Genomic DNA, 46,077 nt, shown 5'->3' with positions numbered 1-46,077 from the left:
GTTTATGCAGGTTCATCCGGGGCTCCTGGTGTGCTGGTTGGGTCGCACCTCCAGAATCTCCGGGATCGCCCCGGGTGAACAACCTACTGAGAGATCACACCTAGTCGCCCATCGCCGGGTGACAGGCACTGCGACCCGTTGGCATGATCCGGCCTTCGCGGGCTTGAAGAGGCGCCGGCATGCGGGCTGCGAACGGCGCGAGGTGGCGAACCGGTGTGTGGTCGCTGGCAGGCGCGACGGGGTGCCTGCTGGTCTTGTCCGCGCGGGCGGATGCGGTGCAGCGGCACGACTTCCGCGTGGTGACTGCGGACGGCGTCGGCATCCACGTGCGCGAGGTGCGTACGCCACAGGCGAAGGGCGAGCCGCTGATCCTGATCCACGGCGCGCGGGTGCCCGGGGTGGCTTCGTTCGATCTGGCGGTGCCCGGCGGTTCGCTCGCGCAGGACCTGGCATTGCGGACCGGGCGGCCGGTCTACGTGATGGATGCGCGCGGCTACGGCGGCTCGGACCGCCCACCGGCGATGGCCCGCCCCGGAGCAGAGTGCGCCGCTTTCGCGCGCCTGCGAGTTGGTGCGCGACGTCGATGCGGTCGCGCGCGCGGCGATGCGACGGACGCATCACGCGCACGTCGCCCTGTTCGGCTGGGCGACGGGGCACCTGGGCGGGCTATTACGCGTCCCTGCACCCGGAACGGGTGGCCCATCTGGTCATGCTGAACGCGCTCTACGGAGGCGCGTCCGCGCACGCCATGATCGGCCCGGGCAGTTCGCTGGCCAATCCGTACGACCCCGCCCGCCTCGCGCCGGACCTGAGCGGTTGCGCGCGCCACCGCCAGGACCAGCTCTACCCGGCCTGGGAGCGCTCCATCCCGGTCGCCGACAAGGATGCATGGCGCGACCCGGCAGTTGCGGCGGCCTACGGCCGCGCGGCGCTGGCCAGCGATCCGCAGGCGGGCGCCACCTCTCCGGCGAGCTTCCGTGCGCCATGGACGCGCTCGAGGACAGTTTCTACCTGGCCAGCGGGCGGCGCCTGTACGACGCCTCGTCGATCACCGGGCGCGTGCTGGTGGTGCGCTCGCAACTGGACTTCTGGAGCCGCCCGCAGGACGTGGCCGCCGTCCACGCGCGCAGCGTGCAGCGACTGGATCTGGCCGGCGCGACGCACATGGTGCATCTGGACCGGCACGGGCGCGAGCGGATGCTGCAGGCGGTGGTGGCGTTCCTCGGCCAGCCGTGGGAACGTGGCACGGCCGGTCCGCGCTCAGTCCTCCTCCACGTGCGGCTTCCATGCCTCCGCCAGCTGCTTCTGCACCGGCGGCGGGACCGGTTCGTAGTGGCTGAGGTCGAGGCTGTAGCGGCCCTGGCCGCCGGTCATGGATTTCAGTTCGGTGGGATAGTCGGTGAGCTCGGCCAGCGGCGCCTGGGCGCGGATCAGGATCTCGCCGCCGCGCTGGGTGTCGGTGCCCATGATGCGCGCGCGCTTGCCGGCCAGGCTGCCGGTGACGTCGCCCACGCTGCTCTCCGGGATGGCCACCTCCACGTCCACGATCGGCTCCAGCACGATCGGGCGGGCCTTGCCGACCGCGTCCATGAAGGCCTTCTTGCCGGCGCTGATGAAGGCCACCTCCTTGGAGTCGACCGGGTGGTACTTGCCGTCGTAGACGGTCACGCGCACGTCCTGCATCGGGTAGCCGGCCACCGCGCCGGTCTCCATCGCCTGGCGCACGCCCTTCTCGATCGCCGGGAGGAACTGGTTGGGAATCACGCCGCCCTTGACCTCGTCGACGAACTCGAAACCGCCGCCGCGTTCCAGAGGCTCGACGCGCAGGAAGACCTCGCCGAACTGCCCGGCGCCGCCGGTCTGTTTCTTGTGGCGGTGGTGGCCGTCGGCCCGGCCGGCGATGGTCTCGCGGTAGGCGATGCGCGGCGGGTGGGTGTCCACCTCCACGCCGTAGCGTTCGCGCATGCGCTCGACCATCACCTTCAGGTGCAGCTCGGACAGGCCGCGCACGACCGTCTCGTTGAGTTCCTTGTGGTGCTCCGTGCGCAGGCAGGGGTCCTCCTCGGCCAGCCGCGCCAGTGCCTGCGAGAGCTTCTGCTCCTGGCCCTTGTGCCGCGGCGTGAGGGCGAGGCCGAACATCGGCTGCGGGAACGCCATCGGGGCCAGGTGGATGCGGTCCTCCTCGTGCGAGTCGTGCAGCACGGCGTCGAAATGGATCTCCTCCACCTTCGCCACCGCGGCGATGTCGCCGGGGATCGCCTGCTCGATCTCCTCGTGCGCCTTGCCGTTCAGGCGGAACAGGTGGCCGACCTTGAACGGCTTGCGCGAGTCGTCGACGAACAGCTGGGTGTCGCGCCGGATCGTGCCCTGCCACACGCGGAACACCCCGAGCTTGCCGACGAAGGGGTCGTTGACGATCTTGAACACGTCCGCGATCACGTGCTGGCGCGGGTCGGGGTTGACCGTCACCGGCTCGCCCTCGCCGTTGAGGAACGGCGGCGGGTTGCCTTCGGCGGGGTTGGGCAGCAGCCGCCCGGCGAGGTCCAGCAGTTCCGGCACGCCTGCGCCGCTGCGCGCGCTGACAAAGCAGATCGGCACCAGGTGGCCCTCGCGCAGGCACTGCTCGAAGGCGTCGTGCAGCTGCTCGCGGCTGAGCGAGGCCTCGCCCCGGTCGAGGTACGCCCCCATGGTCGCCTCGTTGATCTCCACCACCTGGTCGATGATCTGCTGGTGTGCCGCGGCCAGCGACGAAAAATCGGTCTCGCCGTCGGCCTGGAAGAAGCAATCGAGCACCGCCTTGCCGCCCTGCGCCGGCAGGTTCACCGGCAGGCATTCGGGGCCGAATTCCTCGCGCAGGGCATCGACCAGCGCGGGCAGGCGCGTACCTTCGGTATCGATGCGGTTGATCACCAGCACCCGCGCCAGGCCGCGCTGGCGGGCGTGTTCCATCATGCGGCGGGTGCCGTGCTCGATGCCGATCGCCGCGTTGACCACCACCGCGACCGTCTCCACGGCGGCGAAGGCCGCCAGCGAGCCGCCGCGGAAGTCCGCGTAGCCGGCGGTGTCGATCAGATTGATATGGCAGCCGTCGCGATCGATGCTCGCGATGGCGCTGTCGATGGAATGGCCGCGCGCCTTTTCCTGCGCGTCGGTGTCCGACTGGGTGGTGCCGCGCTCCACCGACCCGGGCGTCTGGATGACGCCGCCGGCGTGCAGCAAGGCCTCGAACAGCGTGGTCTTGCCGGCGCCGGCATGGCCGGCGAGCGCGATGTTGCGGATGTTTTCCGTGTTGTACGACACGAGACGTCCCTCCTCTGGCAAGGCGCGGGTCTCGCATCGGCATGAGCGGCGCCGCACGAGGCCGCGCGTGGCGGCTGACGATGGCGGGCCGTCATGGTCGTCCTCGGCGCCGCCGCGGCGGCGCGGGCGGGGCGGTCATGGCGGGGTGCGGCGGGTGCCGCCTGTGTAGCCTTGTGCGGGAACGCCCCGCGGTCAAGCTGCAGCGAAGCACCTCACGCGCTCGTCACGCCGGCGCCACACCTCCTCCCGGGCACGAGCGCGCTCGCTCGCGATGCCCTTTTCCCGCCACCGGCATGACGCACTGCGAGCAAGGGCGTTCCTACCGGAGGCCGCCGCCCGGGGAACCTCTCGGTTGCATGAAGGTCTTGCGGAGACCGGTGTCGCCCCCGTTTCTCCACGGAGCCCCTTATCGTTTCCCCGCCGCAGGTCGAGCACCATCGTTGGCAGTCCCCGCGGCCCCGCGACCGCGGCCTGGTGCCGCTGGACGAGGAAACCCGCACATTGCTGCGCGCATGGCGCGCACGCCCGACGCCGCGCGAGCCGTGGCGCTTCCGCCTCGCGCTCGGCGTGGTGCTGGCGCTGCACGTGCTGTTCGCCGCCATCGTGTGGTGGGAGATGCGGCCCCGTGCCGTCCGGGAGGTGGTCCACGCGCAATTGGACGGAGCGCTGCAGGTGCGCTTCATCGCGCGGCCGCGGGCGTCGCCGCTCCCGCAGCCGCCGCCTGCGCCGGCACCGCCGGCGCACCCCGCGCAGGTACGCGAGCGGCCGGCGCCGAATGCGATGACCGTCCGCCTGCCGGAGCCGGCCGCGGCCGCCTCCGCGCCACGCATGCCTGCGCAGCTGTACGACCGCACCGGTCAGGTGCGGTTGCCGGCGCCGGCCGCAAGCAGCGCCTCCGCGCCCGGTTACGTGCAGCGCCTGCCGCAGGGCGATACGCAGGTGATGCGCCACGACAGCCCGGTGAAGTATCGGGCCACGCGCTTCGAGCAGTACTTCCCGCCGCCGGACGAGACCATCGTGGGGCAGGGCGTGCGCGGCGTGCTGCGCACGCTCCATACCGGCCAGCACGAGGAGGTCAACCTCGGCCACGGCGTGCACCTGAAGTGCAAGACGCTGTTCGGCCTGCCCACGCCGGACTGCGCCATGCCGCCCCCGGCTCCCTCGAAAAAGGACGGCGACGAACGCCTGAACATGGCGCCGGCCGCGCCGCTGGCCAAGGAGCTGGCGCCGGCGCAACGGGATCCGGGCGAGTGCATCGCGCTCTACCGCGCCGGCAAGCCGCTGCCGCAGGGCTGCCCGGTGGACACGCCGGCGCGCGCCGTCGACGCCGAATGCGCCGAGGCCCGACGCGCCGGCAAGCCGCTGGCCGCGCATTGCCCGAAGCCGCCCTGACCGCTTCGCGCACAGCGGCCTTCGTGCGCGGGCATGGGCATCCGCGAGCCGACCCCAAGCTACACTGCACCGATGCCCCTGCCCCCCGCGGACAAGCCCAGCGACTCGCCCGCCGAAGCGCGCCCGGTGGTCATGCTGCAATCGCCGCGCGAAGCGGCCGCGCGGGCCATCGTCTACCGCCGTCGCCGTGCCGAGCGTCCGCGTGATCGCGGCCTGCGCGTCGCCGGCATCGTTGGCTCCTCGCTGGTGCATCTGCTGGTGCTGTTCGGCGCGATCCTGGGGCCGGCCTACGACCTGGAGGAGCCGGTGCACCGCTCCGAGCCGCTGCAGGTGCGCCTGATCGAGAAGCCCGAGCCGCCGCCACCGCCGCCGGTGCGCGGCACGCCACCGAAACGGATCGGGCCGGCCCGCCGCGGCGGCGCGCGGGTCGCGGTGGCGCCGTCGCGCGCACCCTCGATGCCGCCGACGCCCGTGCCGGCGAAGCCCCAACCGGCACGGCCGGACATGCCGGTCATCACCGTCAGCGCGCCGCGCGCCACGATCCGTATCGCCGCGCCCGCCGCGCCCGCGCCGCCCCTGGCGGTGCCGCGTCCGCAGCCGACGCCGGATCTGGCCCCGGTGCCGCTGGCCGGCGCACCGCCGCAGGTCCATCTCGACACGCCGCCGGCAGCCCGTCCGGTGCCGCCACGGTTCCAGCCCGAGCCCGTGCGCAAGCCGCAGCCCGAGGGCAACCGGCCGATGCCGTCGCCGCCGTCGCTGGCGCTGCCGGACGTGCCGGCGCAGGCGCCGCCCACGGTCGCGGCGCCGAGCATCGCGCTCGAGCGGACGCCGCCGCCGCAGGACGCCCCGCCCAGTCCGGTCCCGCTGGTGCGTCCCCAGCCGCCCGCCGCCCCCGCCGCACCGCAGGTGGAGGCCATCCCGCTACCGGCGCAGGCGGCTCCGGCAATCGACCTGTCGCCTCAGCTCGCTCCGCCTGCGCCGATCGTGGCGCGCGAGCGGCCGCGCGTGCAGGCGCCGGCGATCCAGCTCGCCGAGCCGCAGCTCGGCGCGGTGCCGGTCGGCAGCGCCAACGTGCCCGCCCCGGCGAAGCCGGAGGCGCCCGCGATCGCCCTGCCGGCGCCGGCCATGCCTGCCGCCTCGCTCCCGCTCGCGCGCCCGGAGGTGGCGGCCGCGGCGCCGGCCTCGCCGTCGCCGGCGAGCGCCGCCTCCGCCGTGGCGGCCACCGCGACCAGCACGGCCATGCCCGGCGCGACCGAGGCCGAGACGGGACAGCCCAGCAGCGCCCCGCAAGCGACGGCGGCCGGCAGCGACACCGGCGTCCCCGGTGCCGCCCGTGAAGGCGCGAGCGAGGCGGCCGCCAATCCGAGCGCCGCCGGCCAGCCCGCGCCGCGGGCGGGGCAGGGTGCGGGGCAGGGCGAGGGTCGCCAGGGCAAGGCGCAGCCGGGCGCGGCGCAAGGCGGCGAACACGGCCGGCTCGGCAGCTACATCCAGCTGCAGCCGCGCGGCGACACGCAGATCATGGAGCACCGCGCGCCCGACATCGGCTACCGGCCCACCCGGTTCGAGGATGCCTGGACACCCGAGGGCGAGAGCTCGCTCGACACCGCGCTACGCCACGCGGTCGAGAAGACCACGGTCGAGCACACCTTCCACCTGCCGCGCGGCGTGCGCGTCGAGTGCAAGGTCAGCCCGCTGTTCCCGATCGCCCTGTTCGGCTGCGGCAACCCGGACCCGCCGGCCAAGGGCGGCACCGCCGAGCAGTACCGGCGGCTCAACCAGGCGCCAGTCAAGCCGCTCGCGCCGATGCCGGCGGCCAGCGCCGCCGCTGCCACGTCCGCACCGGCGCCGGCGACGTCCATCCACCTGGACAACGCCGCCCAGTGCGCCACCGCGCGCGTGGCCGGCGGCCCGCTGCCGCCGGGCTGCGAAGCGGTGCCGGCGCCGGCACCCTTGCCGGCCGGGACGTCGAGCTCCTGGGTGCCGCCCAGCGACCAGTTCCAATGAAACGCTGCAGGGGCGCTGCGCATCGGGCGCGTGCGGCGGCGGTGGCCCGGCCGCTCAGGTCGCTCTCGCAGCCGAGTAGGAGCCGATCGCCGCGTCGATGTGTCGGCGCTCGAGCGGCAGGCAGCGCGGGTGCGCGGCGGACCATTCGAGGAACGCGCGGTTGGCCGACGCCTGGCGCGGCGTGAACGCGGCGAACCGGTAGACGGCGTTAGTCGCGGGCCGTGGCTGCGATGTAACGGCGCGGGTTGATCGGGCGTGTCCCGGCCTGGGTGAAGCCATGGGTGAGATGGAACACCGGGTCGGCCTGCGCCAGCTGCCCGTCGAGGGCGGCGACCAGGTAGGCCGACAGATAGAAGCGGAAGGCCTCGTCGGAGAAGAACCAGAGCGCGGAGCCGAAACCGCCGGGCGCCTGGTCCGGGAACGCGGGCGCGAGCTCGCTCCAGTGGCGGTCGAGCACGGCCGTGAATTCCCTGGCGAGCAGCGCCGGCTCGGTACCCTCGGCGCTGCCGGCAAGGCACCAGGGCGGCGGCTCGACATCGTCGAACGCGCGGCGGACCTGCGTCTTCAGGGCGGCGGCATCGACCAGGCAGGCACTCGTTTGGGCGGCCAAGCCTATCCACGGCTCAGAGCAGCCGCAGCAGCTCCTTCATCAGCGGCAGCCGCCGCACGCGCACGGCGCTGGCGCGGAACACCGCGTTGGCCAGCGCGGGCGCGGCGGTGGGCATGGCGAGGAAACTGGCGCCGGTGGGCGCGCGGTCGTTGGGGACGGTGATCACCTCGACCTCGCGCGGCAGCTGCGCCATGGTGGCGAGCGGGTAATCCTTCAGGCCCTGCTGCTGCACCTGGCCGTTCCTGAAGGTGATCGAGGGGGCGAGCGCGTTGGAGAGCGCGTCCAGGGTGGCGCCCGCGACCTGGCCCTCCAGGCCCAGCGGATTGACCACGCGACCCACGTCCACCGCACAGACCACGCGCACGATGTCGAGCTTCTCGCCCTGCATCGCCGCCTCGATCGCATGGGCGACATAGGCGCCGTCGATGTGCCAGCAGGCCAGGCCCATGCCGTTGACGTTGTGCAGCCAGTTCTTCCACTCGATGCGGTCGGTCACCAGCTTCAGCACGTTGAGCAGGCGGCCCACGTCCAGCGTGCCGCCACCCGCGAGCGGGATCTGCCGGGGCTCGCCGAGCAGGCGCAGGCGGGTGTCCAGCGGGTTCTCGCGCAGCGTGTGCGCGATCTCGTCGATGAAGCTCTCCACCGCGAAGGCGTTGGTCACGTGCGGTTCGCCGCGGTGCGGGCCGCGCGGCATGGCCGAGGCCAGGCTGTACCAGTCGCTGCGGTAGGTCGGCAGCAGGCCGGCGGGGAGCTGGCCGGCATCCACTTCGCCGCTCCACAACCGGTCGGCGGGCACGCCGCGGCCGGCCAGTGCGGGGGCGCTCGCCATGCGCTGGTCCCAGGCGATCACGTGCCGCTTGCGGTCGATCACCGCCTTGATCCGGTGCACGGTGGCCGAGCGGTAGTAGTCGTGCGCGAGGCCCTGCTCGTGCGTCCACATCAGCCGCACGGGCTTGTCGACCGCCTTGGCCAGCATCACCGCCTCGGCGACGTAGTCGTGGTCCAGGCGCCGGCCGTAGCCGCCGCCCACGCGAGGGACCTCGATGGCGATCCGGTCCGGCGCCAGGCCGGTGAGGCGCCGCACCACGGCCCAGGCCTGCTGCGGCGCCTGCGTCGGCACCACCAGGGTGGCCTGGTCCTTGTCCAGGCGCACCAGGCAGTTCATCGGCTCGGGCGTGGCATGCGCCAGCCATGGCTGCACGTAGGTGGCCTCGACCCGCCGCGCGGCCTTGCGGTTGGCCGCCTTGAGGTCGCCGTCGTCGCGCACGCGCGTGGTCGGCGCCGCGTCGGTGCCTAGCAGCGCGATCGCCTGGTCCTCGAACCGGGCGCTGTCCTCGTTGGCGCTGCCCTGGCCCGGCTTCCACTCGAGCTTGAGCTCGGCCAGGCCGCGCAGGGCGGCCCAGGTCGTCTCGGCGAGCACCGCCACGGCCGGCGCGATGGCGGTCTGCCCCGGCGGCACGCCGGCTTCGGGATCGAGCGGCACCACCTTGACCACACCCTTGACCGCGAGTGCGGGCGCGGTCTCGATGCTGGCCAGGCTGCCGTCGGGCCAGGGGCACTGGGCGAGCACGGCGACCAGCGCGTCGGCATAGTGCGCGTCGATGGCGTAACGGGTCTGGCCGGTGACGATCGCCCGCGCATCCACGTCGCCGGCGGGTCGGCCGATCAGCGTGTAGCGCTGCGGCGGCTTCAGCGGCAGCGGCGCGGCCGGCGGGTCGATCTTGCCGGCCGCCTCGACCAGGCTGCCGTACGGGAAGCGGCGGCCGTCGGGCGTGATGACCATGCCGGCTTCGCAGCGCAACCGGTCCGCGGCGATCCCCAGCCGGCGCGCGGCCGCCTGGGTGATCAGCCAGCGCGCCAGGGCGCCGGCCTGGCGCAGGTCGGCCCAGGCCGCGGGAATCGAATCGCCGGTGCCGCTGCGCTGGTGGCCGTAGGTCCACACCGGCTTGCCGTTGCGGGCCGTGACGCCCAGCCCCAGCGGAACCACGCGGACGCGGGTCCAGTCGGCCTCCAGTTCCTCCGCGATGATCCGCGGTAGCGACGTCGCGGTGCCGGTGCCGGTGTCCGGGTCGCGCGTGCCGATCAGCACGTCGCCTTCGCGGTCGATGCGCACGTACGGCCCGAGTGCGCCGAAGTCGTCGCCCAGCATGCCCGGCGGAACGGGCACGTCGCGCGCCCGGGCAAAGCGCACCCCGACCACCAGGGCGCCGGCGCTGCCGGCGAGCACCTGCAGGAACCGCCGGCGCGAGAGCCGCATCGATCCGCTCATGCCGGCACCCCCGCGGCGCGCTTGATCGCGCGGCGCACCCGCGTCTGGCAGCCGCAGCGGCAGCGATTGGGCAACTGGTCGATGTCCTCGTCGGTGGGTTTGGGCTTGCGCGTGAGCAGGTCGACGCCGGCGATCAGCCAGCCCGGGGTGCAGTAGCCGCAGCCGATCGCGTCCTCGTCGATGAAGGCCTGCTGCAACGGATGCAGGCTGCCGTCCGGGTTGGCGAGGCCCTCCACCGTGGTCACGCGCGCGCCGGCGAGTTCGGCCATGGGGCGTTTGATCGCGGACACCGCCTTGCCATCGACCAGCACCAGGTCGTACCCGCCCTCGCCGTGCGCGCCGCCGACCTTGGTGCCGGTCAGGCGCAGCACGTCGCGCAGGTACCACAGCAGCGGCATCAGCGGGTCGCCGGTATGCCAGAAGCGCTCGCCGTTGACGACCAGCTCGATGCCCTCGCGCACGGGGACCGGTGTGATCTCGCCGGGTGTGGCGGGCGGCAGGCCCGGGGCTTGCGCTTGCAGCATCGGAGTTTCCTTACGCGTGGACCCTTATTGTGGCATCGCCCCGGCGAACGGGGCAGCCGGGCCGCGACCGGCGTTCAGTTGGCGGGCGCCCCGCCGTGCAGGAGCGAGCCTGCTCGCGATGCCTTCGGCGGCGTCGAGAAAAAACCGCGAACAGGCCTGCCCTACGGTGCCGGACGCCCGCCCACGGCCCGGCGCCTGCGCCACGCGTAATACACCGGCACCCCGGCCAGCATGATGAGCACGCCGATGCCGGCGTTGCGCGGGCTGTCGCGCATGGTGGCGACCACCACCGCGCCGATCGCGAGCACGAACAGCAAGGGCAGCAGCGGGTAGCCCGGCACGCGGAACGGCACCTCGCCCCGGTCGTGCCGGCGATACCAGAACAGCGTCGCCACGCCCACCGCGCAGGCCAGCCAGTCGCCGAAGGTGGCGTAGTCGAGCAGCGCGCCGTAGCTGCCCGAGAGCGCCAGCACGATGGCCCAGCCCGAGAGCGCCGCCAGCGCCACGTTGGGCGTGCCGTGGCGTGGATGCAGCTTGGCCACGAAGCGGAAGAACAGCCCGTCCGCACCCATCACCTGCAGCACGCGCGCGCCGGCCACCAGCGTGATGTTGCAGAAGCCCAGCGTGGAGATGGCGATGCCCAGCGCGATCAGGCGCGCGCCCACGGGGCCCAGCACGCGGTCCATCACCTGCGCGGCTGGCGCGGTGCTGGCCGCCAGCCCCGCGTGGCCGAGCACGGCCAGGTAGGCCAGGTTCACCAGCGCGTAGGCGGCAATCACCAGCAGCATGCCGGCGAACAAGGCGCGGGGTAGGTTGCGCTGCGGCGCCTGCACTTCACCGGCGAGGTTGTTGAGGTAGGTGAAGCCCGAATAGGCGAACAGCACCGGCAACGCGGCGCCCATGAAGCCCACGCCGGTGCGCATCGGATCCGCCGCCAGCGCGGCGGGCGCGTGCGCGCCGGCCAGATACAGCCCGCAGGCGACCAGCACCGCGACGGCCAGCAGCTTGAGCAGCGCGAACAGGTTCTGCACCTGCGCACCGAGGCGGAGGCCGAACAGGTTGACCAGCGCGACGAACACCAGCGCGCCCACCGTGAGCGGCAGCGCGGTGCCGGCCGGCAGACCGAACGCGGCCACCGCGTAGCTGGCGAAGATGGTCGCCACCGCCGCGGTGGAGCCCGAATAGATCACCAGCAGCATGGTCCAGCCGAACAGGAAGCCGGCCAGCGGTCCGAAGGCCTCGCGCAGGTAGACGTAGGTGCCGCCTGCCTGCGGCCGCCGCGCGCCGAGCTCGGCGTAGCACAGCGCGCCGACAAGGGTCAGCACGCCAGCGCCGATCCAGGCCAGCAGCAGCGCGAGGCCCGACCCGGTGCGCTGCGCCGCGATGCCGGGATTGAGGAAGATGCCGCCGCCGATGATGCCGCCCACCACCACCAGTGCCGCGTCCCACGGGCCGAGGCTGCGCCGATAGCCGTCGTTTCCCTTGTTCGCGCTCATGCGGTGGCCTCTGGCGAAGTGCGCGGAGCATGGAGGGCGGCGCGCAGGGAGGCAAGAGCGCACCGGTGCGGGCGGCCGCTCAATCCAGCGTGAAGCTGCCGCACACGCCCAGCACGCAGCGGCCTCCGATCGTGACCGTGCCGCGGGTTTCGTCCACCTGCACCTCGACGCGGCCGTCGCGGCCCACTTCACGTCCCTGGCTGGCGGTGTAGCGGCGGCCGTAGCGTGCCAGTCCGCCGCTCGCGTGCAGCACCGCACCGATCGCGGCGTTGGCGCTGCCGGTGACCGGATCCTCCGGGATGCCGTCGGCCGGACAGAAGGCACGCACCGCCATGGCCGCATCACCGGCGCTTTCGCGGCCGAACACGCTCACGCCGATCGCTCCGTACCCCCGGCACAACGCTGCGATCGCGGACAGGTCGGGCGCCAGCGAGCGAACGCGCCGCGCATCGTCCAGGTCGCACACCAACCACAGCGGCCCGTTGTCCACGACGTGCACGGTCTTCGGTACGAGGCCGAGGGCGTGGCCGATCGCGTCCGTCACGGCCGCCTCCGCGGCTGCGAGGCCCGCCGGCGGTGCCTGCACGTGGATCCTGCGCAACGCACCACGACCTTCCACCGTCACCGGCAGCAGGCCCGCGGCGCACTCCTGCACCAGCGTCGACTGCTCCGGCACGCGGCCGCTCTCGATCGCGGCGTACGCGCTGCCCACGCTGGGATGGCCGGCGAAGGGCAGTTCCTGGCGCGGCGTGAAGATGCGCACGCGGTAGTCGGCGCCGGGTCGTGTCGGTTGCAACAGGAAGGCGGTCTCGGAAAGGTTGGTCCAGCGTGCGATGCGCTGCATCGTCTCGCGGTCCAGCGCATCGGCGCCGACCACCACCGCCAGCGGATTGCCCTCGAGCAGGCGTGCGGCGAACACGTCCAGTTGCAGGAACTCGAAACTCGGCATGGAACCTCGCAGGAACGATGGGGCAAGGACAGGCAGCCAGTGTAGGTGATCACCTACAGCCAGCACGGGCACCGGTGGCTAGAATTCGCGGCCGTCCGGCATCCCCGGCCGGACGTGCCGATACCAACACCAAGGAACAGGGAGTCACGCATGAACAAGCTTCTGACCGCCGCCCTCGGCGCGGCGCTGGCCGTCGCGTCCGCCTCGGCCGCCGCCGCCGATGGCAACGGCAACGGCAACGGTGCATTCTTCATCAACGCCGGCGTGGGCCAGGCGCAGTACCACGTCGGTCGCACCGACGGACTGGGCTACGCGCTGGACGACAAGGACACCGCTGGCGCGCTGCGTTTCGGCTACATGTGGCACGCCAGCCAGGCCTTCGACCTGGGCATCGAGGGCGGTTACGTCGATCTGGGCAAGGTCACCGCCGACTACAACGACGGCACCTATGTCGCGCATGCCGACCTTGGCGCCACCGGGTGGATGCTCGGTATCAATGGCAAGTACGGCTTCGCGAGCCATTGGTACGTCTCGGCCCGCGGAGGCTGGCTGCGCTCCAAGGGCGATCTCAAGGCGTCCGCCTACGACAACAGCACCCACCAGGGGGGCTATCTGAGTGGAAACGGCGATGGCGATGGCTGGTACGGCGGGGTGGGCGTGGGTTACGACTTTGCCCCTAGCTTCAGCATGGGCCTCAATTACGACAACTACCATGCCAAGGCTGCGCAGGACGGCGTCTCGGTGCACGGCAACATCGGCACCTACATGGTATCGGCCGAGTACCGTTTCTGAACCACGGAAAGCGAAGTAGAGCACAGGCAACGGCCGCCTCGCGCGGCCGTTGCCTTTTTCCGTCCTGCCCGGCTGCGGCACAATAGCGGGCTCATGCGCCGCGCAAGGTGGCGCGTCCCAGCGAAGCCGCCCATGACCACCATCAAGCAAGACGACCTGATCCAGTCCGTCGCCGACGCGCTGCAGTACATCAGCTACTACCACCCGGTCGACTACATCACCAGCCTGGCCGCCGCCTACGAGCGCGAGGAATCGCCCGCAGCGCGCGACGCCATGGCGCAGATCCTGATCAACTCGCGCATGGCGGCCGAGGGCCATCGTCCGCTGTGCCAGGACACCGGCATCGTCACCGTGTTCCTCAAGGTCGGCATGAACGTGCGCTGGGAGGCCACCATGAGCCTCGAGGACATGATCAACGAGGGCGTGCGCCGCGCCTACAACCACCCCGACAACAAGCTGCGCGCCAGCGTGCTGGCCGACCCGGCCGGCAAGCGCCTCAACACGCGCGACAACACCCCGGCGGTGATCAACATGTCGATCGTGCCGGGCGATACGGTCGAGGTCATCGTCGCGGCCAAGGGTGGCGGCTCCGAGGCGAAGTCCAAGTTCGTCATGCTCAACCCGTCCGACTCCATCGTCGACTGGGTGCTCAGGACCGTGCCGACCATGGGCGCGGGCTGGTGCCCGCCGGGCATGCTCGGCATCGGCATCGGCGGCACCGCCGAGAAGGCCATGCTGCTGGCCAAGGAGTCGCTGATGGAGCACATCGACATCCAGGAGCTGATCGCGCGCGGGCCCTCCAACCGCATCGAGGAACTGCGCATCGAGCTGTACGAGAAGGTCAACGCGCTCGGCATCGGCGCGCAGGGGCTGGGCGGGCTGACCACCGTGCTCGACGTGAAGATCAAGGATTACCCGACGCATGCGGCCAACCTGCCGGTGGCGATGATCCCCAACTGCGCGGCCACCCGCCATGCGCACTTCACGCTGGACGGCTCCGGTCCGGTGATGCTCGAACCGCCGTCGCTGGAGCACTGGCCCAGGCTCACCTACGACGCCTCCAAGGGGCGCCGCGTGGACCTCGACACGGTCACCCGCGAGGAGGTCGCGAGCTGGAAGCCGGGCGAGGTGCTGCTGCTCAACGGCAGGCTGCTGACCGGCCGCGATGCCGCGCACAAGCGCATGGTGGACATGCTGAACAAGGGCGAGCCGCTGCCGGTCGACTTCAACGGCCGCTTCATCTACTACGTCGGCCCGGTCGATCCGGTGCGCGACGAGGTGGTCGGTCCGGCCGGCCCGACCACCGCCACGCGCATGGACAAGTTCACCGAACAGGTGCTGGCGCAGACCGGCCTGCTCGGCATGGTCGGCAAGGCCGAACGTGGCCCGGCCGCGATCGAGGCGATCAAGAGGCACCGCTCGGTCTACCTGATGGCGGTGGGCGGCGCCGCCTACCTGGTGTCCAAGGCGATCAAGGCCAGCCGCGTGGTGGGCTTCGCCGACCTCGGCATGGAAGCGATCTACGAGTTCGAGGTCAGGGACATGCCGGTGACCGTGGCGGTCGATTCGGCCGGCACCTCGGTGCACCAGACCGGGCCGAAGGAGTGGCAGGCGCGGATCGGCAAGATCCCCGTGGTCGTGCAATGACGCGGCGCGCGGCGCACGCCTTCGCCTGCGCTGTCCACCGGGGAGAGGATTGAGGTGAGCCAGGGCCTGCGAGGCGCCGCTCTGCTTCCTCTCCCCTCCAGAAGGCGGATCGAGGTCAGGGACTGGGGCTCGTGAGAAGCCCCGGCTGGACTGGCGCTTCCTAGACCGGGCCGAGACCAGGCCGCCCCGTCACCCCGACCTCTCACCGGAGGGGAGAGGGGGCGCTCTGCCCATGCGCGTTGTTTGGATGGCTAAACGGCCATATGCGCGCCACCAGAATGCCATTGCAATTCCTTTGCGGCAGCGCAACACTGGCGCGATTGCCTTTTCCCACCACCGCAATGGAGCCCTCGTGACCCCGCAAAACCCCGCGCCGCTTCCGGCGGACGCGCCCTGGATCGTGATGAAGTTCGGCGGCACGTCGGTCGCGACGCTGCCGCGCTGGCAGAACATCCGTGAGCTGATCGCCAGCCGCCGCGCCGAAGGCGCCCGCGTGCTGGTCGTCGTGTCCGCGCTCACCGGCATCACCGACGCACTCAAACAGCTGTGCGGCGAGGGCAACGGGGACAAACGCAAGGCGGCGGCCGATGCGATCGCGCAACGCCACCACGACCTGCTGGGCCACATGCAGCTGCCGCTGCCGGACACGCTCGCCGCGCGCCTGGCCGATCTGGCGGCGCTGGCCGTCGACGGTCCGGCCGCGCTGGGCGAGCTCGCCTGGGCCGCGCAGGTACAGGCCCACGGCGAGCTGATGTCCAGCACGCTGGGCGCGGCCTATCTCAGCGCGGCCGGCCTGCCGACGCAGTGGTTGGACGCGCGCGACTGCCTGGCCGCGATCGCGCTGCCCAACCAGAACGAGCGCACGCGCCTGCTCTCGGCCACGGTCGAGGCGCGCCACGATCCGGCGCTGGCCGCGCGCCTGGCCGCGCTGGGCGAGGTATTCATCACCCAGGGCTTCATCGCCCGCGAGGAGTGCGGACGCACGGTGCTGCTCGGTCGCGGCGGTTCCGACACCTCGGCGGCGTATTTCGGCGCCTTGCTGAAGGCGCAACGGGTGGAGATCTGGACCGACGTGGCCGGCATGTTCACCGCCAACCCGCGCCAGGTGCCGGGCGCGCGCCTGCTGCAGAAACTGGACTACGAGGAGGCGCAGGAGATCGCCACCACCGGCGCCAAGGTGCTGCACCCGCGTTGCCTCTCGCCGCTGCGCGAGCCGCGCGTGCCGCTGCTGATCAAGGACACCAACCGGCCCGAGCTGGAAGGTACGGTGATCGGTCCGGAGGTACGCGAGCATGCGCCCTCGGTCAAGGCGATCAGCGCGCGCAAGGGCCTCACCCTGGTGTCGATGGAATCGGTCGGCATGTGGCAGCAGGTCGGCTTCCTGGCCGACGTGTTCGGCGAATTCAAGAAGCACGGCCTGTCGGTCGACCTGATCGGCTCGGCGGAGACCAACGTGACGGTGTCGCTCGATCCCACCGAGAACCTGCTCGACTCCGACGCGGTGGCCGCGCTGGCGAGCGACCTCGCCAAGGTGTGCCGGGTCAAGGTGATCGCACCCTGCGCGGCGATCACGCTGGTCGGCCGCGGCATGCGCTCGATGCTGCACACGCTTTCGACCGTGCTGGCCGAGTTCGGGCAGTTGCGCGTGCACCTGATCTCGCAGTCGTCCAACAACCTCAACCTGACCTTCGTGGTGGACGAGGCGGTGGTCGACGAACTGCTGCCGCACCTGCACGAGCTGCTGATCGCCGCCGGCGCGCTGCGTACCGACGACAGCGCGCTGTTCGGGCCGAGCTGGCAGGCGCTGTACGGCGGTGGCGAGGCGGCGGCGCAGGCCGTGGCCTGGTGGCGCGGTCCGGCCGCGCGCACGCGCCTGCTGGCGCTCGCGCAGGAGGCCACGCCGCGCTACGTCTACCACCTGCCCACGGTGCGTGCGCAGGCGCGTGCGCTCAAGTCGCTGGGCGCGGTGGACCGGCTGCATTACGCGGTCAAGGCCAACACCCATCCGGCGATCCTGCGCGCGCTGGCGGAGGAAGGCTTCGCCTTCGAGTGCGTGTCGCCGGGCGAGCTGCGCGCGGTGGCGGGGGCGGTGCCGGCCCACGCGCCGCTGCTGTTCACCCCGAACTTCGCCCGTCGCGCCGACTACGCCGAGGCGTTGGCGACCCGCGCCACGGTCACGCTGGACGCGCTGCATCCGCTGGAACACTGGGGCGAGCTGTTCCGTGGCCGCGAGGTAGTGCTGCGGGTCGACCTGGGCCGGGGCCTCGGCCACCACGAGAAGGTGCGCACCGGCGGCGACGGCAGCAAGTTCGGCCTGCCGGTCGAGCAGCTGGATGCCTTCCTGCGCCTCGCCGATGCGCACCAGGTCAGCGTGCGCGGCCTGCATGCGCATCTGGGCTCGGGTGTGCTCGATCCGGGCCATTGGGGCGAGGTCTACGCGCAGCTGGCGAGCCTGGCCGAACGCATCGGCAGCGTGGCCTTCCTGAACATCGGCGGTGGCCTGGGCGTGCCCTCGCACCCTGGCGAGGCGCCGCTGGACGTCGCCGCACTGGACCGTGCGCTACGCGTGGTCAAGGCCGCGTACCCGCACTACGGGCTGTGGATGGAGCCGGGCCGCTACCTGGTCGCCGACGCCGGCGTGCTGCTGGCGCGGGTCACCCAGGCCAAGGCCAAGGGCACGTTGCGCTATCTCGGCGTGGACACCGGCATGGACAGCCTGATCCGCCCGACCCTGTACGACGCCTGGCACGAGATCGCGAACCTCTCGCGGCTGGACGCGCCGGGCGAGGTCCTCTACCAGGTGGTCGGGCCGATCTGCGAGTCCGGCGACGTGCTGGGCACGGACCGCCGGCTGCCCGAGTCGGAGGAGGGCGACGTGATGCTGATCGCCCAGGCCGGGGCATACGGCAAGGTGATGTCCTCGCGGTACAACCTGAGGGAGGAGGCGGACGAGGTGATCCTGGAGGATTGAGGCGAGCCCCGGTCCTCACCCCGACCCGGGGAGGGAGCTGGCTCGGCGCAGAATGAGCATTGACCGGGGCCCTGCTTTTGCTCCCTCTCTCCAGGAGAGGGTCGGGGTGAGAGGCGCTCCGGCGACGGACTTCCACCGAGGGAGGCTTCAAGGATGAAGCGCATGAGCGTAGACAGGGCGCGTGGACTGCGTCGTGGCATGACCGGCGCCGAACAGGCGCTCTGGTACCGCCCGCGGAACCGGCAGCCCGATGGGTGCAAGTTCCGCCGCCAGCACGGGATCGACCGCTACGCCGTCGATTTCGTTTGCGCCGAGCGCATGCTGTTCGTGGAGCCCGACGGCAGCCAGCGTTTCGGCCAGAGGACCACGACGAGGCGCGCACGCGTTACCGTCAGAACAAGGGCTGCCGCGTACTGTGTTTCTGGAACAATGACGTACTGATGAACATCGAGAGCGTGCCCGAGGTGCCGATGGAGGCGTTGGCGAGCGCCTGGTCCTCACCCCAGCCCTCCCGCCGGAGGGGAGAGGGCGCATGGCTTGCCGGAGAGATTGACGAGTGACGACCATCCAGCCCCGCCTCACCCAGGTTTTCCGTTTCGTCCGCTGCGCCTACGCCGACGGCGTGGCCGAACTGGTCTACGCCTTCGACCAGGGCGAAGAGATGATCGAGCGCATCCGCTTCCCGAGCGCGCCGGCGTTGCCGCCCGAGCGCCAGCAGGCCTTCGACGCCGCGCTGAAGCTGCTGCACTTGATCGCCGGCGTGAGCTACTACAAGGCCGGCGTGCCGCCGCAGATCGAAGCGGAGCCGCTGGACGACACCACCGCGGACCTGCTCGATGCGCTGTACCTCCATGGCCTGGCCGAGTTCGCCTATCGCAACGGCCTGGACCTGCGCGGCCGCATCGCTTTCCCGCGGCTCGCTCGCTCCCCCCTCCGGGGCGAGGGGTCGGGAGGGCGCGAAGCTCCCGTGCTCGGCCTCCCGCCGCGGACCCTCGTCCCCATCGGCGGCGGCAAGGATTCGCTGGTCGCGGCGGAAGCGATCAAGTCCATCGGCGGCGCGGCTACCGCCGTATGGGTGGGCAACTCCCCGCTGATCGCCGCCTGCGCCGAGCGTACCGGCCTGCCCACGCTGAACATCCAGCGCGAGCTTTCGCCGCTGCTGTTCGAGCTGAACCGGCTGGGCGCGTGGAACGGGCACGTGCCGGTGACGGCGGTGAACTCGGCGATCCTGGCGGTCGCGGCCGTCCTCTACGGCTACGATTCGATCGCCTTCGCCAACGAGCGCTCCGCCTCCGCGGCCACGCTCGAGTACGAGGGCCAGCAGGTCAACCACCAGTGGAGCAAGGGCTACGCCTTCGAGGCGATGCTGGCCGGGTGGCTGCACACGCACGTGGCGGCCGACCTCGACTACTGCTCGCTGCTGCGGCCCTATTCCGAGCTGGCGGTCACCCGCGCCTTCGCGCGCCTGACGCCCTATTTCGACGCCTTCTCCAGCTGCAACCGCAACTTCCGCATCCTCGGGCCGAAGCCGGCCGACCGCTGGTGCGGGCAGTGCCCGAAGTGCCACTTCGTGTTCCTGGCGCTGGCGCCGTTCCTGCCCAAGCCGCGGCTGCTGTCGATCTTCGGCCGCAACCTGCTGGACGACGAAACCCAGGCGGCCGGCTTCGATGCGCTGCTCGAGTACCAGGACCACAAGCCGTTCGAGTGCGTGGGCGAGGGCGCCGAGGCGCGCGCGGCCATGTTCGCATTGAGCCAGCGGCCCGAGTGGCAGGAGGACGCGCTGGTCGCGCGCTTCGCCCGCGAGATCCTGCCGCAGCTCGACCCGGCCCGGCTGGCGCTGGAGCCGTGGCTGGTGCCGTCGGCCGAACACCACGTGCCGATGCGGCTGCGGCCGGCCCTGCAGGCGATCGGATGATGCAGTCGCGCGCGCCCGGACCGGAAGGCAGGCCGCCGATACGCATTGCCGACCTGGTGGGCCGGCGGGTGGCGGTGTGGGGATTCGGCCGGGAAGGGCGCGCCGCCCTGCGTGCCCTGCGCGCGCGGCTCGGCGCGCAGCCGCTGGTGCTGTTCTGCCCGGCGGCCGAGGCGGAGGCCGCGCGCGCCTTCGATCCGCCGCTGCAGGTGCAGACCGCCGAACCCGACACCGCGGTGCTTGCCGGCTTCGACGTGGTGGTGAAATCCCCGGGCATTTCAGCCTACGCGCCGGCCGTGCTCGGCGCGCAGGCGCGCGGCACGCGCATCACCTCCGGCACCGCGCTGTGGTTCGCCGAGCGGACCGATGCGCGCGTGGTGGCGGTCACCGGCACCAAGGGCAAGAGCACCACCACCGCGCTGATCGCGCACCTCGCGCGCGGCCTGGGCGTACGCACGGCGCTGGCCGGCAACATCGGCATGCCGTTGCTGGAGCTGCTCGACGCGCAGGCGCAGCTGTGGGCGGTGGAACTGTCCAGTTTCCAGACCGGCGAGGCCGGGCCGTTGGAGCTGGGCGTGGTGACCAGCCTGTACGAGGAGCACCTGGACTGGCACGGTTCGCGCGAGCGCTACGTCGCCGACAAGCTCAGGCTGGCCGACGCCGCGCGCACGCTGCTGGTCAACGGCACCCAGGAGACGCTGCTGGCGCGCACCGCCGCCCATCCGCAGCGCATCCTGTTCGGCGTGCCCGAGGGCTGGCACCTGCGCGAGGGTGCGATCTGCCGGGCGGGCGAGCCGGTCTTCGCGGTGGCGGATCTGCCGGTGCCCGGCGAACACAACGCGCTCAACGCCTGCGCGGCGCTGGCCGCGCTCGAGGCGATGGGGTACGACGCGCGCGCCGCGGCGCCCGCGCTGGCACGTTTCCGTGCGCTGCCGCACCGGCTGCAACCGCTGGGCGAGCGCGACGGGCGGCGCTGGATCAACGACTCCATCAGCACCACGCCCCAGGCGACACTGGCGGCGCTGGCCAGCCTGGGGGACGCGGAGGTGGTCGTGATCGTCGGCGGACACGATCGCGGGCTGGACTGGTCGGAGTTCGTCGAGGCGGTGAGCTGGCAGCCGCGCCTGGCGCTGGTGGCGCAAGGCGCCAACGGTCCACGCATCGCGCGGGCGCTGCGGGAAGCGGAAACCGTGGGGGAGGTGGTGCAGGCCGCCACCCTGGAGGAAGCGGTGGCACGCGCGCGTGCGCTGGCGCCGGCGGGCGGCGTGGTGCTGCTCTCGCCAGGCGCGCCCAGCTTCGACCAGTTCCACGACTACGCCGAACGCGGTCGGCACTTCGCCGAACTGGCGGGTTTCGATCCGCTGGCGATCAGCGGCATCGACGGTCTCGGCGTGGCCTGATCGCGGACGCACGCGGGGGCCCGCTCGCGGTCGGCGCCTGTGCGAGACGCCGCCCGCGAACGGGCTCCGGCGGGCATCGCAGGCGGGAGGCGGACAGGCCTGGCATGCCCGCGCATCGCCCCGCGCTGCGCGGCCGGGCGGCTCGATCGCCGCCGGCCGGTCGCGATGAGGGCTTACTGGCCCTCGGACTCCTTGCCCTTGTTCACCAGGTCGCGGACGCGTTCGCCGCCCTGCTTGCCCAGCTCGGAATAGCCTTCCGAACCGAGTTCCTCCTTGCGGGCCTCGCCGCCCTTCTTGCCGAGCGCCGAATAGCCTTCCGGGCCGAGCTGCTCCTTGCGGGTCTCGCCACCCTTCTTGCCCATCTCCGAGTAACCCTCGGGGCCGAGCTGTTCCTTGCGGATCTCGCCGCCCTTCTGGCCGGCCTCGCGGACGCTCATGTCACCCTGGTTCTTGTTGCTGGTCATGGTTGGTTCTCCTGTTGCTGGATTGGAATCCGACACGGGCTCACTTCTTGCCGTGCCGCTCGGCCTGCTTGCCCTCGTTGACGAGGTCGTGCACGCGCTGGCCGCCCTTCTTGCCGAGCTCCGAGTAGCCCTCGTGCCCGAGTTCGTCCTTGCGTGCCTCGCCGCCCTTGTGGCCGGCTTCGCGGACGGTCATGTCGCCCTTGTCCTGGTCCTGCTTGCTCATGGGGAATCCTCCGTTGGCGGAAGCGGGCTACTCGATGTCGCCGTAGCCCTTCATCACGTCCTGCGGGCCGCCGTACTGCTCGTCGGGCAGCTTCCTGATCTCCTCCATCACGTCGTCAGGCGCGTTGTTGCGCTTGGCGCACTCGATCAGGTCCTGCTTCTCGGCGGGATAGTCGACGCCGCTCAGGTACTTCTGGACGTTGGCCGGGGAATGGCCTCCTACGCCTCGTGTCATGACGGTACCTCCGCGATCACTCGCTGCCCTCGGACTCTTTGCCCTTGTTGATCAGGTCGCGTACGCGATGGCCGCCCTTGGTGCCGAGCTCCGAGTAGCCCTCGGGGCCGAGCTGCTCCTTGCGGGTTTCGCCGCCTTCACGGCCGATCTCGCTCATCGCGTTCGGGCCGCGCTGCTCGCGCAGGGCCTCGACGCCCTGGTGGCCCAGGTCGGAATAGCCCTCGGGGCCGAGCTGTTCCTTGCGGACTTCGCCGCCCTTCTGGCCGGCTTCGCGGACGCTCATGTCGCCGCTGCCGCGGTTGCTGGGAGTCTGGTTGTTGCGATCGGTTGCCATGGTTGTCTCCGGGTTGTTGGGGGAAGCGCCCGTCGGACGGGCCAGGCAGGGGTTGCAACCCGCATGCCAGTGCGGAAAGCGCCGCACTACGCCACTTGGCGCCGGGGAGCCTGGCGGGTGGCGTGTAATTTGCGCCTACCCGTGGAAAGAACTGCCACGCGCCAGGGCGTGTGCGGGACGCCTGCCTGCCTTACTCGCCCTCGCTCTGCTTGCCCTTGTTGATCAGGTCGCGCACGCGATGGCCGCCCTTGGTGCCGAGCTCCGAGTAGCCCTCGGGTCCCAGCTCTTCCTTGCGGGCCTCGCCGCCCTTCTTGCCGATCGCCGAGTAGCCCTCGGGACCGAGCTGTTCCTTGCGGATCTCGCCGCCCTTCTGGCCGGCCTCACGAACGGTCATGTCGCCCTTGTCGCTGCCTTGGTTCTTCATCGTCTGTCTCCTTCGGGTTGGGGAAATCGATCGGGTCGCGCGTCGCGCGCCTCAGTGGCGGCGTCCGCCACGTTCCTCGGCCTGGTGGCCTTTCTCGACCAGCTCGCGTTCACGCTGGCCGCCCTTGTGGCCACCCATCTGGCCGGCTTCACGGACGGTCATGTCGCCCTTGTCGCCGGCGTGCGCCTGCTTGGAGTGCTGGTTGCGTTCGTTGTGCTGCTTCTGGGTCATCGTTCGGCTCCAGTGATGGATCGTGGCGGTGGCCGGCACGGCTCAGTGCCGGGTACCGCGCTGCTCGGCCTCGCGGCCTTCGTTGACCAGTTCGCGCACGCGCTGGCCACCCTTGTGGCCGGCCTCGCGCACGGTGGTGCTGCCACGGCCGCTTGCGCGCGAAGACGACTGGCTGCTGGCGTGTTTCTTGTTGCCCGGTTCGCGGGTGGAGGACTGTTGCCGAGTCATGGTCTTCTCCGTGGTTGTTCACCCGGCCTCAGGTGCCGGGCACCCAAGGGTTTGCAACACCGATGCCAGCGTAGAAATCGCTCAACCGTGCGGTTTGCGCTGCTCAGCGCAGAGCGCATGCTGAAAATTTGCGAGCGACGAAGAAAGAACTACAGGCGCGAGCAGGCGGGTGCCTGTGCGTTCGGCGGGTGCCTGATGCGGGCGATCGCGCACCGGTTGATGGCGCTCGCTTCCGGCGTAGAGGGCGGGGGCGAAGGGCGGGCACGCGCCAGCGCGCAGGAACGAGTCGTGCCGGGGCGGGTCAGCGCTCGAGGCGGTAGTTGAGGCTGGCCCGGTTGAAGTCGGTGGCGTTCTGCACTTCCAGGTTCCAGCGCTGGCTCAGGCGATAGCGCAGGGTGATCACCTGGCCGGGCTCGAACAGGCCCACGCCGTAGCTCAGGTACAGCCGCGGCGAAAGGTACTTGCCGACGGTGAAGGCGGATTCGCCGCCGAGCGCCTCGTTGCTGGACACGCCGATCTCGTCGATGCCGAGGCGGGCGCCGATGCGCTTGGCGAGCAGGTCGCCAGCCGCCGAGCCCAGCGCCTGTGCCGCCGCGCCGACCATGTTGCCCTCGCCGCCGTTCACCTGCGACAGCGGCTTGCCGGTGATCAGGTAGGACAGCGCATCGGACTGCTCCATCGGCGGGTTGGAGAACACCGTGAGCACCGGCCGCTGTGCGGTGCCGCTCACCAGCAGGCCGACCTCCTGGCCCTCGTCGATGGTGGCGTTGGGGTTGAGCTTGCGCACCGCGCGGAGGTCCAGCCCCGGGTTGTCGATCGGCGTGCCGGCGAACAGCAGCTTGCCCTGCTCGATGTGCAGGTCCTGGCCGTAGGCGCTGTAGGTGCCGCTCACGCCGATCTGGCCCTGCCCGCGGGTGGTCCGGCCGGGCTGTTCGATCACCGTCAGCGTGCCGGTGAGGCGGCCATCCAGGCCCTTGCCCTTGAGGTGGGTGCGCGGCCCGAGGTCGACCTTCACCTGCGCGCTGATCGGCAACTGCGCGGCGGCCTGTTCCTGCTGGCGTTCGTCCACCACCACCACGTCGGGCGACGCCTTGGCGGCGCCGGCGCCGGGCAGGCGGTCGAGGTTGACGTCGGCGCTGTCCAGCGCGACCGCGCCGGTGACGTGCACGCCCTGGGCGTCGCGTTGCACGCGCAGGTCGGGCGTGAGCACCACCTGCGCCGCGGGGATGTCCGCGACGGTGACGTGGCGGCCGGTCACCGCGAGGGCGGTGGAGGCCTGCGGTACCAGCCCGTAGCTGCCGGCCAGCTGCAGCACGCCCTTGCCCGAGCGCACGTGGCCGTCCAGTTGCACCTGCCGCGCATCGGGTGCGCGCAGGGTGAGCTGGCCGTCGGCGAGCTTCAGGCCCGCCACCGGTACTTCGGCGCCGAAGCCGCCCACCACCGCCTGGCCGGTGATCGCCGGCTGCGCCAGCGTGCCGGCGAAGCCGAAGTGGCCGGCCAGGCGCCCCTGCACGTTGGCCAGCTCGCTGGTCAGCAGTTCGATCGCGGCGAGGCTTTCCAGGCGCAGGTCCAGTTGGCCGCCGAGCGCCTGCTCCGGTCCATCGATCGTGAGGGTGCCGTCCAGGCGTCCGTTCCGGTCCAGCGCCGCATGGGCCTGCACCTGCTGGTGCCGGGGCGCGAGGCGGGCATCGAGGGCCAGGTCGCGCCAGGCCAGCAGTGGGCGTTCGGCATGGTCGGCGTAGGTGACCGAGCCCTGGGCGGAGGCGAGCGTGGCCTGGCCCTCCAGCGCGCCCCTGGCATCTCGGCGCACGCTGCCGTCGCCCTGCAGCTCGCCATCGGCGCGCACCGGCAGGTCGGCGTAGCCGGCGGCGTCGAGCAGCAGCGCCAGCGGCAGTGCCCGCAGCCGATAGGCCGCCTGCAGGTTGCCGGCGGCATCCTGGCGGCCCTGCACGCACAGCAGCGGATCGCCGGCGGTCAGGCACAGTTCCGACAACGCCAGCCTGCCGTGGTCGACGTCCAGCGTGGCCGGCGCCTGCAGGCGCCAGCGCGGCAGGCCCTGCGGCGCGAGGTCGAGCGTGCCGAGCGTGCCCCGCCAGTGCCCCTGTTTCAGTCCGCCCGTCAGCGCCACTGCGGCGGTGAGCTGGCGCCCGCGTGCGTCGAGCGTGAGCCGGTGTGCCGCCTCGGTGCCGTCGCCGCGCAGGGCGAGGGTGTCGAAGGCCAGGCCGCCGAGCCACGCCTCGCGTGCGTCGAGCGCGAGGCGGCCACCGGGGTGGCTGAGATCGGGCAGGTGGGCCTCCAGGCCGAGGGAGCCGACGCGCTGGGTGCCGTAAGCGAGGGCGCCGCCGTGCGCCTGGAGGTCGACGCCCAGCGCGGGCGGCTGGCCGGTGACGCGGGCGTGCGCCTGCAGTCGTCCACCGGCGTCGGGCAGCCAATCGGCCAGCGTGGCGACGGTGAGCCGCACCTCCACGTCGTTGCGCGCACCCGGCGTGCCCGTGACGGTGGCCGTGCTCTGGCCGGAGGCGAGCGTCAGCGTGCCGTCGACCACCTGATTGGGTGCCAGGTGCAGCCGGCCGTGGCCGCGCACCGGTCGTCCGCGCAGGCGCCCGTCCAGCCGGGCCAGTTCCAGCGTGGCGTCCGGGTGGCCGGAGGGCAGCGTGCCGCGGGTGGACAGCTGCGCGTCCAGCGCGCCGCTCCAGCCGGCGAAGAGCTGGCCGGGGTCGAAGTCCGTCGCCTCGGCCTGCAGCTCCCAGCCGAGCGCGGGCTGCAGGACCAGCGTGCCTTGCGCGTGCAGTTGGCCTTGCGGCTGCCTGAGGTCCAGCGTGTGCAGCGCCAGCTGCTGCGGCGTGCCCTCCAGGTTCACGGCCAGCCGCGCCAGCTTGCCCGGCGGGCCGATGGCCAGGTCGCCCTCGGCATGGAAGGCCGCGCTGCTGCCCTCGAGCGTCAAGTGGCCATGGCTGGCCAGCGGCTGGCCGGCGAGTTCGGGCGGCAGTTCCACCTCCTGCCAGGCCAGTTGCAGGGAGCCACCGGGCGGGCGGGCATCGAGCCGGATCTGCCCGTGCGCATCGAGCCGGCCCTTGAGCTGCGGCGAGGTGAGGGTGAGCGTGTCCAGCGTGAGCAGCGAGCGGTCGCTGCTCAGCCGCGCGCGCAGTGGCGCCAGCTGCAGGCGCCAATCGTTCAGGTCGACCGCGCCGGTGACGGTGCCGCCCTCGCGGCTGCCGCTGCCGCGCAGATCGAGCGCCAGGCTGTGCAGGCCGCCTTCGCCAAGCAACGGCGTGGGATCGAAGCGCGGGGCCACGAGCGAGGCGGTCCACGGCCAGGCGCCGCCTTGCTGCAGGGCCACCTGCAGGCGTGCCGCCATCGGCCGGCCCAGGGCCAGTTCCAGCCGTGCCCGCGTGCCGTCGCTGCGCGCGTCGAGGCGCCCGGCATAGGTGTCGCCGCCGATCGTCCAGGCGAAGCTCCCTTGCGCGTCGCCGCGCCAGTGATCGGCCAGCGCGAGACTGCCGTGCAGGTCGGCGTGCCCGTCGGGCGAGCGCAGCTGCAGGGCACGCAGGACGAGGCCCTGGTCGTCCCAGCGACCGGCCAGCGCGATGCTGTCGGCGGCGAACAGCGGCTGGCCGGCCTGGTGGATGGACAGGTCGGCCACGCGGGCCCGGTCGAGCTGGATCGCCAGCGGCGGTTGCAACGAGATGGGGCCGGACGCGGTCGGCTGCGTGGAGGGCGGGGGCAGGGCGACGCTGACGCCCCGCACGTCGAGGTAGTCCGCGTGCAGGCGTTTGGCGAGCAGCGGCCACAGGTGCAGGTCGAGCCGGGTGTCGTTCACGCGCACGTCCAGCCCCTTGCCGTCCGCGTAGCGCAGGCCTTGCAGGTGCAATGGCCCGGACAGGCTGCCCTGCGCCTGCCGCACGCTGAGCGCGCCGCCGGTGAACCCGTTCGCACGCGCCAGTGCGAAGCGCAGGCCGGCGCCGGTGCCGAGCAGCCACCACAGGCCCAGCGCCAGCAGCAGGAGCAGGACGAGCAGGGCGATGCCGAGGCGCTTGAGCCAGGTCATGCGTACGCTCCCGCCGCCCCGTGCCCGCCCCGGGGGCGGCAGGAGCGCGCTTGCTCGCGATGCGCCCCTTCCTCGACGGAGCGGGCCTGCTCGCGATGCTGCCGGCGCGCGTGACGATCGCGGCGGAAGGGCATCGCGAGCAAGCGCGCTCCTGTGCGGAAGGGGGTGGAGGACATGCGCGTCACAGGTCCGGCCCTATCACCAGGTGCAGATGGAAGCCGTGTTCGTGGTCGTCGTGGATGGGCACGCCCACGTCCACGCGGATCATGCCCACCGGCGACAGCCAGCGTACGCCCAGGCCGGCGCCCAGGCGCGGCCGGTAGTCGAACCCGTTGAAGGCGTTGCCCGCGTCGACGAACGCGGCCATGCCCCACTGGCGGGTGAAGTAGTGCTCGACCTCGGTGCTGGCGACCAGCAGGTTGCGTCCGCCGATCACGCGGTCGTAGGCGTTGCGCGGGCCGATCGCCTGGTAGCCGTAGCCGCGCACGGAGCGGTCGCCGCCGGCGAAGAAGCGCAGCTGCGGCGGCAGCGCGCTGAAGTCGCCGGTCCAGGTGACGCCGGCGCTGCCGCGCAGGATCAGCCGGTTGCGCCCGGCGAAGGCGCGGATCCACTTGGCGTCGGCGGCGAGCTGGCTGAAGCGGGTGTCCGACAGCAGCGTGCCGGCGGTGCTGCGCGCGTAGACGTCGAGCGACCAGCCGTAGCGCACGAAGGTGGGGTTGTCGCCGTGCTTCTTCGACAGCGAGGCCTCGGCGAACACCAGCTGGCTGCGGCCGTGCTCGATGCCCGGCGCGTTGTCCGGCTCGTTGCCGCGCTTGCCGACGGTGAAGGTGCCGATCAGCGCGTGCGCACCGACGGTGCGGGTCCAGCCGTGCCACTGCTCGGTCTCGTTGCCCACCAGCTCGAGCGTGCGCGACTGCGAGGTCACCGTGTCGGCGTCGCGGAAGTTGACGCCGAAGTTGAGGCTGCGCTGGTTGCTGCCCGGCAGCGGGATCGAATACAGCGAGGACAGCGTCTTCAACCGCTGCGCCAGCACCAGCTCGTTCCTCCACTTGTGGCCGCGGGCGTTGATCCAGCGCCGCTCGAGCCCCGCGCGCACGCCGAAGCCGGTATCGGTACCGATGAACGGGCCGCCGGTGTAGACGCTGCGCTTGGCCGGCTGCAGCTGCACCGCGACGTCCACGGTGCGGCTGGCGTCGTGCACGTCCGGTTGCACGTTGACCACCGCGAAATAGTCGGCGCCGTTGAGCGCCTCCTGCAGGCGCAGCAGGTCGCTCTGATCGAAGTACTCGCCGCGCTCGAACGGCACGTAACGTTGCAGGAAGCCCGGCTCGAACTGCGAACCCTCGAAATGCACCTGGCCGAAGCGGTAGCGCGGGCCGGCCTGCCAGGCCAGCCGCACCACGGCGCTGCGGTCGGCGCGGGTGACCGCGACCTCGTGCACGGCGAGCTTCGCGCCGAGGAAGCCGTGGGCGGTGAGCGCGGCGCTGACGCCGTCACGCGCCTTCTCGTAGGCGCCGTGGTCGAGCGGCTTGCCTTTCAGGCGTTCGACCGCACGTTCGGCGCCGCGGATGGCCGGGACCGCCAGTGCCTCCTCGTCCAGCGTGACCTGCACGTCGCTGATGCGCACCGGTTCGCCGGGACTGACCCGCAGCACCACCCGCCAGGCGTCGGTGCCGGTGCGGGTGAGGCTGCCCTGCACGGCGGCATCGTAGTAGCCGTACGGTTCCAGGGCGGTGCGCACTTGCCCGGGGGCCGCCTCGTACAGGCGCCGGATCTGCGCCTCGCTGACCGGCCGCGTGGCGTACTGCGACAGCTCCACGCCGTCGCGCACCGCCGTCTTCAGGGGGTCGTCCACGCCCTGCACCACCAGCGTCACGCCTGCCCGTGCGGCCAGGGGCAGCAGCAGGAGCAGGGCGGGCAGGCTACGGAGCAGGCGCATGCTTGGGGACGTTCCCTGTGCGGGTGCGTGCGTTCACGCAGCTTAGCGGTGCGGATGTGGGAGCGGCATAAAAGGCGCCGCTCAGCCCGCCTTGTCCCCCGCCTTGTGGGCGATCCAGGCGCCGGCCATGGCCGAGAAGTAGGGGATCGACTGCGCGGCCAGGATCACCATCCACAGCGTGCCCTCCACGTAGCGGGTGCCGAAGGACAGCGCCATGCCGACGATGCACAGCGTCAGTGCGCAGGCCATCAGCACCTCCTCGCGCACCGGTGCGAACGCGGCGAAGTTGGAACCGCCCAGGCGCCGGCTCTTGGCGGTCACCACGAAGGAGGTCTTCTCCTGGGTCAGGCCGTGCAGGATGCCGCGGGCGATCGCGTGCGACAGGCCCATGCTGGCCAGCGAGGCCATCAGCGTGTCGTACCAGCCGCAGGGCACGCGTGCGCGGTAGAGCACGATGCCGAAGATCGCCTTGGCGAAGAAGAAGCCGATCACCGGGATCAGGAACAGCTGCATCGGCAGGCTGAACAGGTGCGGGAAGGCGACCATGCCGGCGGTCCAGTAGATCGCCATCAGGGTAAACACCAGATGCAGCGCGTCCGCGAACCAGCTGAACCAGCCGGTGAGGAAGTGGAAGCGCTGGCCCAGCGAGAGCGGGCCCTTCTTCGTCATCCAGTCCCAGCGGCCCTTGAGGATCTGCATGGCGCCGAACGCCCAGCGGTAGCGCTGGCTCTTGTAGGCCTTGAAATCGGCGGGCGTGAGGCCCTTGCCCATCAGCTCGTCGACGTAGACCAGCTCGTAGCCGGCATGCATGAGGCGCAGGCCGAGCTCGGCGTCCTCGCAGATGGTCCACTCCGACCAGCCGCCGGTGCCCTCCAGTGCCGAGCGGCGGACCATGGTCATGGTGCCGTGCTGGATGATTGCGTTGCGCTCGTTGCGGTGGTGCATGCCGATGCGGAAGAAGCCGTCGAATTCCCACGCGGTCATGCGGCGGAAGCGGTTGTGCTCGAAGTCGCGGTGCGCCTGCGGGCACTGCACCACCGCCACCTTCGGGTCGTGGAAGTAGCCGGTGAGCGTGGCGAGCCAGTCCGGCCGCACCACGTAGTCGGCGTCGATCACGGCCACCACCTCGGCGCGCGGATCGGTCTCCTTCAGCCCGAAGTTGAGCGCGCCGGCCTTGAAGCCCGGCCACGGCTCCAGGTGGAAGAAGCGGAAACGCTTGCCCAGCTGCTCGCAGTAGGCCTCGACCGGCTTCCACACCTCCGGGTTCCTGGTGTTGTTGTCGATCACCAGGACTTCGAAATTCTCGTAGTCCAGCGCCGCCAGCGAGTCGAGCGTGGCGATCACCATTTCCGGCGGCTCGTTGTAGCAGGCCAGGTGGATGGAGACGAACGGCTGCTTCTCCGGACGGTCGGGCCTGAGCGGCTGCGCTTCGCGCTGCCAGCGGCGGCGCCACAGCACCTCGGTGAACTCGAAGCCGTTGATCAGCAGGATCGCGAGGATCGCGATCTGCGCCGGGAACAGCAGGACCAGCATGGTCCAGTCGATCCAGCTCAGGTAGAAGTTGAAAGGCAGGGTGGCCGACCACACGATCAGGCCGCAGGCGAGCTGGATCAGCAGGCAGAAGAACAGCCGGCCCATCAGCCTGAAGCGCTTGAACTTGCGCGCGAACCAGATCATCGGGACCAGCGCCAGCAGGCTGGCTGCCAGCGCCTTCCACGGCCAGGCGGTGTCCTCGGTGACCGGGCCGGTGAACGGGAACTTCAGCTGGCGGTCGGCGTTGAAGGTGCCCCAGTAGGCGCCGGTGCGGCCCTCGCCCAGGTTCTCCTTCCACGGCTGGTCGAAGGCTTCGAGCAGGTAGTAGTCGATGTTGCGGGCCTTGGCCGCATTCAGCCAGTCGCGAATGAAGATCGCCTCGTTGGAGATCGAGGGATCGGCATACTCGTGCCGGTCACCGTTGGAGGGCCAGCCGATCTCGCCGACCACCACCGGCTTGTCCGGATACATGTGGCGGATGTTGTCGTAGGCGCCCAGCGCCGCGTCCACCGCATCCTTGCGCGCGATGCCGTTCCAGAACGGGAACAGATGGATGGTGATGAAGTCGACGTGCCGCGCGAGCTCGGGGTACTTGATCCAGATGTAGTCCGGCTCGGCGATGGAGACCGGCTGGCGGATCGCGGCGCGGGCGCGGTCGAGGTAGGCCTCCATCTGCTCCACGGTCAGGTCGCCGCGGAACAGCACCTCGTTGCCGACGATCACCCGGTTGATGGTTTCGGGATAACGGCGCGCCAGCGCGATCAGCGCCTCCAGCTCCTTCTCGTTGTTCTCCAGGCGCGTGTCGATGTTCGCGCCGGCCATCACCTTCAGCCCTTCCTTCTCGGCCAGGCGGTAGACCTGCGGGTTCTCGAGCGTCGAATAGGTGCGGATGCGCGGGGTGTAGCGACGCAGGAGTTTGAGGTCCGCGTCGATCTCCTCGTCGCTGGGAAAGTCCTGCTTGAGCGGGTTCTGGTAGCGCTGGAACACCGACACCGAATAGCCGGCGATCGGCCCGTGCCAGTCCTCCGGGCCGTGCGGCCGGTTGCCCCACCACCACAGGCCGATGTTGAGCGCCGCCACCAGCAACGCGAGCAGGATGGCCGCAAGCAGCGGGTGCCGGCTGTCGTTCGTGGCTGCTGTGGCGCTCAAAAACGTTCCCCGTCGGACGCCTCCATGTGAGGCCAATCAAGCCCGCGGAGCTTAACGATCCGGCTGGGATGGCTCAATAAAGGCCACCTCGGGTTGGTCAGCGCGAGGTCAGGCGGGGGCGGCGGCAGGGTAGGCAGGCGTAGGAGCGAGCTTGCTCGCGATGCCTTTCGCTCGGCGGATCAGCGCCAGGCGCACCGCGAGCAAGCTCGCTCCTGCCGTGGGATCGGTCTACTTGAGCAGCGAGCGAAGCATCCACGCGGTCTTCTCGTGTTCCTTCAGCCGGCCGGTGAGCATGTCGGCGGTGCCTTCGTCGCCGCCGTCCTGGGCCACCCTGATGGCGCCGCGGGCGGTGTGGGCCGCGATCTCGTGGCCCTCGACCAGCTGGCCCACCATCTCCTTCCAGTCCGGCACGCCGGGCTCCTCCCTGATCGAGGTGAGCCTGGCGAACTGGCTGTAGGAGCCCGGCGCGAACACGTCCAGGGTGCGGATGCGTTCGGCAATCTCGTCGGCCGCGAGCCACAGCGCGTTGTACTGGGTCTCGAACATGGCGTGCAGGCTGTTGAACTGCGGGCCGGTGACGTTCCAGTGGAAGCTGTGGGTCTTCAGGTACAGCGAATAGGTATCCGCCAGCAGCTTGGAAAGCTGCTCGGCAATGGTCTGGCGGTCCTGCAGGGCGATGCCGATGTCGGCCATGGGAGATCCCTCCGTCGTGGGTACCGGGCCAAGGTATCGGCTCGAGCCGCCAGGCGGAAATGAATCGTTCCGATGGGGCCCATAGCCTGCGGCTATCATGTGCGGTCCCCATGAACGACACCGCGCCCGCCACCCCGCCCGAAGCCCGCCTGCGCGACTTGCGCGAGGCGCTGGCCGGCGTGTCCAGCCGCGACTACGGCCGCCTGCTGGGACGCTGGCGCGGACTGTCGCGGCAGCCGGACGCGCGCAAGCTCGAGGCGCTGGCGGCGGACATCGCGGCCTCGGCGGCGCGACGGCAGGCGCGCGCCGAGGCCAAGCCTGCGATCCGGCTGGACGAGTCGCTGCCGATCAGTGCGCGGGCCGACGAGATCGTCGGGCTGATCCGTGCCCACCAGGTCGTGGTGGTCGCCGGCGAGACCGGCTCGGGCAAGACCACCCAGTTGCCCAAGCTGTGCCTGGCCGCCGGGCGCGGCGAGGCGGGGATGATCGGCTGTACCCAGCCGCGCCGCCTGGCTGCGCGCTCGGTGGCGCGGCGCGTGGCGGAGGAACTGGGCACGCCGCTGGGCGAGCAGGTCGGCTTCCAGGTGCGCTTCACCGACCAGGTGTCCGAGCGCACGCTGGTCAAGTTCATGACCGACGGCATCCTGCTGGCCGAGACGCAGGGCGACCCGTGGCTGTCGGCCTACGACACGATCATCATCGACGAGGCGCACGAGCGCAGCCTCAACATCGACTTCCTGCTCGGCTACCTCAAGCGCCTCGCCCAGAAGCGGCCGGAGCTGAAGATCATCGTCACCTCGGCGACCATCGACACGGCGCGCTTCGCCGCGCATTTCGGCGACGCGCCGGTGGTATCGGTGGAGGGTCGCGCCTACCCGGTGGAGGTGCGCTGGCGGCCGGCCGACGCGCTGGGGGGCGAACGCGGGCGCGACGTGACGCAGGGCAGCGCCGAGCACGTCGCGCTGGCGATCGACGAGATCATGGGCGATCGCAGCCTCGGCGGCGGGCCCGGCGACGTGCTGGTGTTCCTGCCCGGCGAGCGCGAGATCCGCGACGCGCACCTGCTGCTCTCGCGCCGCCAGTACCGCGAGACCGAAGTGCTGCCGCTGTACGCGCGGCTCTCCGCCGCCGATCAGGACCGTGTGTTCAGGCCCGGCCCCAGGCGGCGCATCGTGCTCGCCACCAACGTGGCGGAAACCTCGCTGACGGTGCCGCGCATCCGTTACGTGGTCGACACCGGCAGCGCGCGGGTGATGCGCTACAGCCAGCGCAGCCAGCTCGAGCGGCTGCACGTGGAGCCGGTGTCGCAGGCCGCCGCCGACCAGCGCAAGGGCCGCTGCGGCCGCATCGGGCCGGGCGTCTGCTACCGCCTCTACGACGAGGCCGATTTCGAGAGCCGCCCGCGCTACACCGACCCGGAGTTGCTGCGCTCCTCGCTGGCCAACGTGATCCTGCGCATGCTCGCGCTGAAGCTGGGCGAGGTGGAGGACTTCCCGTTCCTGGAGGCGCCCGACCCGCGCATGGTCGCCGACGGCTACCGCCGCCTGGCGGAGATCTCCGCCATCGACGAGAGGCGCCAGCTCACCGCGATCGGCCGCCAGTTGGCGCGCCTGCCGATCGACGTGCAACTGGCGCGCATGCTGGTGGAGGCGCAGCAGCGCCACGCGCTGCGCGAGCTGCTGGTGATCGTGGCCTTCCTGTCGATCCAGGATCCGCGCGAGCGGCCCGCCGACGCGCGCCAGCAGGCGGATGCCGCGCACGCCGCCTTCGCCGATCCGAAGTCCGATTTCCTCGGCGTGCTGAACCTCTGGCGCGCGTACAACGAGGCGCACCAGGAGCTCACCCAGTCGAAGCTGCGCGACTGGTGCGGGCGGCATTTCCTGTCGTTCCTGCGCATGCGCGAGTGGCGCGAGCTGCACCGGCAACTGCTGCTGGTGGTGGCGGAACTGGGGTGGCAGCTCGACGGACCGGTGCCCGCTCCGCCCGTATCCATCGAGAAGGGGACAGAGGGCCGGCGTGAGGGGGCCGGTCCGCGAAAGGGCAGCAAGCAGGCCGCCACTGCAACGAAGGGACCGGTGTCGCGCAGCGAGGCACGGGCATCCCGCGCCGGCACGCTTCGCGGCGGGCCGCGGTCCCTCACCCCAGCCCCCTCACCCGGAGGGAGAGGGGGCCGGAACCCGACCCCGGGCGACGAAGTAGCACGTCCCGAGCTCTACGAGGCCATCCATCGCAGCCTGCTCGCCGGCCTGCCGACTCAGGTCGGCCACAAGGACGAGAAAGGCATCTACCGCTCCACCCGCGAGCGCCGCTTCCAGGTCTTCCCCGGCTCGGCGCTGGCGAAAGCGCCGCCGGCGTGGGTCTTCGCCGCGCAGATCCTCGACGTGGGCGGGCGCGTGTGGGGCATGAGCTGCGCGCGCGTGGAGCCGGCCTGGATCGAGCAGCAGGCGGCGCACCTGGTGAAGGCCAGTTGCCGCGATCCGCACTGGTCGCGCAGGCGCGGCACGGTGGTGGCCTACGAGCAGGTCAGCCTGTTCGGGCTGACCCTGGTCGAGCGCCGGCCGGTCACCTTCCAGCCGCAGGATCCGCCGCTCGCCCACGCGATCTTCCTGCGCGAGGCGCTGGCGCGCGGCGACCTCGACGCGCGCGCGGATTTCGTGCGCGCCAACCAGCGCGTGCTGGCGCAGGCGCACGAGATCGAGGCCAAGCAGCGCCGCGAGGGCCTGGTGCGCAGCGAGGAGGGACTGGCCACGTTCTTCGAAGGCAAGCTGCCCGAGGACATCGCCAGCACGCGCGCGCTCGATGCCTGGTACGGCCGCGCGCGTCCCGCCGAGCAGGCCGCGCTGCGCTGGTCGCTCGACGACGTGCTGGTCGGCACGGGCGGGCTCGATCCCAAGGCCTTTCCCGCCACGCTGGACATCCCTCCCCAGCGCTACCGGCTGGAATACCGTTTCGTCCCCGGCGACGAGGCCGATGGCGTCACCCTGCAGTTGCCGCTGGCGATGCTCAACGCGCTGCCCGCGGCGCGCTGCGAGTGGCTGGTGCCCGGCCTGCTGCCTGACAAGGCGGCCGAGCTGATCCGCGGGCTGCCCAAGGCGCTGCGGCGCAACTTCGTGCCGGCGCCCGATTTCGCCAGGGCGTTCGCCGAGGCCGAGTCGCCGCGCGACCAGCCGCTGGCGGAGGCGCTCGCCGCCTTCCTCGAGCGCACCACCGGGGTGGAGCCGCCGGTCGCGGAATTCGCGGCGGTCGAGCTGCCGCCGCACCTGAAGATGCGTTTCCGCCTGCACGACGAGCGCGGCCGCACGCTGGCCACCGGCCGCGATCTGGACGCCCTGCGCCGACAGTGGTCGGACCAGGCGCGCGAGGCGTTCTCGCGCAAGACCGACGTGGAACTGACCCGCGAGGACGTCACCCGCTGGGACTTCGAGGAGATCCCCCCGCAGGTGCGCTCCGAGGGCGGCCTCACCGCTTTCCCGGCACTGGTCGACCTGGGCGAGGCGGTGGCGCTGCGCGTGTTCGAGCGCCGCGACGAGGCGCATGCGGCGCACCTGAAGGGGGTCGAGCGGCTGCTGCGCAACGCGCTGGCGAGCGAGCTGAAGCAGGCCCGCCGGCGCCTGCCGATCGCCAACGCGCTGTCGCTGAAGTACGCGCCGCTGGGCAGCGTGGAAGGCCTGCGCGAGGATCTCGTCGAGGGCGGGTTCCAGGACCTGCTTACCGCGCACGACCTGGACGCGCGCACGGCCGGGGCGTTCGAGGCCCTGCGTACCGCGCTGGCGCGCGAGCTGTTCGCCGCCGCCGTCGAACGGCTCAAGCTGGCCGAGCCGATCATCGAGGCGCAGGCGGAGCTCAAGCCGTGGCTGGAGCCGCCGTTGATCGGCTTCGCCCGCGCCAGCTACGACGACCTGCGCGAGCAGCTCGCCGCGCTGCTCGCGCCCGGTTTCCTGCGCGAACTGCCGACCGCGCGGCTGGCCCACTATCCGCGCTACCTCAAGGCGATGCGCCTGCGCGCCGAACGCCTGCGCCAGGATCCGGCCAAGGACCAGCAGCGCATGCTGCAGGTGCAGCCGTACTGGCGCGAGTACCTCAAGCACCAGGCCGCCGGAAACGCGGCCCTGGACGAGCTGCGCTGGCTGATCGAGGAGTGGCGCGTCTCGCTGTTCGCGCAGGAACTCAGGACCGCCGAGCCGGTCTCGGCCAAGCGCCTGGCCCGCGCCCTCGAAGCGCTGGCCTGAGCGGACGCGGCGCGTCCTTCCGCCGGCGGCGTGCCGGCCTAGAATGCCCGTATCGAAGGTGACGCCACGCATGGTCCAGACCGCCCGCTCCGCAAGCTCCCGTCTCGCCGGCTGGCAGGCGCGCGCAGCTGCGTCGCCGCTGCTCGCCGCGGCGGTGGAGGCGTGCGCGGGCCTGCCGCTGGACGAGACCGAGTGCGCCGACACGCTCGACCTGCTCGCGATGCTCGGCTGCGATGCTCAGACCCAGGCCGCGGCGGTGTGGTTCGAGCTGGCCCGGCGCGACTCCGCCGCCTGGGCCGCGCGCGCCAGGACCCTGCCGACGGAGCTGCAGCGGCTGGTCGAAGGCCAGCTCGCCGCGCAGAAGGTCTGGGCCTTGCACGCCCAACGCGAGACCGGCACCTCCGAGGGACTGCGCCGGCTGCTGCTGGCGATCATCCGCGACCTGCGCGTGGTGTTCGTGCTGCTGGCGCGCCAGCTGGCATGCATGCGCGGCGCGGTGGCGCTGCCGGAGGCCGAGCGCGCGGCGCTGGCCCGGCTCACCCGCGACATCCACGCACCGCTGGCCAACCGGCTGGGCATCTGGCAGCTGAAGTGGGAGCTGGAGGATCTGGCCTTCCGCTACCTGCAGCCGGACACCTACAAGCGCATCGCGCGCCTGCTGGACGAACGTCGCGCCGACCGCGAGGCCTTCATCGCGCAGGTGATGGCCGAACTGGGCGCGGCGCTGCAGGCGGCCGGGATCGAGGCCGACCTCGCCGGCCGGCCCAAGCACATCTATTCCATCTGGAAGAAGATGCAGCGCAAGGGGCTGGAGTTCTCCGATCTGTACGACATCCGCGCCGTACGCATCCTGGTCGACTCCGTGGCCGACTGCTACGCCGCGCTCGGCGTGGTGCACACGCTGTGGCAGCACCTGCCGCGCGAGTTCGACGATTACCTGGCCCGTCCCAAGGGCAACGGCTACCGCTCGCTGCACACCGCGGTGATCGGCCCGCAGGGCAAGACGCTGGAGGTGCAGATCCGCACCCATGCGATGCACCGCGACAACGAGCTGGGCGTCGCCGCGCACTGGCGCTACAAGGAGGGCGGCGGCGCCGACGCCGAGTTCGAGGCGAAGATCGCCTGGATGCGCCAGCTGCTCGAGCCGCGCGCCGACGAGGACATCGCCGCCGAACTGCGCACCGAGCTGGTCGAGGACCGCGTCTACCTGCTCACGCCCAAGGGCGAGGTGTTCGACCTGCCGCACGGCGCCACCGTGCTCGACTTCGCCTACTACGTGCACACCGAGGTCGGCCATCGCTGCCGCGGCGCCAAGGTGAACGGGCGCATCGTGCCGCTGACGCACCAGCCGCGCAGCGGTGACCGCATCGAGATCATCACCGCCAAGAACGCCGAGCCGAGCCGCGACTGGCTCTCGCCCCACCACGGCTACCTCAACACCAGCCGCGCGCGCGAGAAGGCGCGTTCGTGGTTCCGCCGGATCGCGCACGAGGCCAACCTGGCCGCGGGCCGCGCGCTGCTGGAGCGCGAGCTCAAGCGCCTGGCGCTGCCCGCGGCGGACCTGTCCCGGCTGCCCGCGCACTTCCACCTGAGGAACCACGACGAGCTGCTGGTGGCGCTGGCGCTGGGCGAGGTCAGCGCCGGCCAGATCGCCCGCGTGCTGCAGGAGGCGGCGCAGCCGGTCGAACCCACGCCGCCGCCGGCGCCGCCGGTGGCGCGCCACGTGCGGCCGGACCAGGGCGCGCTGCGCATCGAGGGCGTGGGCAACCTGCTCACGGTGCTGGCGCGCTGCTGCCAGCCGCTGCCGGGCGATCCGGTGCGCGGGTTCATCACCAAGGGCCGCGGCGTGTCGGTGCACCGCGCCGACTGCGTCAGCCTGGCGCGGCTGGCCCGGCGCGATCCGGACCGCGTTATCGAGGTCGAGTGGGGCAGGGCGGCGCAGCAGTCCTACCAGGTGGACGTCGAGCTGCGCGGCTACGACCGCAAGGGTCTGCAGAAGGACGTCACCAACGTGATCAGCAACGTCGGCACGCAGATCGTCGCGTCTTCGAGCCGGCTGGAGGGCCGCACCGGCGAGGTGGAGATGCGCTTCACCCTGCGTGTGCGCGATTTCGAGCAGCTTTCCACCCTGCTCGGCAAGCTGGTGGCGCTGCCCAACGTGGTCGAGGCCCGGCGCGTCAGCGCAAGCTGAATGCCCTGCCGCGCGCCACCGGCGTTCGCGGACGGCGATGCTAAGCTGCGTCGGTTGCCAGGACAGCCTTCTCATGAGCGGACGCAGAGATCATCACAAGGGCCCCGCCGGGCGCTCCGAGCCCACGCTCGGCGACCTGGGCGACCTGGACGCGCCCCGGCCTCCGGCGCGCGACGATCCGGAGGACCGGCTGCCGCCGGTCCACCTGGAATCGCCGCGGCGGGTGGTGCCGGTGCGCCGCCGCCGCTTCCACGCCCGCCACCTGGTGCTGCTGGTGGTCGCGCTGCTGGTCGCCGGCGCACTGATGCTGCTGCGCATGAACCAGGATCACATCCGCGAGCTGGTGCCGCGCACCGAACTCAACGACGTGCTGACGCGTGCCGAGATCGCCCTGCGCGACGGCCGCCTCGACGGCACCGACGGCACCAGCGCACGCGAACTGTTCCAGGCCGCGCGCGCGCTCGAGCCCGACAACGACCGTGCGCGCGAAGGCCTGCACCAGGTCGGCATGGCGGAGCTGTCGCGCGCCGACGAGGCCTATCGGGCCGGGCACCTGGACGAGGCCGCGCAGCGCCTGGGCGTCGCCCGCGAGCTGCTCGGCGGCGGCAGCGACGTCGACCGGCTGGACCGCCTGATCGCGAAGGCCCGTGGCGCGGCGCAGCCGGCCGACGGCCTGATCGAACAGGCGCAACGCGCGCTCGCCGCCGGCCGGTTGATCGGGGACGACGGCGCCGGCGCGCTCTACCAGCGCGTGCTGGCGGCCGACCCGGGCAACGCCGTCGCGGCGCATGGCCTGGACCAGGTCGGCGCCGCGCTGGCCGCGCAGGCGCGCGACGCGCTTTCGCGCGGCAACGTCGATGCCGCGTCGGGCATCGTCGATCAGCTCGCCGCCCTGCTGCCCAGCTACGGCGAGCTGCCGGCGCTGCGCGCCGCCCTCGCGCAGGCGCAGAAGCAGGATGACGGCGTGCTGGTGCAGGCGCTCGCGCAGGGCCAGGAAGCGCTGCGCGCCGGCCGCATCGCGGGGCCGGGCGAGGACACCGCACTGGCGCATTTCAAGGCGGCGCTCGCGCTCGACCCGGAGAATGCGCAGGCCCGCACCGGCCTGGGCCAGGTGGCGCAGGCGCTGATCGTGCAGGCCAATGCGGCGCTCGATGCCGACGACACCACGCAGGCCGCGACGCTGCTCGACCAGGCCGAGACGCTGGCGCCCAAGTCCGCCGACCTGGCGGCTGCACGTGCGCGCCTGCGCACCACTCTCGCCGCCGCGGGCAAACCGGCTGCGCCGGCCAACGCGGCCGCGGCCGGGCAGGCGGCGCCGGCGAATCGGCCGCCCGTCGAGGAGCCCGCGCCGCCGCCGCCGGCGCTCACCGCCGACCAGATCGAGCAGGTGGCCGACCTGGTGCACCGTGCCCGCGAGGCCGCCACGCAGGGCAACATCATGCTGCCGCCGGGCGACAGCGCCTACGACCTGTACCGCAACGCGCTCGCCATCGACGGCAACAACCAGGCCGCGCTGGAGGGGCTGGAAGACCTGCCCAACCTGGTCGTGCAGCAGTTCAACCAGGCGCTCGCCGGTGGCAATCTCGACAAGGCCGGCGAGCTGCTCGCCGCGCTCGGCGACCTCTCGCCCGGCGATGCCTCCGCCAACGTGCTGCGCGAGCGGCTGGTCGATGCCTGGCTGGACCAGGCCGAGCAGCAGCTGGCCCGTGGCGACCGCGCCGACGCCTCGCGGTCGATCGATCAGGCGCGCCGGCTCGCCCCGTACCTGCCGCGCGTGCGCGAACTGACCCTGCGCCTGCAGAGCGGCGGTTGAGCGCCACATGACGGTGTTGGTGTTCGGCGCCAGCAGCCAGATCGGCCATTTCCTGCTGCCGCGCCTGCAGGCGCGTGGCGAACCGGTGCTCGCGCTCAGCCGCACGCCGCGGGTCGGCGCCCCGGGCCTGACCTGGCTGGCCGGTCACCTGCCCGACGCGGTGCCGGCGGTGCCCGAAGTCCGTGCGATCGTCAGCTTCGGGCCGCTGCGCGCCTTCGCGCAGTGGCTCGCCGCCGCCACGCCCGCCGGTCGGCCGTGCATCGTCGCCACCAGCTCGATGAGCGTCGAAAGCAAGGCCGCCTCGGTGGTGCCTGCGGAGCGCGCCATCGCCGAGGAACTGCGCCAGGGCGAGGCGGAGCTCGCCGCCGCCTGCGCCAGGCTCGGCTGCGCCTGGACCGTGCTGCGCCCGACGCTGATCTACGGTGCCGGTCGCGACCGCAGTCTCAGCCCGGTGGCCCGCCGCGCGATGCGGCTTCGCGTGTTTCCTCGCCCGGCCGGGCGCGGCCTGCGCCAGCCGGTGCACGCCGACGACATCGCGCAGGCCGTGCTCGCGGCGCTGGAGCGCCCGGCCCATCGCGTGCTGCCGATCGGCGGCGGCGAACGCCTGCGCGCCAGCGAGATGTTCGCGCGCGTACAGCGCAGCCTGCCGGTGGCCACGCTGCCGCTGCCGTTGCCGGCCTGGATGCTGCGCCTGGCCCGTCATGCGGTGCCGCGGTTGCGCGGGCCGCTGGCGCGGCTGGAAACGGATCTGATCGCCGACAACGCCGAGCTGGAAGACCTGCTCGGCGTCCACCCGCGCCCGTTCCATCCCGATGCGGACTGCTGGCGTCCGCCGGCCGGGTAGGGCGCCCCCGATCGGCGTGAAGGGGGTGGCCTGCTGCCCGCGAATCGCCCCGCGGCCGCCATCCCCGCGCCCTGCATGCAAGCGCGCGTTCAGATGCGCGCCGGGTCCCACGCCCTATCATCGACCCACCTTGGATCCAGGCCCTCCACCTTGGCAATGATCACTCGCATGGGCGCGTTCGCGCGCCGCAGCTGGCGCTGGCTGCGCGTCCCGTTCTGGGTCGCGCTGGGCCTCGGCGTGGGCTTTCTGCTGCCGTATACGCTGATCCTCAACAAGCGCGTGCAGGACCGCTTCAACGACCTGGTCTTCGCGGTGCCCACGCGCGTCTACGCGCGCCCGCTCGAACTGGCGCCGGGCGTGCCGATGTCTCCCGCGGCCCTGGAGCTGGAGCTGACCTTCGCCGGCTACACCCGCGACGGCGCCGGCAAGGTGCCGGGCACCTGGACGCACAGCGGCAGCCGCTACGTGATCTCGTCCCGCGGCTACGCCGGGCCCGACGGCGGCGAGCTGCCCAAGCGCATCCGCGTCACGCTGGGGCAGGGCCAGGTCGAGTCGGTGGTGGACGCCGGCAGTGGCGCGCCGCTCGAGGTCGCCCACCTCGACCCCGCGCGCATCGCGACCGTGTACGGCGCACAGCAGGAGGAACGGCGCATCGTGCGCCTGGCCGACGTGCCGCCGCTGCTGGTCACCGGGCTGCAGGCGGTCGAGGACCGCGACTTCAAGCATCACATCGGCCTGGACTTCACCGCCATCCTGCGCGCCGCCTTCGCCAACCTGCGCGCCGGCCACACCGTGCAGGGCGGCTCCACGCTGACCCAGCAGCTGGTGCGCAACCTGTTCCTGGACCGCAGCCAGAACCTGGTGCGCAAGTTCAACGAGGCGCTGCTCTCGCTGCTGATCGAGGCGCACTACTCCAAGGACCGCATCCTGGAGGCCTACATCAACGAGGTCTTCCTCGGCCAGCAGGGCAGCCAGGCCGTGCACGGCTTCGCCGCGGGTGCCGAGTTCTACTTCGGCCGGCGGCTGGAGGATCTGCGCCCGCAGGAGATCGCGCTGCTGGTGGGCATGGTCAAGGGCCCGAGCTACTACGACCCGCGCCGTTTCCCCGAGCGGGCGCTGGCACGGCGCAACCTGGTGCTCAAGGAGTTCTACGACACCGGCCTGCTCGACGCCAACCAGGTCAACGCGGCGCAGGCGGCGCCGCTGGACATCGCGCCCAACGCGCAGCTGCCGCACAACCGCTTCCCGGCCTTCATGGACCTGGTGCGCGCGCAGATCACCAGCGACTTCGACGACGAGACGCTGAGCAAGGGCAACCTGTCCATCTTCACCACGCTCGACCCGGCCGCGCAGCTGTATGCCGAGCAGGCGGTGAGCACCGCGCTCAAGGGCCTGGGCAAGCGCGGCGAGAAGGTGCAGGCCGCCGGCGTGGTCACCGACGCCGACACCGGCAGCGTGCTGGCGGTGGTCGGCAGCCGGACGCCGGGCGACACCGGCTTCAACCGCGCACTCGACGCGCGCCGGCCGATCGGCTCGCTGGTCAAGCCGTTCGTCTACCTGGTGGCGCTGACCGACCCCTCGCGCTGGAACCTGGCCACCCTGCTCGACGACTCGCCGATCATGCTGCGCCAGCCCAACGGCACCACCTGGATGCCGCAGAACGACGACAACCAGTCGCACGGCCAGGTGCCGATGGTCGACGCGCTGGCGCACTCGTGGAACCTGGCCACCATCCACCTGGGGCTGGCCGTCGGCGTGCAGCGCGTCAAGGCGTTCCTGGAATCGTTCGGCTTCACCGACATCAACCCCAGTCCGTCGATGCTGATCGGTGCGGTGGACCTGTCGCCGTTCCAGGTCGCGCAGCTCTACCAGTACCTGGCCTCCGACGGCCACGCGCTGCCGCTGCTCGCCGTGCGCGGCGTGGTCGACGGCAGCGGCCACACCATCAAGCGCTACGAGGTCGAGGGCGGCAAGGGCGAGTACCAGCAGGCGGTGCGGCTGGTGACCTGGGCGATGCAGCAGGTGGCCGAGTACGGCACCGCGCACAGCCTGGGCAGCTCGTCGCTGAGCTGGCTCAACGCGGCCGGCAAGACCGGCACCAGCAACGACATGCGCGACAGCTGGTTCGCCGGCTTCACCGGCAAGCACCTGGCGGTGTTCTGGATGGGCCGCGATGACAACAAGCCGACCACGCTGTTCGGCGCCACCGGCGGCCTGCGCGCCTGGCAGGAACTGTTCCGCCGGCTGCCCACCCGGCCGCTGTCGGCATCGCCGGGCGAGGGCCTGGAAATGGCCTGGATCAACCCCACCGACGGCAAGCGCACGCAGCCCGGGTGCGAAGGTGCCCGCCAGTTCCCGGTCGTCGCCGGCTCGCTGCCGGCGGACACCGAGGGCTGCTTCTGGCAGCAGATCGGCAACCTGTTCAGCGGCGACGGCAGCACGCCGGCGCCGGCCACCTCCACGCTTCCCTGAGATCCCACGATGCACGCCGCTTCACGCCTCCGTTCCTTTGCCGTGCCCGCGTTCGCCACGCTCCTGCTCGCCGGCTGCTTCAATGCGCCGCCGCAGGAACAGCGGCCCGTGCCGCCTGCACGCGACATGGTGGCCGCGATCCGCGCCGCGGGCGCGAGCGAGCAATCCGTGATCGACGTGGCGCCGCTGCGCGACCCCGGGGTTACCGCCCTGCAGGAAGCCGCGCAGGCCGACGAGCGCGCCGGCCGCTACGCCGAAGCCGCGGCCAGGCTCGACCAGGCGCTCAAGCTCAGCCCGGACTCGCCCGACCTGCTGCAGGATCGCGCCGAGGTCGCCGTGCGCCTGCACGACTACGCCACCGCCGAACGCCTCGCGCGGCAGTCCTGGTCGCTGGGCCCGCAGCTCGGGCGGCTGTGCGCGCGCAACTGGCAGACGGTGGTCGAGATGCGTCTGGCGGCCGGCGACGAAGCCGGTGCAGCCGCTGCCCGCAAGGGCGTGCAGGACTGTCACAAGGAAGGCGTGCCGCGCTACTGACACCGCCGCGGCCGAGCCGCCCCGGGGAATGTAGGAGCAAGCTCGCTCCTGCCCGCCCGGTCCGGAGACCAACTAGAACATCGCCGTGAGCAGCATCACGATGCCGGCGAGGCTCACCGCCCACACCAGCGTGCGCAGGTAGGGAACGCCCGCGGCGTAGACCGGGACGTACACCAGCCTCGCCCAGAAGTAGAGCTGGGCGCCGAGCGCGCTCGTCGCGCTCTGCCGTCCGAGCGCGACCACCGCGAGCGCCAGCGCGGCGAAGAGCGCGAAGGTCTCCAGGAAGTTGCCGCGTGCCCGGTCCAGCCGGCCCGCGATGCCGCCGAGCGGCGCGCCCGGTTCGTCGCGCGCGCTGGCGGCCCAGCCGAGCCCGCGCCGGCTTATCAACGCCACGGCCGCGAGGGTGATCTGCGCCAGCCCCAGGATCACGCTCCACACCAGCATCTTCAGTTCGATACCCATCGTGCCGCTCCCCAGGTTGAGGTGCGGGCATGGTGCGCCTGCCCGGCGCGGCTCGCCAGTGCGTCGACGGGGTGGGTCGGCGATACTTGCCCGATGACCGATCCTGACGACATCGGCGCGCTGCTGGGCGCCGACGGGCCGTTCGCCCGCGAGCTGCCCAACTTCGCCCCGCGCGGGGCGCAGCAGGCGATGGCGCGCGCCGTCGCGCATGCCATCGCCGAGCGCGAGACGCTGATCGCCGAGGCCGGCACCGGCACCGGCAAGACCTACGCCTACCTCGTGCCCGCGCTGCTCTCGGGCGAACGGGTGATCGTCTCCACCGGTACCAAGGCACTGCAGGACCAGCTCTTCTTCCGCGACCTGCCGAAGGTGCGCGCGGTGCTCGGCACGCGGCTCAAGACCGCGCTGCTCAAGGGGCGCGCCAACTACCTGTGCCTGTATCGGCTCGACCAGACCGTGCGCGAGGGCGCGAGCTTCGAGCGCGCGGAGGCCTCGCAGCTCGCCGCCATCCGCGCCTGGTCCGCGCGCACGCGTGCCGGCGATCGCATGGAGCTGGCCGAAGTGCCGGAGGAATCGCCGCTGTGGCCGCGCGTCACCTCCACGCCGGAGAACTGCCTGGGCGTGGAGTGCCCGTTCTTCGACGACTGCCACGTGGTCAAGGCGCGCCGCGAGGCGCAGGAAGCGGACCTGGTGGTGGTCAACCACCACCTGCTGTTCGCCGACCTCGCGCTCAAGCAGGAAGGTTTCGGCGAGATCCTGCCCGGCG

Annotated in this window: 33 protein-coding genes and 1 pseudogene (1 of these 34 running past the window's edge); 16 read left to right on the top strand and 18 right to left on the bottom strand. The window is 71.9% G+C overall.

The window, feature by feature from the left end; translation table 11 throughout:
• Positions 1–179 precede the first annotated feature (179 nt).
• Positions 180–716, top strand: coding sequence for an alpha/beta fold hydrolase (locus tag WAT24_RS07610; protein WP_336807230.1), 537 nt, complete (start codon positions 180–182; stop codon positions 714–716).
• 544 nt (positions 717–1,260) lie between these two features.
• Here WAT24_RS07610 and fusA read toward each other — a convergent pair.
• Complete coding sequence (fusA, locus tag WAT24_RS07605; RefSeq protein ID WP_336807229.1) at positions 1,261–3,300, bottom strand: elongation factor G; 2,040 nt, start codon at positions 3,298–3,300, stop codon at positions 1,261–1,263.
• Between the two features lie 474 nt (positions 3,301–3,774).
• Between fusA and WAT24_RS07600 the strand changes: the two genes are divergently transcribed.
• Both WAT24_RS07600 and WAT24_RS07595 read left to right on the top strand, forming a co-directional pair.
• Positions 3,775–4,692, top strand: coding sequence for a hypothetical protein (locus WAT24_RS07600; RefSeq protein WP_336807228.1), 918 nt, complete (start codon positions 3,775–3,777; stop codon positions 4,690–4,692).
• 72 nt (positions 4,693–4,764) lie between these two features.
• A complete protein-coding gene (locus WAT24_RS07595; protein WP_336807227.1) occupies positions 4,765–6,696 on the top strand; it encodes a hypothetical protein in 1,932 nt (643 codons plus the stop codon).
• A gap of 208 nt (positions 6,697–6,904) precedes the next feature.
• On the opposite strand, the gene WAT24_RS07590 is transcribed toward WAT24_RS07595, so the two are convergent.
• The 5 genes from WAT24_RS07590 to WAT24_RS07570 all read right to left on the bottom strand — a co-directional run bounded on the left by WAT24_RS07590 (position 6,905) and on the right by WAT24_RS07570 (position 12,544).
• On the bottom strand, positions 6,905–7,306 hold the full coding sequence (locus WAT24_RS07590; protein ID WP_336807226.1) for a hypothetical protein: 402 nt from the start codon (positions 7,304–7,306) through the stop codon (positions 6,905–6,907).
• A 13-nt stretch (positions 7,307–7,319) separates the two neighbouring features.
• On the bottom strand, positions 7,320–9,575 hold the full coding sequence (locus tag WAT24_RS07585; protein WP_336807225.1) for a xanthine dehydrogenase family protein molybdopterin-binding subunit: 2,256 nt from the start codon (positions 9,573–9,575) through the stop codon (positions 7,320–7,322).
• Complete coding sequence (locus WAT24_RS07580; RefSeq protein ID WP_336807224.1) at positions 9,572–10,099, bottom strand: (2Fe-2S)-binding protein; 528 nt, start codon at positions 10,097–10,099, stop codon at positions 9,572–9,574. The genes WAT24_RS07585 and WAT24_RS07580 overlap by 4 nt, the downstream gene beginning before the upstream one ends.
• A gap of 161 nt (positions 10,100–10,260) precedes the next feature.
• On the bottom strand, positions 10,261–11,595 hold the full coding sequence (locus WAT24_RS07575) for an APC family permease (protein WP_336807223.1): 1,335 nt from the start codon (positions 11,593–11,595) through the stop codon (positions 10,261–10,263).
• Positions 11,596–11,674: 79 nt separating this feature from the next.
• Positions 11,675–12,544 (bottom strand): PhzF family phenazine biosynthesis protein, encoded by an 870-nt coding sequence (locus WAT24_RS07570; RefSeq protein WP_336807222.1) that lies wholly within the window; start codon positions 12,542–12,544, stop codon positions 11,675–11,677.
• A 150-nt stretch (positions 12,545–12,694) separates the two neighbouring features.
• Between WAT24_RS07570 and WAT24_RS07565 the strand changes: the two genes are divergently transcribed.
• The 6 genes and pseudogenes from WAT24_RS07565 to murD all read left to right on the top strand — a co-directional run bounded on the left by WAT24_RS07565 (position 12,695) and on the right by murD (position 21,266).
• Positions 12,695–13,336, top strand: a complete 642-nt coding sequence (locus WAT24_RS07565) for an outer membrane beta-barrel protein (RefSeq protein WP_336807221.1) — start codon at positions 12,695–12,697, stop codon at positions 13,334–13,336.
• 132 nt (positions 13,337–13,468) lie between these two features.
• Positions 13,469–14,983 carry a fumarate hydratase gene (locus tag WAT24_RS07560; protein WP_336807220.1) on the top strand — a complete coding sequence of 505 codons (1,515 nt, stop codon included), beginning with the start codon at positions 13,469–13,471 and terminating at the stop codon, positions 14,981–14,983.
• Between the two features lie 352 nt (positions 14,984–15,335).
• A complete protein-coding gene (locus WAT24_RS07555) occupies positions 15,336–17,954 on the top strand; it encodes a bifunctional aspartate kinase/diaminopimelate decarboxylase (protein ID WP_336807219.1) in 2,619 nt (872 codons plus the stop codon).
• A gap of 153 nt (positions 17,955–18,107) precedes the next feature.
• Positions 18,108–18,514 (top strand): annotated as a pseudogene (locus WAT24_RS07545) (endonuclease domain-containing protein).
• 5 nt (positions 18,515–18,519) lie between these two features.
• Positions 18,520–19,869: a UDP-N-acetyl-alpha-D-muramoyl-L-alanyl-L-glutamate epimerase gene (murL, locus tag WAT24_RS07540; RefSeq protein ID WP_336807241.1), complete on the top strand. Its 1,350-nt coding sequence runs from the start codon at positions 18,520–18,522 to the stop codon at positions 19,867–19,869.
• A complete protein-coding gene (murD, locus tag WAT24_RS07535) occupies positions 19,866–21,266 on the top strand; it encodes a UDP-N-acetylmuramoyl-L-alanine--D-glutamate ligase (RefSeq protein WP_425605268.1) in 1,401 nt (466 codons plus the stop codon). Before murL ends, murD begins: the two co-directional genes overlap by 4 nt.
• Positions 21,267–21,439: 173 nt before the next feature.
• Here murD and WAT24_RS07530 read toward each other — a convergent pair whose 3' ends face one another.
• The 11 genes from WAT24_RS07530 to WAT24_RS07480 all read right to left on the bottom strand — a co-directional run bounded on the left by WAT24_RS07530 (position 21,440) and on the right by WAT24_RS07480 (position 32,766).
• Positions 21,440–21,730, bottom strand: a complete 291-nt coding sequence (locus tag WAT24_RS07530) for a KGG domain-containing protein (protein WP_336807217.1) — start codon at positions 21,728–21,730, stop codon at positions 21,440–21,442.
• Between the two features lie 40 nt (positions 21,731–21,770).
• Entirely contained in the window at positions 21,771–21,953 is a 183-nt protein-coding gene (locus tag WAT24_RS07525) for a hypothetical protein (RefSeq protein WP_336807216.1), read from the bottom strand.
• A gap of 27 nt (positions 21,954–21,980) precedes the next feature.
• The gene (locus tag WAT24_RS07520; RefSeq protein ID WP_336807215.1) at positions 21,981–22,187 is read right to left on the bottom strand and encodes a DUF2795 domain-containing protein; all 207 of its coding nucleotides are present in this window, start codon (positions 22,185–22,187) and stop codon (positions 21,981–21,983) included.
• 16 nt (positions 22,188–22,203) lie between these two features.
• Positions 22,204–22,521 (bottom strand): hypothetical protein, encoded by a 318-nt coding sequence (locus WAT24_RS07515; RefSeq protein WP_336807214.1) that lies wholly within the window; start codon positions 22,519–22,521, stop codon positions 22,204–22,206.
• A gap of 190 nt (positions 22,522–22,711) precedes the next feature.
• Entirely contained in the window at positions 22,712–22,945 is a 234-nt protein-coding gene (locus WAT24_RS07510) for a KGG domain-containing protein (RefSeq protein ID WP_336807213.1), read from the bottom strand.
• Between the two features lie 51 nt (positions 22,946–22,996).
• Positions 22,997–23,176, bottom strand: coding sequence for a hypothetical protein (locus WAT24_RS07505; RefSeq protein WP_336807212.1), 180 nt, complete (start codon positions 23,174–23,176; stop codon positions 22,997–22,999).
• Positions 23,177–23,218: 42 nt separating this feature from the next.
• Positions 23,219–23,404 carry a hypothetical protein gene (locus WAT24_RS07500; protein ID WP_336807211.1) on the bottom strand — a complete coding sequence of 62 codons (186 nt, stop codon included), beginning with the start codon at positions 23,402–23,404 and terminating at the stop codon, positions 23,219–23,221.
• A gap of 301 nt (positions 23,405–23,705) precedes the next feature.
• A complete protein-coding gene (locus WAT24_RS07495; protein WP_336807210.1) occupies positions 23,706–27,452 on the bottom strand; it encodes a translocation/assembly module TamB domain-containing protein in 3,747 nt (1,248 codons plus the stop codon).
• A gap of 181 nt (positions 27,453–27,633) precedes the next feature.
• On the bottom strand, positions 27,634–29,391 hold the full coding sequence (locus tag WAT24_RS07490) for an autotransporter assembly complex protein TamA (RefSeq protein ID WP_336807209.1): 1,758 nt from the start codon (positions 29,389–29,391) through the stop codon (positions 27,634–27,636).
• 81 nt (positions 29,392–29,472) lie between these two features.
• A complete protein-coding gene (locus WAT24_RS07485; RefSeq protein ID WP_336807208.1) occupies positions 29,473–32,073 on the bottom strand; it encodes a glycosyltransferase family 2 protein in 2,601 nt (866 codons plus the stop codon).
• Between the two features lie 228 nt (positions 32,074–32,301).
• Positions 32,302–32,766 carry a Dps family protein gene (locus tag WAT24_RS07480; RefSeq protein WP_336807207.1) on the bottom strand — a complete coding sequence of 155 codons (465 nt, stop codon included), beginning with the start codon at positions 32,764–32,766 and terminating at the stop codon, positions 32,302–32,304.
• A 110-nt stretch (positions 32,767–32,876) separates the two neighbouring features.
• On the opposite strand from WAT24_RS07480, the gene hrpA reads away from it, so the two are divergent.
• From hrpA to WAT24_RS07450, 6 genes are all read left to right on the top strand, one after another.
• Complete coding sequence (gene hrpA, locus WAT24_RS07475) at positions 32,877–36,995, top strand: ATP-dependent RNA helicase HrpA (RefSeq protein ID WP_336807206.1); 4,119 nt, start codon at positions 32,877–32,879, stop codon at positions 36,993–36,995.
• Between the two features lie 70 nt (positions 36,996–37,065).
• Positions 37,066–39,186 carry a bifunctional (p)ppGpp synthetase/guanosine-3',5'-bis(diphosphate) 3'-pyrophosphohydrolase gene (locus WAT24_RS07470; protein ID WP_336807205.1) on the top strand — a complete coding sequence of 707 codons (2,121 nt, stop codon included), beginning with the start codon at positions 37,066–37,068 and terminating at the stop codon, positions 39,184–39,186.
• Positions 39,187–39,259: 73 nt separating this feature from the next.
• Positions 39,260–40,999: a tetratricopeptide repeat protein gene (locus WAT24_RS07465; RefSeq protein ID WP_336807204.1), complete on the top strand. Its 1,740-nt coding sequence runs from the start codon at positions 39,260–39,262 to the stop codon at positions 40,997–40,999.
• A gap of 7 nt (positions 41,000–41,006) precedes the next feature.
• Positions 41,007–41,843 (top strand): SDR family oxidoreductase, encoded by an 837-nt coding sequence (locus WAT24_RS07460; protein ID WP_336807202.1) that lies wholly within the window; start codon positions 41,007–41,009, stop codon positions 41,841–41,843.
• A gap of 168 nt (positions 41,844–42,011) precedes the next feature.
• Positions 42,012–44,315, top strand: a complete 2,304-nt coding sequence (mrcB, locus tag WAT24_RS07455; RefSeq protein ID WP_425605264.1) for a penicillin-binding protein 1B — start codon at positions 42,012–42,014, stop codon at positions 44,313–44,315.
• Between the two features lie 9 nt (positions 44,316–44,324).
• A complete protein-coding gene (locus tag WAT24_RS07450; RefSeq protein WP_336807200.1) occupies positions 44,325–44,849 on the top strand; it encodes a tetratricopeptide repeat protein in 525 nt (174 codons plus the stop codon).
• A 72-nt stretch (positions 44,850–44,921) separates the two neighbouring features.
• On the opposite strand, the gene WAT24_RS07445 is transcribed toward WAT24_RS07450, so the two are convergent.
• The gene (locus WAT24_RS07445) at positions 44,922–45,311 is read right to left on the bottom strand and encodes an MAPEG family protein (protein ID WP_336807199.1); all 390 of its coding nucleotides are present in this window, start codon (positions 45,309–45,311) and stop codon (positions 44,922–44,924) included.
• Positions 45,312–45,404: 93 nt separating this feature from the next.
• Here WAT24_RS07445 and yoaA point away from each other — a divergent pair, with 93 nt between their 5' ends.
• A protein-coding gene (gene yoaA / locus WAT24_RS07440) for a DNA repair helicase YoaA (RefSeq protein ID WP_336807198.1) crosses the window boundary here: on the top strand, positions 45,405–46,077 show its beginning. It continues 1,295 nt past the right edge of the window; the window shows 673 of its 1,968 coding nt (coding positions 1–673); the start codon lies at positions 45,405–45,407; the stop codon falls past the right edge of the window.

This window comes from Fulvimonas yonginensis (assembly GCF_037137055.1).
In the GTDB taxonomy this organism is placed as follows: domain Bacteria; phylum Pseudomonadota; class Gammaproteobacteria; order Xanthomonadales; family Rhodanobacteraceae; genus Frateuria_A; species Frateuria_A yonginensis.
Note: the sequence above shows the minus strand (reverse complement) of the source record. Positions and strands in the feature narration are given on the sequence as shown.

Excerpts from the sequence above, each read along its gene's own strand:
- WAT24_RS07610 (WP_336807230.1), top strand. The coding sequence starts at position 180 with ATGCGGGCTGCGAACGGCGCGAGGTGGCGAACCGGTGTGTGGTCGCTG.
- WAT24_RS07595 (WP_336807227.1), top strand. The coding sequence starts at position 4,765 with ATGCCCCTGCCCCCCGCGGACAAGCCCAGCGACTCGCCCGCCGAAGCG.
- WAT24_RS07585 (WP_336807225.1), bottom strand. The coding sequence starts at position 9,575 with ATGAGCGGATCGATGCGGCTCTCGCGCCGGCGGTTCCTGCAGGTGCTC.
- WAT24_RS07580 (WP_336807224.1), bottom strand. The coding sequence starts at position 10,099 with ATGCTGCAAGCGCAAGCCCCGGGCCTGCCGCCCGCCACACCCGGCGAG.
- WAT24_RS07575 (WP_336807223.1), bottom strand. The coding sequence starts at position 11,595 with ATGAGCGCGAACAAGGGAAACGACGGCTATCGGCGCAGCCTCGGCCCG.
- WAT24_RS07570 (WP_336807222.1), bottom strand. The coding sequence starts at position 12,544 with ATGCCGAGTTTCGAGTTCCTGCAACTGGACGTGTTCGCCGCACGCCTG.
- WAT24_RS07565 (WP_336807221.1), top strand. The coding sequence starts at position 12,695 with ATGAACAAGCTTCTGACCGCCGCCCTCGGCGCGGCGCTGGCCGTCGCG.
- WAT24_RS07560 (WP_336807220.1), top strand. The coding sequence starts at position 13,469 with ATGACCACCATCAAGCAAGACGACCTGATCCAGTCCGTCGCCGACGCG.
- murD (WP_425605268.1), top strand. The coding sequence starts at position 19,866 with ATGATGCAGTCGCGCGCGCCCGGACCGGAAGGCAGGCCGCCGATACGC.
- WAT24_RS07530 (WP_336807217.1), bottom strand. The coding sequence starts at position 21,730 with ATGACCAGCAACAAGAACCAGGGTGACATGAGCGTCCGCGAGGCCGGC.
- WAT24_RS07525 (WP_336807216.1), bottom strand. The coding sequence starts at position 21,953 with ATGAGCAAGCAGGACCAGGACAAGGGCGACATGACCGTCCGCGAAGCC.
- WAT24_RS07520 (WP_336807215.1), bottom strand. The coding sequence starts at position 22,187 with ATGACACGAGGCGTAGGAGGCCATTCCCCGGCCAACGTCCAGAAGTAC.
- WAT24_RS07515 (WP_336807214.1), bottom strand. The coding sequence starts at position 22,521 with ATGGCAACCGATCGCAACAACCAGACTCCCAGCAACCGCGGCAGCGGC.
- WAT24_RS07510 (WP_336807213.1), bottom strand. The coding sequence starts at position 22,945 with ATGAAGAACCAAGGCAGCGACAAGGGCGACATGACCGTTCGTGAGGCC.
- WAT24_RS07505 (WP_336807212.1), bottom strand. The coding sequence starts at position 23,176 with ATGACCCAGAAGCAGCACAACGAACGCAACCAGCACTCCAAGCAGGCG.
- WAT24_RS07500 (WP_336807211.1), bottom strand. The coding sequence starts at position 23,404 with ATGACTCGGCAACAGTCCTCCACCCGCGAACCGGGCAACAAGAAACAC.
- WAT24_RS07495 (WP_336807210.1), bottom strand. The coding sequence starts at position 27,452 with ATGACCTGGCTCAAGCGCCTCGGCATCGCCCTGCTCGTCCTGCTCCTG.
- WAT24_RS07490 (WP_336807209.1), bottom strand. The coding sequence starts at position 29,391 with ATGCGCCTGCTCCGTAGCCTGCCCGCCCTGCTCCTGCTGCTGCCCCTG.
- WAT24_RS07480 (WP_336807207.1), bottom strand. The coding sequence starts at position 32,766 with ATGGCCGACATCGGCATCGCCCTGCAGGACCGCCAGACCATTGCCGAG.
- hrpA (WP_336807206.1), top strand. The coding sequence starts at position 32,877 with ATGAACGACACCGCGCCCGCCACCCCGCCCGAAGCCCGCCTGCGCGAC.
- WAT24_RS07470 (WP_336807205.1), top strand. The coding sequence starts at position 37,066 with ATGGTCCAGACCGCCCGCTCCGCAAGCTCCCGTCTCGCCGGCTGGCAG.
- WAT24_RS07465 (WP_336807204.1), top strand. The coding sequence starts at position 39,260 with ATGAGCGGACGCAGAGATCATCACAAGGGCCCCGCCGGGCGCTCCGAG.
- WAT24_RS07460 (WP_336807202.1), top strand. The coding sequence starts at position 41,007 with ATGACGGTGTTGGTGTTCGGCGCCAGCAGCCAGATCGGCCATTTCCTG.
- mrcB (WP_425605264.1), top strand. The coding sequence starts at position 42,012 with ATGGGCGCGTTCGCGCGCCGCAGCTGGCGCTGGCTGCGCGTCCCGTTC.
- WAT24_RS07450 (WP_336807200.1), top strand. The coding sequence starts at position 44,325 with ATGCACGCCGCTTCACGCCTCCGTTCCTTTGCCGTGCCCGCGTTCGCC.
- WAT24_RS07445 (WP_336807199.1), bottom strand. The coding sequence starts at position 45,311 with ATGGGTATCGAACTGAAGATGCTGGTGTGGAGCGTGATCCTGGGGCTG.